This window comes from Psychromonas aquatilis (genome assembly GCF_038155185.1).
GTDB classification, from domain to species: domain Bacteria; phylum Pseudomonadota; class Gammaproteobacteria; order Enterobacterales; family Psychromonadaceae; genus Psychromonas; species Psychromonas aquatilis.
In genome coordinates this window covers 1-52375 of the sequence record NZ_JBAKAZ010000018.1, presented here as the reverse complement: position 1 = coordinate 52375, position 52375 = coordinate 1, and the positions used below count along the sequence as shown (strand labels likewise).

General features: G+C 37.5%; 47 protein-coding genes, 1 tRNA gene, 1 other RNA gene and 1 pseudogene. 33 read left to right on the top strand and 17 right to left on the bottom strand.

What is annotated here, in order from left to right; translation table 11 throughout:
• Positions 1-425 precede the first annotated feature (425 nt).
• Positions 426-764, top strand: coding sequence for a hypothetical protein (locus tag V6256_RS06670; protein ID WP_341597296.1), 339 nt, complete (start codon positions 426-428; stop codon positions 762-764).
• 101 nt (positions 765-865) lie between these two features.
• On the opposite strand, the gene V6256_RS06665 is transcribed toward V6256_RS06670, so the two are convergent.
• Positions 866-1168 (bottom strand): RnfH family protein, encoded by a 303-nt coding sequence (locus V6256_RS06665; protein ID WP_341597295.1) that lies wholly within the window; start codon positions 1166-1168, stop codon positions 866-868.
• Between the two features lie 72 nt (positions 1169-1240).
• On the bottom strand, positions 1241-1678 hold the full coding sequence (locus V6256_RS06660; RefSeq protein WP_341597294.1) for a type II toxin-antitoxin system RatA family toxin: 438 nt from the start codon (positions 1676-1678) through the stop codon (positions 1241-1243).
• Positions 1679-1805: 127 nt separating this feature from the next.
• Between V6256_RS06660 and smpB the strand changes: the two genes are divergently transcribed.
• Together smpB and ssrA are read left to right on the top strand one after the other, a co-directional pair.
• Entirely contained in the window at positions 1806-2291 is a 486-nt protein-coding gene (gene smpB, locus V6256_RS06655) for an SsrA-binding protein SmpB (RefSeq protein WP_341597293.1), read from the top strand.
• 94 nt (positions 2292-2385) lie between these two features.
• Positions 2386-2740: a transfer-messenger RNA gene (gene ssrA, locus V6256_RS06650) on the top strand.
• Between the two features lie 591 nt (positions 2741-3331).
• Here the strand turns inward: ssrA and V6256_RS06645 are convergent.
• Positions 3332-5581, bottom strand: coding sequence for a TonB-dependent receptor (locus V6256_RS06645; RefSeq protein ID WP_341597292.1), 2250 nt, complete (start codon positions 5579-5581; stop codon positions 3332-3334).
• Between the two features lie 569 nt (positions 5582-6150).
• Between V6256_RS06645 and V6256_RS06640 the strand changes: the two genes are divergently transcribed.
• The 8 genes and pseudogenes from V6256_RS06640 to V6256_RS06605 all read left to right on the top strand — a co-directional run bounded on the left by V6256_RS06640 (position 6151) and on the right by V6256_RS06605 (position 11873).
• Positions 6151-6759 (top strand): hypothetical protein, encoded by a 609-nt coding sequence (locus V6256_RS06640; protein WP_341597291.1) that lies wholly within the window; start codon positions 6151-6153, stop codon positions 6757-6759.
• A pseudogene (locus V6256_RS06635) lies at positions 6750-7094 on the top strand (DUF4113 domain-containing protein). The gene V6256_RS06640 and the pseudogene V6256_RS06635 overlap by 10 nt, the downstream one beginning before the upstream one ends.
• 522 nt (positions 7095-7616) lie before the next feature.
• Positions 7617-7793: a hypothetical protein gene (locus tag V6256_RS06630; RefSeq protein WP_341597290.1), complete on the top strand. Its 177-nt coding sequence runs from the start codon at positions 7617-7619 to the stop codon at positions 7791-7793.
• Positions 7790-8926, top strand: a complete 1137-nt coding sequence (lldD, locus tag V6256_RS06625) for an FMN-dependent L-lactate dehydrogenase LldD (protein WP_341597289.1) — start codon at positions 7790-7792, stop codon at positions 8924-8926. Before V6256_RS06630 ends, lldD begins: the two co-directional genes overlap by 4 nt.
• A gap of 75 nt (positions 8927-9001) precedes the next feature.
• Positions 9002-9415: an aldehyde dehydrogenase family protein gene (locus V6256_RS06620; RefSeq protein WP_341597288.1), complete on the top strand. Its 414-nt coding sequence runs from the start codon at positions 9002-9004 to the stop codon at positions 9413-9415.
• A complete protein-coding gene (gene aldA / locus V6256_RS06615) occupies positions 9408-10436 on the top strand; it encodes an aldehyde dehydrogenase (RefSeq protein ID WP_341597287.1) in 1029 nt (342 codons plus the stop codon). Before V6256_RS06620 ends, aldA begins: the two co-directional genes overlap by 8 nt.
• Before the next feature lie 439 nt (positions 10437-10875).
• Positions 10876-11724 (top strand): VOC family protein, encoded by an 849-nt coding sequence (locus V6256_RS06610; RefSeq protein WP_341597286.1) that lies wholly within the window; start codon positions 10876-10878, stop codon positions 11722-11724.
• Positions 11724-11873 carry a hypothetical protein gene (locus V6256_RS06605; protein ID WP_341597285.1) on the top strand — a complete coding sequence of 50 codons (150 nt, stop codon included), beginning with the start codon at positions 11724-11726 and terminating at the stop codon, positions 11871-11873. The genes V6256_RS06610 and V6256_RS06605 overlap by 1 nt, the downstream gene beginning before the upstream one ends.
• A 142-nt stretch (positions 11874-12015) precedes the next feature.
• Here the strand turns inward: V6256_RS06605 and V6256_RS06600 are convergent, their stop codons facing one another.
• Positions 12016-12363: a hypothetical protein gene (locus V6256_RS06600; RefSeq protein ID WP_341597284.1), complete on the bottom strand. Its 348-nt coding sequence runs from the start codon at positions 12361-12363 to the stop codon at positions 12016-12018.
• Between the two features lie 200 nt (positions 12364-12563).
• Here V6256_RS06600 and V6256_RS06595 point away from each other — a divergent pair, with 200 nt between their 5' ends.
• The gene (locus V6256_RS06595; protein ID WP_341597283.1) at positions 12564-13241 is read left to right on the top strand and encodes a pseudouridine synthase; all 678 of its coding nucleotides are present in this window, start codon (positions 12564-12566) and stop codon (positions 13239-13241) included.
• A gap of 214 nt (positions 13242-13455) precedes the next feature.
• On the opposite strand, the gene folE2 is transcribed toward V6256_RS06595, so the two are convergent.
• Complete coding sequence (gene folE2 / locus V6256_RS06590) at positions 13456-14376, bottom strand: GTP cyclohydrolase FolE2 (RefSeq protein WP_341597282.1); 921 nt, start codon at positions 14374-14376, stop codon at positions 13456-13458.
• A 257-nt stretch (positions 14377-14633) separates the two neighbouring features.
• Here folE2 and arcB point away from each other — a divergent pair, with 257 nt between their 5' ends.
• Positions 14634-16874, top strand: a complete 2241-nt coding sequence (gene arcB / locus V6256_RS06585) for an aerobic respiration two-component sensor histidine kinase ArcB (RefSeq protein ID WP_341597281.1) — start codon at positions 14634-14636, stop codon at positions 16872-16874.
• Between the two features lie 136 nt (positions 16875-17010).
• Here the strand turns inward: arcB and arcA are convergent, their stop codons facing one another.
• Positions 17011-17730 (bottom strand): two-component system response regulator ArcA, encoded by a 720-nt coding sequence (gene arcA / locus V6256_RS06580; protein ID WP_341597280.1) that lies wholly within the window; start codon positions 17728-17730, stop codon positions 17011-17013.
• 517 nt (positions 17731-18247) lie between these two features.
• Here arcA and thrA point away from each other — a divergent pair.
• The 4 genes from thrA to tesB are packed head-to-tail and all read left to right on the top strand — an operon-like array spanning position 18248 to position 23902.
• Positions 18248-20710 carry a bifunctional aspartate kinase/homoserine dehydrogenase I gene (gene thrA / locus V6256_RS06575; protein ID WP_341597279.1) on the top strand — a complete coding sequence of 821 codons (2463 nt, stop codon included), beginning with the start codon at positions 18248-18250 and terminating at the stop codon, positions 20708-20710.
• A 1-nt stretch (position 20711) separates the two neighbouring features.
• Positions 20712-21668 carry a homoserine kinase gene (gene thrB, locus V6256_RS06570; RefSeq protein ID WP_341597278.1) on the top strand — a complete coding sequence of 319 codons (957 nt, stop codon included), beginning with the start codon at positions 20712-20714 and terminating at the stop codon, positions 21666-21668.
• A complete protein-coding gene (gene thrC / locus V6256_RS06565) occupies positions 21665-22942 on the top strand; it encodes a threonine synthase (protein WP_341597277.1) in 1278 nt (425 codons plus the stop codon). Before thrB ends, thrC begins: the two co-directional genes overlap by 4 nt.
• A 60-nt stretch (positions 22943-23002) precedes the next feature.
• On the top strand, positions 23003-23902 hold the full coding sequence (tesB, locus tag V6256_RS06560; RefSeq protein ID WP_341597276.1) for an acyl-CoA thioesterase II: 900 nt from the start codon (positions 23003-23005) through the stop codon (positions 23900-23902).
• Between the two features lie 74 nt (positions 23903-23976).
• Here the strand turns inward: tesB and V6256_RS06555 are convergent, their stop codons facing one another.
• Complete coding sequence (locus V6256_RS06555; protein WP_341597275.1) at positions 23977-25743, bottom strand: choice-of-anchor I family protein; 1767 nt, start codon at positions 25741-25743, stop codon at positions 23977-23979.
• 283 nt (positions 25744-26026) lie between these two features.
• Here V6256_RS06555 and V6256_RS06550 point away from each other — a divergent pair.
• The 5 genes from V6256_RS06550 (at position 26027) to V6256_RS06530 (ending at position 30388) form a co-directional block, all read left to right on the top strand.
• A tRNA-Leu gene (locus V6256_RS06550) sits at positions 26027-26112 on the top strand.
• A gap of 255 nt (positions 26113-26367) precedes the next feature.
• Positions 26368-27339: a 23S rRNA pseudouridine(2604) synthase RluF gene (gene rluF / locus V6256_RS06545; protein WP_341597274.1), complete on the top strand. Its 972-nt coding sequence runs from the start codon at positions 26368-26370 to the stop codon at positions 27337-27339.
• Entirely contained in the window at positions 27336-28340 is a 1005-nt protein-coding gene (gene thiL, locus V6256_RS06540; RefSeq protein WP_341597273.1) for a thiamine-phosphate kinase, read from the top strand. Before rluF ends, thiL begins: the two co-directional genes overlap by 4 nt.
• Positions 28341-28343: 3 nt before the next feature.
• The gene (locus V6256_RS06535; RefSeq protein ID WP_341597272.1) at positions 28344-28868 is read left to right on the top strand and encodes a phosphatidylglycerophosphatase A family protein; all 525 of its coding nucleotides are present in this window, start codon (positions 28344-28346) and stop codon (positions 28866-28868) included.
• Entirely contained in the window at positions 28868-30388 is a 1521-nt protein-coding gene (locus tag V6256_RS06530; protein WP_341597271.1) for an ABC transporter substrate-binding protein, read from the top strand. Before V6256_RS06535 ends, V6256_RS06530 begins: the two co-directional genes overlap by 1 nt.
• 111 nt (positions 30389-30499) lie before the next feature.
• Here V6256_RS06530 and dxs read toward each other — a convergent pair whose 3' ends face one another.
• The 5 genes from dxs to rnd all read right to left on the bottom strand — a co-directional run bounded on the left by dxs (position 30500) and on the right by rnd (position 36304).
• On the bottom strand, positions 30500-32365 hold the full coding sequence (gene dxs / locus V6256_RS06525; protein ID WP_341597270.1) for a 1-deoxy-D-xylulose-5-phosphate synthase: 1866 nt from the start codon (positions 32363-32365) through the stop codon (positions 30500-30502).
• Between the two features lie 2 nt (positions 32366-32367).
• The gene (ispA, locus tag V6256_RS06520) at positions 32368-33258 is read right to left on the bottom strand and encodes a (2E,6E)-farnesyl diphosphate synthase (protein ID WP_341597269.1); all 891 of its coding nucleotides are present in this window, start codon (positions 33256-33258) and stop codon (positions 32368-32370) included.
• Between the two features lie 34 nt (positions 33259-33292).
• On the bottom strand, positions 33293-33526 hold the full coding sequence (gene xseB, locus V6256_RS06515; protein WP_341597268.1) for an exodeoxyribonuclease VII small subunit: 234 nt from the start codon (positions 33524-33526) through the stop codon (positions 33293-33295).
• 229 nt (positions 33527-33755) lie between these two features.
• Entirely contained in the window at positions 33756-35126 is a 1371-nt protein-coding gene (locus V6256_RS06510; protein ID WP_341597267.1) for an AmpG family muropeptide MFS transporter, read from the bottom strand.
• Between the two features lie 59 nt (positions 35127-35185).
• A complete protein-coding gene (gene rnd / locus V6256_RS06505; RefSeq protein WP_341597266.1) occupies positions 35186-36304 on the bottom strand; it encodes a ribonuclease D in 1119 nt (372 codons plus the stop codon).
• A 306-nt stretch (positions 36305-36610) separates the two neighbouring features.
• Here rnd and leuC point away from each other — a divergent pair, with 306 nt between their 5' ends.
• The 5 genes from leuC (at position 36611) to V6256_RS06480 (ending at position 41190) form a co-directional block, all read left to right on the top strand.
• The gene (gene leuC / locus V6256_RS06500; protein ID WP_341597265.1) at positions 36611-38008 is read left to right on the top strand and encodes a 3-isopropylmalate dehydratase large subunit; all 1398 of its coding nucleotides are present in this window, start codon (positions 36611-36613) and stop codon (positions 38006-38008) included.
• 11 nt (positions 38009-38019) lie between these two features.
• The gene (gene leuD, locus V6256_RS06495; RefSeq protein WP_341597264.1) at positions 38020-38640 is read left to right on the top strand and encodes a 3-isopropylmalate dehydratase small subunit; all 621 of its coding nucleotides are present in this window, start codon (positions 38020-38022) and stop codon (positions 38638-38640) included.
• Positions 38641-38808: 168 nt separating this feature from the next.
• A complete protein-coding gene (locus tag V6256_RS06490) occupies positions 38809-40338 on the top strand; it encodes an alpha-isopropylmalate synthase regulatory domain-containing protein (RefSeq protein ID WP_341597263.1) in 1530 nt (509 codons plus the stop codon).
• A 126-nt stretch (positions 40339-40464) separates the two neighbouring features.
• Positions 40465-40896, top strand: a complete 432-nt coding sequence (locus tag V6256_RS06485; protein ID WP_341597262.1) for a DUF3010 family protein — start codon at positions 40465-40467, stop codon at positions 40894-40896.
• A gap of 111 nt (positions 40897-41007) precedes the next feature.
• Positions 41008-41190, top strand: a complete 183-nt coding sequence (locus V6256_RS06480; RefSeq protein WP_341597261.1) for a DUF1737 domain-containing protein — start codon at positions 41008-41010, stop codon at positions 41188-41190.
• 21 nt (positions 41191-41211) lie between these two features.
• Here V6256_RS06480 and V6256_RS06475 read toward each other — a convergent pair whose 3' ends face one another.
• Complete coding sequence (locus tag V6256_RS06475; protein ID WP_341597260.1) at positions 41212-42024, bottom strand: ElyC/SanA/YdcF family protein; 813 nt, start codon at positions 42022-42024, stop codon at positions 41212-41214.
• 95 nt (positions 42025-42119) lie between these two features.
• On the opposite strand from V6256_RS06475, the gene V6256_RS06470 reads away from it, so the two are divergent.
• The gene (locus tag V6256_RS06470) at positions 42120-42911 is read left to right on the top strand and encodes a methyltransferase domain-containing protein (RefSeq protein ID WP_341597259.1); all 792 of its coding nucleotides are present in this window, start codon (positions 42120-42122) and stop codon (positions 42909-42911) included.
• A gap of 71 nt (positions 42912-42982) precedes the next feature.
• On the opposite strand, the gene rsmF is transcribed toward V6256_RS06470, so the two are convergent.
• The 4 genes from rsmF to V6256_RS06450 are packed head-to-tail and all read right to left on the bottom strand — an operon-like array spanning position 42983 to position 48358.
• The gene (rsmF, locus tag V6256_RS06465) at positions 42983-44428 is read right to left on the bottom strand and encodes a 16S rRNA (cytosine(1407)-C(5))-methyltransferase RsmF (RefSeq protein WP_341597258.1); all 1446 of its coding nucleotides are present in this window, start codon (positions 44426-44428) and stop codon (positions 42983-42985) included.
• Positions 44429-44483: 55 nt separating this feature from the next.
• Positions 44484-47150, bottom strand: a complete 2667-nt coding sequence (locus tag V6256_RS06460; protein ID WP_341597257.1) for an MlaD family protein — start codon at positions 47148-47150, stop codon at positions 44484-44486.
• Positions 47140-47772, bottom strand: coding sequence for a paraquat-inducible protein A (locus tag V6256_RS06455; protein WP_341597256.1), 633 nt, complete (start codon positions 47770-47772; stop codon positions 47140-47142). Before V6256_RS06455 ends, V6256_RS06460 begins: the two co-directional genes overlap by 11 nt.
• Positions 47765-48358, bottom strand: coding sequence for a paraquat-inducible protein A (locus V6256_RS06450; RefSeq protein WP_341597255.1), 594 nt, complete (start codon positions 48356-48358; stop codon positions 47765-47767). Before V6256_RS06450 ends, V6256_RS06455 begins: the two co-directional genes overlap by 8 nt.
• A gap of 185 nt (positions 48359-48543) precedes the next feature.
• Between V6256_RS06450 and V6256_RS06445 the strand changes: the two genes are divergently transcribed.
• The 5 genes from V6256_RS06445 to rplT all read left to right on the top strand — a co-directional run bounded on the left by V6256_RS06445 (position 48544) and on the right by rplT (position 52086).
• Complete coding sequence (locus V6256_RS06445) at positions 48544-48807, top strand: YebG family protein (RefSeq protein ID WP_341597254.1); 264 nt, start codon at positions 48544-48546, stop codon at positions 48805-48807.
• Positions 48808-48942: 135 nt separating this feature from the next.
• A complete protein-coding gene (gene thrS, locus V6256_RS06440; RefSeq protein ID WP_341597253.1) occupies positions 48943-50850 on the top strand; it encodes a threonine--tRNA ligase in 1908 nt (635 codons plus the stop codon).
• 25 nt (positions 50851-50875) lie between these two features.
• Positions 50876-51418, top strand: a complete 543-nt coding sequence (infC, locus tag V6256_RS06435) for a translation initiation factor IF-3 (RefSeq protein ID WP_341597297.1) — start codon at positions 50876-50878, stop codon at positions 51416-51418.
• Between the two features lie 97 nt (positions 51419-51515).
• Positions 51516-51713: a 50S ribosomal protein L35 gene (gene rpmI / locus V6256_RS06430; protein WP_025564055.1), complete on the top strand. Its 198-nt coding sequence runs from the start codon at positions 51516-51518 to the stop codon at positions 51711-51713.
• 16 nt (positions 51714-51729) lie between these two features.
• On the top strand, positions 51730-52086 hold the full coding sequence (rplT, locus tag V6256_RS06425) for a 50S ribosomal protein L20 (protein WP_028862951.1): 357 nt from the start codon (positions 51730-51732) through the stop codon (positions 52084-52086).
• The last annotated feature ends 289 nt before the right edge of the window (positions 52087-52375 follow it).

The following is a 52375-nucleotide window of genomic DNA, read 5'->3' as shown; positions in this document are numbered from 1 at the left end:
ACGACCTTCGGGTTATGAGCCCGACGAGCTACCAGACTGCTCCATCTCGCGTCCGTTTAAGTGGGGCGAATACTATAGCTCTCAGAAAATATTGCAAGTGTTATTTGCAGTTTTTATTGAATGATAAGCAAATGAAGTGCCAGTTGCTTAAAATTCAAACTAATTTGCTTTGTTTGTCAAAGTTTAACGAAAAGGTGGTGCTTTCTTAATAATTACACTTTGATATTAGAATTTTCTGTGGTGGCCTCAAAAATATAGGCATTGAATTTATTTACTGCCTAATTGATAGGAAGGTCTTGTTATTGTTATTCACTTATAAATTGACTAAAAGATCATTTAATCAATTTATAAGTGAATACTTTCGTTTTAAACGTTATTATTCCCCTCCAATAATTCTTATCAATGTTAATAATGAGGTAATAACAATGGCAAATAAAAATCTTAGGCAAAGTGATTCTGTACTGGAGAATTTAACTGGGTTTAGGCCGAAAACATTTGTGATTGTTATCGCTGTCGCTTATATGTCGGTATTAACACTACCGCCAGTTATTGCTTTTTTGGGTCTACCTAGTGTACCAGCGGTTATTGGTATTATGTTAGTACAGTACTTTCTTTTGTATTATGCGGGTCAACTTCATGGTTCAAGTTTGTTAAGAACAATGAAAGATAATGGCTTTATCGGGTGGATCATGTGGTTGGCTGTTATTTGTATGCTGATGCTACCTATTATTCATCTATTAAGTCTATTTGGCTTAATTAATTAGCTGAAAAATAAAAAACACTAGCAAAATAAATACTTTAATTGTTGTGCTAGTGTTATCGAACAATATATTTAGTATCAGTACGTTGAGCAATTAAGTCGCTGTTATTTTGTATCTGCCTGCTTTTTTGCTCGTTCTGCTCGTAATTTACGCATCTCTTTAGGGTCAGCAATTAAAGGGCGGTATATTTCAATTCGGTCACCTTGTTGCACTATAGTATCCAGTTTACTTGGTTTACTAAAAATACCAACAACGGCTTCACTAGGCACAATTTCAGGAAAATGCTTAACAATACCTGATAACTTTATGCACTGCTCAATGCTTGTGCCTTCCGGTACTTTTAAAGACAGCAATACTTGTTTGTGTGGAAGACCATAAACGACTTCAATATCAATTGTCTGACTCATTGTTTCTACTCTTAATTAATTTTTATTTTACAATCGTATCTCGGTAAATGCTTTTGAGAATGGCAAGGGCTGTTAACGTTCACCATAAATGGCTTTAGCTCTATTGGAAAAAGATTTAACCATTGAGCCAACTAACTCATTAAATATGCGCCCAAAAGCAAGCTCAACTATCTTACTGCTAAATTCAAATTGTAAGTCTAAATTGACTTTACAAGCTTGATCGTCAAGTGCTGTAAAAGTCCAACCGCCACTGAGGTGTTTAAAAGGCCCCTCAACTAGGTTCATCGCAATAGCTTTATTTGCAATTAATGTATTTTCAGTAACAAAAGTTTGACTGATCCCTGCTTTCGAGACTTGAATCGATGCTCTCATCAATTCTGCTTCATCAATTAATACCTTTGTATCATTGCAACCGGGCAAAAACTCAGGGTAAGCATTCACATCGTTTACTAGTTGATACATTTCTTGTGCGCTATACATCAATAGGGCACTTCGCGATACTTGAGCCATCTTTTACCTCTAATAAAAAAGAGCATCTTACTTTAAGTTAAAATAAATTGCGAAAAATGCTTATAAATGAGTGGCTTTTTACGAAATCAAATAGCCATTTAAAAAAACACTCTTTATACTAGAGTCTATGGCTAAAAAAAATTCAAAATCAAAAAACAACGACAATACGATTGCACGTAACAAACGTGCTTCTCATGAATATCACTTAGAAGAACGCTTTGAAGCGGGACTCGAGTTACAAGGGTGGGAGGTAAAAACTTTACGCGCCGGTAAAGCAAATATCGCAGATAGCTATATCTTCTTGAAAAATGGAGAAGCGTGGTTATTAAATTCATCATTTCCGCCATTGATTGCTGCATCATCGCACGTGGTTTGTGATCCTTTACGTTATCGTAAACTATTACTTAAACGACGTGAGCTTGATAACTTAGTAGGTAAAGTAGAGCGTCAAGGGTATTCAATTATTCCCATTTCGCTTTATTGGAAAAAAGCATGGGTTAAAATTTCTTTTGCTTTAGCGAAAGGTAAACAAGATCACGATAAACGAAATGATGTAAAAGATCGTGAATGGAAAGTACAAAAAGAACGTATGATGAAGCATGACGCTCGATAATTGAGCAGTTGGCAAGCTATTTGTTAGATAATACTATCTTGATGCAAATAGCTTTGTTAGACTCAATCTGTTGGTAATTTATTACTAACCATCTGGGGATGATTTAGGACTCGACGAGATTCATGAAACCCAAGGTGCATGCCGAGGTGACGGCTGGCCTCGTAAAAAGCCGTCAAAGTTATAGTTGCAAACGACGATAACTACGCTCTAGCAGCTTAGGCTAGCTAGCCTTCCACCCACGTTTCTCCTATGGGCAGGGATTCGGAAGGTCATTTACATTTGGATAGCGAGGGAACCTTGTTCGAGGGTGAACCGCGAAATAGTATCGGACTCGCTCTTTGCAATCCTGTCTGTCGGAGTGTCGAGAGTTAACTAAAAGATAGACTAAGCATGTAGTACCGAGGACGTAGGTTTTTCGGACGGGGGTTCGACTCCCCCCATCTCCACCACCTCGAGGTCTTAAGAAGACCGTTAAAGACCCGCAACGCCAATAACCAAAGGCCTTGCGGGTTTTTTTATGTCTATAGGTTTTGAAACAGGCTGCTGACCTAGTACTTTAACTAGTACAGTTTCTAGTATCGTAACAATTCAACAAAAGCCGGTACTAGATAATAGCTAGAACAGCATCTTTAATAATACGGAAGTCAAACCAGCTAAACCGATGATGAAACATAGCAAGTTGATCACCAAGAGCTTTTCTGGTGGTGATTATCTCTATATATGTCCAGTCTTTTTGCTTATATTAATACCAATTATATTAAATAAGTGATCTAAATTTTGCGCAGAAAAAATGACTTAGTTTAAGGCGTAATTTGAGTTAAATAGTTGTTCTATTTACGAAAATTACAACGAAGAAATAAGTTATTTTAGCAAGTAAAATAGATCAGTTAATTAGTGTGATTAGTATAAGTAGAAATTTGGGTATTCTTAGATTCGAACTTACTTCATCGAACATATAAAAAACCGCTTTTGTTTAAATACAAAAGCGGTTTTTTTATAGAAGCGGTGAGCTAAGAAGTTAAATATTAACTCTTATTGGATTAATATTTGAAAGCATAATTTAAACCGACTGTTGTGCCTGATGCTGGCAAACGATTCATATCGCCATAGGTGGTTTGGTGGTATACCGTTAGGTAATCTTTATTAAGTAAGTTATAAATCCCATAAGAGACTTCTCCGACAGGGAGTTGTATTTGACCTAATAAATCTAAGGTCATATAACCTGTAATAGCCAATGCACTTGAGTTTGGATCATTTTGTTGATCTTTATAAGCTCTATCATCACCAGCGATGGCTAAAGCTTGTAAACGGATGTTACTACCTCCGTTAAAACTGTATTGAGTAAAGGCAGTTCCTTTTAAGGGAGTTAACCTTACCGCTGATAACTCTAACCAATCTCCATTGTTTTTATATTGCCCACGAGTATAAGCAGCTGTTCCTCCAATTTGCCATTTATCACTCAGGTTATGCGTTAGCGATCCCTCTAAGCCATAAATACGTTCATCTGTATCGATAACTTCTACTGTATAGCTATTAGTAAATCGTACAACTTTATCTGATTCGTTATAAAAGCTACTCAACCTTGCTTTTGTGTCACCATGCTGGCCTTGCCATCCAAACTCAAAGTTATTGGTTGTGATAGGTTGAACGTTATCGGAATTAACTACAAACCCTGCCCGGACATCACGTAGCGCACGCTGTATATCTGCAGTAGTAAAGCCTTGAGAGAAGTTAGCAAATACTTGATCATTTGCAGTTATTTGATAACTAGCGCCTAAATTAAATAAAAATTTATCATGATCTGTTTTTCCTTTTTCAACAGTTCCTGCTTGGTAGTTAGTGGAAGAATCATTAGCGTAATATTCTTCAAGCATTTGCTCATAGATAGGAGTAAAAGCATCTGTTTTTGCTTTAATATTTTGATAACGAATTCCTGCACTGGCATGCCACTTATCCGTTAAATCTATATCTGTATTAATAAAAATACCCAGTTTATCAGTGGTTGTTACTGGGCCTCCATTGTAATTTACTCCATTTTTTTGAGAAGTTAACCCATTGCTAGTAAAGAAACTATTGAAGTCTTGGCCATAGTATATTTGTTCACTTTTTTCTCTCTCAAAATCAGAGCCATAGCTTAGTAGTATATCTTTTCCTGCAAACTGACCTTCTGTTTGCATTACAGCGCGGACTCCCATTACCTCAACTTGAGCCTCTGATTGAGTTATAAAATATGGGTTACCGTAGCCATAGGCAACATAATCAGGTTGTCCAATGACCGTTTTTACAGATGGGTAAAATCTATCTTTTTCGTTTCTATAGTAGCCAGTTACACTTAAATTTGAACCTGCTATGTCAGTGTTATTATAATTTAAATTTATTGATACTTTAGTGGTTTTAGGTTGGTCTTCTATATTTGCACCATCAATAGCATCTAGAGAAGGTGAGGTGCCATATAATACAGCTAAATTATCACCGTAATCTGGGCCATAATCAGTGTCTTGTTGATCGTTGTAATAAGTAACTGCTAGGTCTAGTGTCTGAGTATCTGTTAGATTAACACCTATGCTACCATTAACACTCAAAGAGTTAGTATCTTGTTGGTCTGTTTGGTTTACGTCAGGGCTTATACGGTCGTCATTACTATCAAAGCCCCCACCTTTACTATCGTAATCAATATCAATTCGGCCATACCATTCTTCACCACCATAACCAAGGGTTTGACCAATATGATAGCCTAATGACTCAGAATTAAACTCTCTACTACTGCTTGTACCTATTCTAGTTTCCATAAAGGAACCATAATTATGAAGTGATTTAGTAACAATATTAATAAGACCACCAGATGCACCTGCACCATAAATACTTGTTGCTCCTGAAATAACTTCCACTCGTTCAAGTTGTTCAGGATCAATACTATTTAGTTCGCGTGATAAACTACGAGAACTACTCAATGGGACACCATTAAGTAGATATTGTACAGGTCGTCCATGCATAGTGGTTCCATAATTACTTGTTGAACCACTGCTTGCCCCTAAACTTGGGATTAGCTGCGCTAATATATCACCTATCGTACGATTCCCAGTTGCTTGCATCTGGATTTCTTCTTCATTTATAACTTGTGTAACTGCGGGCATTTCACTAATTTTTTGTGCTAAGACTGTACCGGTCTTTGCTGCATCAGCCGTTACCAAGATAGTATTTATAGAGTCTTCAGGTGTTGTCTCTGCATACAGTTGTTGGCTGATACAAAGAGTAATAATCGACAGAGTAATTTTTTTGCTACTTTTCATATTTACTTCACTTAATTAAGTTCGTTAAATGGCAGCAGAAGTTATACATTGTTAATAATATTACGTCCGCTGTATTATTAATACAGTTTATTGTAAATGATAATTATTATTGATCAATAGTAGGGATATTTAACTTTTAAGTCCTAGGCTCTCATAAAACTTCAATATTTTGTAATGATAAAAAGACAATAAATGGTGGTACTTAACTAATAGGTTTAAAGTGGTTTGTCTTACTTGGAACCTCCGCTGAACCTCTGCCATCAGGCATAATGGGTGCAAATGCTCGTAAGACTTTTTCTGGAATTAAGGAGGGAACGGCTTCTTATAAAGTAGCCATTTTGTACCCTTTTTTTATGATTTTTAAGCCATCCTTTGCTTTCTAACTTTAAGGCTTTTTTATTTAGCCTTTTGGGTTAAAGCCGAAATTACACTTGCTTTGTTGTTCGTTGCCACTTATTTTACTTAACTACAAATTTCTTTATCGTATGGTATATGCACCTAAATAACATATGAGGCTTACTATCAAAATTATATTATTAATCTTAATTACTGCATTTTCAGGAGCGAGTATGGCAGAGCAGAAAATAGACACTTTACCAAAGCATTTAGAGAAAGAGGTTTCTGTAGATCTCAAAGAAAGAACCTTCTATCCAATAATTAAATCAGGTGACTGGGTCGGAATAGATCATGGTGCAGTATATTCTATTTTACTTGGCTCAGAAGAGTCTCCTAAAGTGGTGATTGGTTTTGGTTATGATACTCCTGATAACTTTATTTTTTTGACTCACCAAGATAGTAATGAATTAGATTTAAATACCACAGTACAAGAAGCTTTTACCAACATTGATGCTATGGACGTTACCTTTACTCCTTCCGAAGTGTTAGATAATAAAGTGTTAACCGCTAGTGGAAACCCTTTTAGTAGTGAAGCTATTTTATCTAAAAAGCAAATGCAAAAAGCGCATGATATTTTAAATGCCAAGCAACTACTTGTCTCGATAGCGAGAAGAACAGGTTTAATGGTCGTTGGTAAAGATGCTCCGGAAGAAATATTGAATAATTTTATTTATTTACATAATGATGCGTGGCGTGATGATAGTTACGGTAACGCTGTAATAGCCAACGTGCTTTTTGTTCTTGAGGAAGGTGAGATAGTCGGTTCAATTTCATTGGAATAAAGCAGTTTAATCCTCCTACGAACGATACCGCACAGCTGCTAAAAGCAATTAGTGAAAATATACATCAGCTTTTTAAGCCTGGCGTTGCCTATTATAAAATAGGGATAGGCTTATTAAGTTTAAGCAGTGAAGCAAACCTACAAGGGGATTTATTTTCTCCACCAATAGACAATATCCCGTTAATGAATGTGCTTGATCAAATAAACAATCGATATGGCACTGATACCGGCTTTTTTGCCGCACAAGGTATTGAGGAAAGGTGGTAAATGCGCCGTGAATTATTATCCCCTCAATATACAACCAATTGGCGACACATTCCGAAAATCACTTGTTAAGCCTGTTACAGTGAAAAGTGTATTATTTTGTATATAAAAACCTCAATGGAAAATAGACTCGTTGTTTCTATTTTTAATAAGCCCACTTCATCGACTCATTGCACACCCCGTATCTAGTATCAGTCAAAGACTTTATGTCACTAGTCAGCCACTCTACCACCGAGCCATGGCATCATTATTTATGGTGATTGCTTAGATAACGCATTGAGGTAAATACACAAAATAGAAGTATTAGCAAAACTTTATCTTAAAACACTGGCAATTACATATGGTGCGTCAACTTTAGAAATAATGAAATGCTCTATGTCTTATAAAAATTATAAGGATATGGTCTTCGTTTAGAAAAATAGCTAGGTTTAATTTTTAAACTGAAGCCATTGCTTTCATTGATTCATTGAATAGTGGACGCTTTTCTTTTGTTTAAAATAAAGAAATATTTTACAGCAGCTTTTACAGATAACACCTCTAAAGTACAAAAACATTATGTTAATGAACCTTGTTAAAATGCGATAGGAAAAGAAGATGCCAAAAATACGTAATCATTTAATGCAAAAAATAAATGGTCGTTGCTTAAAGCAGCATGCTCTAGGCTTTAGTCGAGACGCGTTTGATCATATAAACACTCATTTAAAATGGGCGATGCCTCTTTCTTTAGTAAGTACCCAGTATGGGCTTTCTAAAGTGGAGGGGAATGTATGATTATTTCTTCACCGGCTGATTTTCATCGTATGGCAAAAGCAAAGTTACCTCCGTTTTTATTCCATTATATTGAAGGTGGCTCCTTTCAAGAGAATACATTACAACGCAATGTAGACGCATTAAAAGATGTTTCATTGCGTCAACGAATATTAAAGGATATGTCTGATTTAGATCTTAGCCTTGATCTTTTCGGAGAAAAATTAACGTTGCCAATAGCTCTTGCACCTGTTGGTTTAACGGGTATGTATGCAAGGCGAGGTGAAGTTCAAGCGGCAAAAGCTGCTGACAATAAAGGCATTCCTTTTACCATGTCTACTGTTTCCATATGTCCTATTGAAGAGGTTGCGCCAGCGATTCAACGACCTATGTGGTTTCAATTGTATGTTCTCAAAGACCGTGAGTTTATGAAGAATGTATTGGAGCGAGCAAAAGCATCAGGCGTTAAAACCTTAGTATTTACTGTTGATATGCCTGTGCCAGGGGCGCGTTATCGGAATAACCATTCAGGGATGAGTGGCGCCAATGCATCGATTAAACGTGTTTTACAAGCGATGCTTCATCCTAGTTGGGCAATGGATGTGGGTATTAAAGGTAAACCTCATGACCTTGGAAACATTTCAACTTACCTAGGCGCTCCGACACACTTAGAAGATTATATTGGTTGGCTAGGAAAGAATTTTGACCCGACAATTTCCTGGAAAGATTTGGAGTGGATACGAGAGTTTTGGGATGGCCCAATGATAATCAAAGGGGTTTTAGATGAGCAAGATGCAAAAGATGCCGTGCTTTTTGGGGCTGATGGTATTGTCATTTCGAATCATGGGGGCAGGCAGTTGGATGGTGTTATGTCAACCACAGAGGCACTTCCTAAGATTGCTGACAGCGTAAAAGATGATATTAAAATTCTAGTCGATTCAGGTATCCGTAGTGGTTTGGATGTCGTTAAAATGATCGCCCTAGGGGCAGATTGTGCGTTATTGGGACGGTCTTACATCTATGCTTTAGCTTCTCGTGGTGAGGCTGGAGTTGAACAGTTGATCGATTTATATGAAAAAGAGATGCGGGTAGCGATGACACTTACAGGGGCTAAAAGTCTCAGCGATTTAACAACAGATTCTTTAGTAAGAAAATAAAAATCGGGCACTTATTTTTAGGTGCTCTATTGTTAGGTTCACGTTAGTAAGATAACACTACAAGGGAAGTTAAATATGACAAAAGTTAAACATTACAGTAATTATATTAATGGCTCCTTCACGGATAGTCGTAATAGGATTGATGTCTTTAATCCCGCTACAGAAGAGTTAATTTCAACTATTCCTAATTCTGATAATAATGATGTTGATGCCGCTTTAAAGGCCGCAACAGATGCTAAGCGTAAGTGGTCCAGTTTTGCGGCAATTGAAAGAGCAAATTATCTACGCAAAATTGCAAATAAAATTCGTGAAAAAAGTGGCGACTTAGCCAATATCATTAGTGAAGAGCAAGGTAAGACGTTAGAGCTTGCTCTTGTCGAAGTTCAGTTTACTGCTGATTATATGGACTATATGGCTGAATGGGCACGAAGAATTGAAGGTGAAATCATCACCAGTGACAGAGCGGGGGGAAAATATATTTTTGTTTAGAAAACCTGTGGGGGTTGTGGCTGGTATCTTACCTTGGAACTTCCCATTCTTTTTGATTGCACGAAAAATGGCACCCGCTTTAGTAACAGGTAACACCATTGTTATTAAACCCAGTGAAGAAACGCCAAATAATTGTTTTGAATTTACAAAATTAGCTGCTGAAGTCGGGTTACCTGATGGCGTATTTAATGTCATTTCTGGGCGAGGTGATATCGGTGCTGAGCTATCAGGAAGTGCTAAAGTTGATATGATCAGTTTCACTGGTAGTGTTAAAACAGGTGAAAATATCATGGCGGCTGCTGCCCCTAATATTACCAAGTTGAATTTGGAATTAGGAGGTAAGGCTCCTGCTATTGTATTAGACGATGCTGATATTGATATGGCAGTAAAAGCAATTCGCGACTCTAGAGTGATTAACTCAGGACAGGTTTGTAATTGTGCTGAGCGTGTTTATGTTCAACGAGGTGTTGCTGAGGAATTTATTTCAAAAATAACAGATGCAATGAATGAAACTCGCTTTGGTAACCCATTAGTGGATAAAAATATCGATATGGGACCGCTTATCAATAGTCAAGCCGTTATGAAAGTACAAGAAGCAGTGAGTACGGCAATTGCTCAAGGAGCAAAATTGGAATGTGGTGGTACACGGGCTGAGACACCTCAAGGACATTACTTTTTACCTACCGTGTTAAGTGGTTGTGATATGTCCATGGATATTATGAAGGTTGAAACCTTTGGGCCTGTATTACCTATCCAAATCGTAGATTCATTAGATGAAGCGATTGAACATGCTAATAATTGTGATGTTGGATTAACATCATCGATTTTCACAAAAGATCTTTCTAAAGCAATGCATGCAGTGAAAATGTTAGAGTTTGGTGAGACATACATCAATAGAGAGCATTTCGAAGCGATGCAAGGTTACCATGCTGGCATGAGGAAATCAGGTCTTGGTGGCGCTGATGGAAAACATGGTTTATATGAGTTCTTGAGCACGCAGGTGGTATATATGCAGTGCTAAGTTAATATCATAGCGCATAGATCAGTTGTTTTTATGTTTTTTTTGTGGCGACTTTTGTTAGAAAAAGCGTTTAGTATAAATTCAGCTGATCCATTTTTGTTTATGTAAGTTGCAGGCTCATTTTTTGATCAAATCAATCATGCTTAACTTATTTAAGTCATTACCTTAATCTTCATCTTTTTCTTCTCACTCAGTGTGTTTACTTAAAAAATTTTTAAATAAAGACGTAAGATGATTCACCTTAATGAATTAAGGCAATGTGTCTGTCTGGGCCAAAAGCAATAAAATATTCTAACTAAATTGGTTTTTAGTACTTTTAATTAGTTAGATAAATCATTGTATATTGGTATTTTTGATTTTAATGGTGGATTTGTTAAACTAAAATTTATGTGAATAAGTGCTTAATAATCCAATCATTAACTAAAAGGATGTGATACTAATGAAAAAAAATGCGAATGGGTGGGGAGCATTGCTTCTGTCTGGCTCTTTAGCAATAGGGTTAACAGCATGTACAACAACATCTGTTGAGCTGCCTGCATTGAGCGAGAGCAATACAAAATTAACGGGACAGGTTATCTGGCGTGATCTAGTGACTCATAAACCTGCTGAAGCACAGAATTTTTATGAGAATGTATTTGGTTGGCATTTTGATCAATATAGTGATGATTACGCAACCATTACTTATCAAGGTGATTTGATTGGTGGGATGGCTACGTTACCAAGTAGTAATGTTTCTAGTTACTGGTTACCTGTTGTATCAACTGATAACTTGGATAGTAGCTTAGCAAAAGCTGAAGGTGCTGGTGGTAAGGTATTAATTTCAAGTACTGAACTATCAGGCCGTGGTCATATTGGTGTGGTTCGTGACCCTCAAGGTGCGGTTTTTTCTTTAATCGATACTGTCTCTGGCGATCCAGAAAAACTTCCTAAACTATCAGGTAGTTGGATGTGGCAAGAAGTCTGGACTGATAGTGTTGAAAGCAGTTTAGTTTTTTATGAAAAAATTGCTAATTACAAAGCTTTACAACGCTCAGTTAAAGGTAATCATTACCTTTACGTAACAGTGGATGATGCGCCTGCGTTTGGTATTGTGAAAAAACCAAATAGCGAAGTAGCAAGTACGTGGGTTAACTATATCAAGGTCGATGATGTTGATGCTACGTTAGAAAAAGTTAATGCATTTGGTGGTGATGTTCTGATGGCACCAACCGAAGAAGTACGTGGTGGCAGTGTCGCAATTGTGCGTGATCCATCTGGTGCTGGTTTTGTTATACAGGAGGTTGAATAATGAAAATCGTAACGCGTTTTTTACTAGTGGTTGCAGGTGTGATGGTGCTAGCTTCTTGTTCACCTTATGCTAGTTTAGATATTGGTGTGCCATTTAATATTGGCCCTGTTTATGTGAATCCAAGCATTGGTGTTGGTGGTCGTTTATAACGACAACGCTTATTGCTAAAGATAGATAGTAGATAAAATTAAAAGGCTCGCTGGATTGTTTATTCAGCGAGCCTTTTTAATAAATAGAGTACAAGTTAAATTTTTTGAAGCGATGCACTGTTCTTAAAAGATAACAGAATCATTAGTTAACTAATGATTTTACAGGATCTTTTTTAATGTCATCGAGATTGTCTTTTGCATCATTGATGTCATTAGCTTTATCATCAATGTTGTCATTCACGTTATCTGTTTTTTCTTCTATGCTTTTTTTAGCATCTTCAGTTGCGTCACTAACGGCATCTTTTTTATCGTCAACAGCACGCTCTGCAGCTTTTTCTGCTGTACAAGGGCCAGATACACCGGTTGTCGCTTTGACTGCTGCACTGGTTGCAACTTTAGATGTATCACAATCTGGATTAATAATAGCAGCTTGTGACATGCTTAAAGCGAATAGTAGTGTTGAAGTAACAAGTAATAATTTTGTTTTCATTTATTTAATTCCTTTTATACATATTGTTGTTTTTTAGTTTAGAACAATGTGAGGTCCTAGTGGAGTCTTATTTATAATCTAATAACGCAATTTTTATGAAAACTGGGCACTGCTTTGAGCGGCAATGTTATTGGTATTGATTGATAAATGTTATTTAAATAGGTATCTTGCTTGAATGTTCAACCTCAGTAGATTCTCTTATGCATGATTTTTTATATAACCCGCCAACAGAGCCTTGGTTAGATACCATTTATAAAGATAAAGATATGATTGTCTTTAACAAACCTGCGGGTATTTTATCTGTTCCCGGAAGAGATATTGAACGTCATGAAAGTATGTATAGCCGTTTGTTGGAGAAACATCCTAATAGCCATACCGTCCATCGTTTAGACTTAGCCACTTCTGGCGTTATTATATTTGCTTTGAGAAAAGATGCAGAAAGAGCGTTGAAAATGCAATTTCAAGAGCGGGAGACTAAAAAAATCTATTATGCTCGTGTGTTTGGCCATATCAAAGAAGATAGTGGCTGCCTTGATTTCCCATTAAGTAAAGATGTTGATAATCCTCCGCGTCATAAAGTTGATTTAGAAAAAGGTAAGCTTTGTAAAACGTATTATGAAGTGGTTAGCTATGGTAAGCAGAGTACATTGGTGAAGTTAATGCCAGTGACTGGTCGAACTCATCAGTTACGTTTACATATGATGGCATTCGGGCATCCTATTTTGGGAGATGACTTCTATGCCGATCCGCAGGCATTGGCTTTGTCACCACGATTACTATTACATGCGAGTCAAATATCCATTCAACATCCTTATACTAAAAAGAATATTTGTTTTAAAGCAGATGTGCCTTTTATTAGCCCTGTGGGTGAGCAGTAGAGTAGCTGTTTTATTGAGTTTACTTAGTCTTGTGCAATCTATTAAGTAAATAGAGTAAAGGCTGTGCGGGGAAACATTAAGTTAGAGAAATAAAAAAGGTAAAAGACAGTGCTTTTACCTTTTTGTTTTTAGCTGGGTGGCTTTAGCTTAGTAAATTTTTTAAAAGGTCATTTTCTGATTGATAAGGCTTAGCAACCTAACCTTTTTGTTACTATTAAGCTTGGTAACCGCCTTCAATGCCTTTTGTTGTGATAGACACAGCATCATGCGCATGTAAACTTTCATAATGATTAATACGTAACCAGAAATCTTCGAAATCAGCTTGTTGTAATAATGCGTATTGTAGTTGACGAGCTGCATCTTCACAGAACATTAAGTTTTGGCCATTTAACAGTGCAAATTCTTGCTCATCTTCACGTTTTACTGCCGCTTGAACAGGCGTTTTTAACGTCTCTTCAATTAAGTCAATTAAAGCGATAATAGGGAAGTTATCTGCTGATGGTGTCAGTTTTACTTTTACTTCAGCAACACTTCTTTGGCTATGCGGTGTTGCTACAATGCCTTTTGTTGAACCTAACCAGTTAACAATTTCTTCTTTGTTGACTGTTTCTTGCTGTGCATACTGCTCTCTAAATGCTTCTTGAATTAATTGGCGAGCAAGTGCTGCTGAACAAGGACAAGTTGATGAATAAGGTACATCTACCTGTAGTTCATAGTCGTGAACACCGTTGATTAAGCGCCCGATGATCACAACAGGGTAAGCTTTCCAACCACGCTTTTCACTAATAAGTGACTTACGACGTAAATTATAATCAAACGAAATTTTTACAAAGGCTTCTGTGCTTAAATCTTGATGGCTTTCAATAAAGCCGTCTAATAATGCGGTTAACGTTTGTAGTGTTAATTCTGATTCGGTAGAAAGCTCATCTAATTGAAGATATAAGCGAGACATATGGATGCCTTTGGCTTTTGGATCTCCAAGGTTAACAAATACTTCAGCTTTAGCACTGACTTGCTGTGCAGGAAAATTATCTGTCTGTACCATTAATGGCAGTTCAATATTACTCATACCAACACGGTCTAGTTTACCTGCAGTTTGAGCTTGTGCGCTATTTGCGATATCTGGCATTGCCATGTAATACGGCTCCCTTCAACATTATTTGCGTGGATAGATAATTCTATAACGAGGGCGCATTATAGACGTGTTCTGAAAAATTAAAAACCATCAAATACAAAGGTTTTTTCTTAGCTATCGATAAGTAATAACGATAGATAATTAAGATTACTTACTTATGAGATGTTTTTGATGCTAAAAGATTGATTACTAATAAGGTTAAGTCGTTAAATAAAGGTACAATGTGTTGTATAAAATAATCGTTATTGTGAGGGTATGTGAGTTTACTTAATTTAAAAACATGGGTTCATTACTATGTGGCGTTATTAAAACGTCTTGGTCCAATTAAATTTAGTTCATTATTAGCTTTTGCCATTATTTTTTCAGATGTATTTTTACAAGTGGTATTGGGGCTGTTGCTTTCAGAACCTTTGGATATGGCTGACTTATATCGCTCGGTTGCATTAGGGTTAATTATCACGCCTTGGTCGGTGTATTTTTTAACGGTTGTTGTTGATGATTTAGATACAACGCGTGAAAGGTTGTCTTCAAGTGTACAAAAACTGGAGCGCATTTCCATTGATGATAAAGCGAAAACAACATTATTAGAAAAAGAGATTGTTGAGCATCAAAATACACAACGTGAATTATTAGAAAAAACCAGTCTACTTCAGTCTTTCTTTGATACCTCGCCAGATTTGATTTTTCATCGTGATATAGGCGAACACTTTGTGCGCTGTAATAAAGCCATGGAATTATTATCGGGTAAAACAGAAGGATCATTAATAGGCTTAACACCCTCGGATATTTTCTCTAAAGACTATGCTGAAGAGGTGACTCTGCGTCATAACAAAGTGATTAAAACACATAAAGAAGAAATCCATGAAACCTGGTTGCAATATCCGAACGGGCAGCTTGTTTATTTTGAAATACGTTCTTTACCGTTGTTTAATAGTAACCAAGAGTGTGTCGGTTTAATTGGTTTTGGACGTGATATTACCGAGCGTAAAAAACACCAAGAGTATTTAGAAAAAGCCAGTCGCGATAAAACAACATTTATTTCTACCATTAGCCATGAGCTAAGAACGCCGCTTAATGGGATTGTTGGTTTGAGTCGTATGTTGTTAGATGAAAACTTTAATTCAGAGCAGATTCAATACCTTAAAACTATTCACATGAGCGCTATCACGCTTGGTAATATCTTTAATGATATTGTTGATTTGGATAAGTTAGATCGTAGTCGTTTGAACCTAGTTAACGATTGTATTGTGCTTGATGACTTTTTAAATGACCTGCAAAGTTTAGCCTTTATTCAAATAGAGCAAAAAAAGCTTAAACTGGTTTTCACACAATCGGATGATTTGCCTCGATGCCTTTATTCTGATGGCACCCGTCTTCGCCAAGTCTTATGGAATTTAATCACTAATGCAGTGAAGTTTACGGATCAGGGGCAAGTTGATATTCGTTGTACCAGTGAAGTAGAAAATGGCCAAAGCTGGTTATGTTTTGAAGTCCAAGATACTGGCGTAGGTATTCCTCAAGATAAGTTAGATAAGATATTTGCCATGTATTATCAAGTGAAAGGTAGTCGACATGCAACGGGTACAGGTATTGGCTTATCGGTTTCCAGTAAAATAGTAAAAGCCATGAAAGGACAGTTAACGGTAACCAGTGAACTTGATAAGGGCAGTACATTTACGCTGCGTATTCCGAGTGGTTGTTTTGTTGGTAAATCATTTAAAAGTAATTTTCAAGCACCTAAGTTATCCATTTTATTAGTTGAAGATATCGAGTTAAATGTGATCGTCGCGCGTGCACTATTAGAAAAGCAAGGGCACCAAGTCACTGTGGCAATGAGTGGAAAACAGGCGATTGAAATGGCCAACCAGCAGACATTTGAATTGATATTGATGGATATACAGCTGCCAGACATGGATGGTTATGAAGCAACAGAAAGAATTCGTGCTCTATCTAATAAGACACCGCCGATTGTGGCTTTAACAGCAAATATTTTTACTGATAATAAGCAGTTTATTGATAAAGGTTTAGATGATGCGATTGGCAAACCACTTAATTTGGCTTCTTTAAACGATATGTTAGAACGTCAGTTTAGTGATAATAAGATCATCAAAACCAAGCATCGCCATGGGCAAGCAATAACGGTTAATGAGATAGAGCTACTTAATGAAGAGATGATTAAAGAGTTAATGGACTTTTTACCTTTGTCTGTGATGTTAGATAATGTGAGATTATTTGAACAAATGATGCCTGAGTACTTATCGGTTTTAGATAGTCATATGGTGGCAAAAAACCAACAGGGTATTGTTGAAAAATCCCATAAAATTAAAAGTGCCGCGGCTTCAATTGGTTTATTACGTATTCAAGAGTTAGCACAAAAAATGCAATCTCCTGATTTGCCAGCATGGTGGGATAATATTGATGATTGGCATGAATTAATTAAAACGGGTTACTTGAAAGATATCGATTATTTAAAAAAATGGATTGTAGATAATGCCTAATGCCTAATGCCTAATGTCGTTGAAAGTTGCTGGTGGAAAGCGAGTTGGTAAAAGCTGTTTAAGGTAAGAGTAAGGTGCTTTTATTATTGTCGATTGAGAGATAATCGACAATAATAAGTAGCTATTTATGGCACAACTATTGCTCTAACTCACCACAAAAACGGTAGCCTTCACCGTGTATTGTTGAAATGATCTCAGCTGATTCTGGCACGGTTTCAAAATGTTTTCGAATACGACGAATGGTGACATCGACTGTTCTATCCTGTGCTTTCAACTCACGACCTGTCATTTTCATTAACAAGTCCGCGCGAGTTTGTATTTTTCCTGGATTTTCAATGAAATGTAAAATGGCACGGAATTCACTACGTGGCAATTTAAATAGATCACCGTTTGGACTAATCAGCGAGCGGCTATCTATTTCCAGCGTCCAGCCACTAAATTTATAACATTCTACTTTTTGACGAACTTCTTCGAAATACACGCTATCTTGCATGGTACGTGTTAACAGATTTCTTGCTCGTATTGTTAATTCTCTTGAGTTAAATGGTTTAGTGATGTAATCATCGGCACCGATTTCTAACCCTAAAATTTTGTCTACCTCATTATCACGACCGGTTAAAAAGATTAACGCGATATTTTTATGTTCACGTATTTCTCGTGCTAATAACAGACCGTTTTTACCCGGTAGGTTAATATCCATAATGATTAAGTTAATGTCGTTATTATCCAAAACATGATGCATTTCTGTTCCATCATTGGCTTCAAATACTTGATAGCCTTCAGCTTCGAAGACGCTTTTTAATGTGTTGCGTGTAACTAACTCATCTTCTACAACTAAAATTTTAGCACTAGACATGAATTGACTCCTGTAAAGTAAATAATTTGTTCATTATTTTAATTATTAATGTTAAAACAATGTAAAACGATTGTGACATTAGTATGTTTGTCTTCTTTTTAAACAAGGTGTTGATAAACTGAATACGGTTTAAAAGAATTCGTTTTTGATGTAGCAAAGTGTAATTACTTAACATATAGATAACAACTTATAATGCAATTAAACAATATGATTAGTTGCTCAACTTGATATTAATCAATGGATTTATGAAATAGACTTAATATTTTGTTATTTATTATGCTAATTAAGTTACAACTGAATCCGCTGGATAGTTTCCGTATCTACTAAGCTTTGATATAATCGGCGGAATTATATTTTATGAAACTACTAAATACATGGATTTTATTTTTTTCTCTCTTTTTAAATTGAAAAGTGCTGTGCTATGTCCGCAGTGTTTTTTGGTTTCTGTAAAAAGTAAATCTACATTCAAAAACCCGCTATTGAAGGCGGGTTTTTTAGTCTTAAGCAGGGAGGTACGATGCGCGTACTTAAATTTGGCGGCACTTCATTAGCAAATGCTCAACGTTTTAATCAGGTTGCAGACATTGTTATTAATAACCAACAGCAATCACAAATTGCTTTAGTATTATCTGCTCCATCTGGAGTGACCAATAATTTAGTTGCTGTAGTAGAAAAAACCAGTCAAGGATTGCCCGCTGATGAGCATTTAATTGCTATTCAAAAAATATTTTCTGATCTAATTAAAGGCTTAAAAGAAACTTACGCTGAACTTGCGGACCAACTACTAAAAAATACCTTTGAAACTGAAATTGCCGAGTTAAGCCAGTTGTTAGAAGGCGTGCGTTTATTAGGACAATGCCCTCCTAGTATTGAAGCTCGTATATTAAGTAAAGGTGAAGTACTGAGTATTGCTTGTATGAAACAACTGTTAATTGCCAAAGGGCAAGATGTACAGGTAATCGTACCGCAACAAAAATTAATTTCTTACAAAGGCGGATACTTAGAAGCGCAAATTGATATCAATGCTTCTCGTGAACTGTTTGCCGAAGAATCTATTATTGCTAATGCAATTTATTTAATGCCCGGCTTTACTGCGGGTAATGAGCAAGGTGAAACACTTGTATTAGGCCGTAACGGTTCTGATTACTCGGCAGCGGTATTAGCGGTGTGCTTAAAAGCAGAATGTTGTGAGATTTGGACAGACGTTGACGGTGTTTACAGCTGCGACCCACGTTTAGTGAAAGATGCGAAGCTACTTGATTCATTAAGTTATGCTGAAGCGATGGAGTTATCTTACTTCGGTGCTAAGGTGTTACACCCAAAAACTATCGCGCCTATTGCACAACACAGTATTCCTTGCCTCATCAAAAACACCCATAATCCACAAGCAGAGGGTACCTTGATCAGCGGACAAAAAAGTGACCAAAAATTACGTGTAAAAGGCATTTCAGACCTAAAAGGACTGAGCATGTTAAGCATCTCAGGACCTGGGATGAAAGGCATTGTTGGCATGGCAGGAAGAATCTTTACAACGATTTCTCGTGCTGGTGTGTCAATTATTCTGATTACACAATCTTCATCTGAATACAGTTTAAGCTTTTGTATTTACTCTAGTGACACACAAAAGGCGATTGATACATTAACGGAAGAATTCAAATTAGAGTTTGAAAATAATCTGTTAGAAGAAATCGATGTTATTGATAAGCAAGCAATCATCTCACTTGTTGGTGATGGCATGAAAAAAGAAAAAGGCGTTGCTGCTCGTTTCTTAATGGCTTTAACTGATGCATCTATCAATGTGACTGCGATTGCACAGGGTTCATCTGAGCGTTCAATTTCAGCGGTTGTTTCAGAACAAAAAGCCAATGAAGCCGTTACAGCATGTCATCATAGTTTCTTTAGCAAAGCACAATTTATTGATTTGTTTGTTATTGGCTGTGGTGGTGTTGGTGGCGCGTTAATCGATCAAATTCATCGTCAGCAAAGTTATCTTGCAGAGCGTAATATCGCGATTCGTGTTTGTGGTGTTGCTAATAGCCGTGCAATGTTGATGGATGTGAATGGTGTTGATTTAACCAATTGGCGCGATCTATTAAAAGATGCCACTGATGAAATGTCATTAGCAACAATGAAAAGCTTGGTTGATGGCTCTCGTATTATTAACCCGGTTATTGTTGATTGTACAAGTAATGATAGCATCGCCGCGCGTTATGTTGATTTCTTGGGGTCAGGTTTCCATGTTGTTACGGCAAACAAAAAAGCCAATACAAGTAGTATGGATTACTATCACCAGTTACGTTTAACTGCTTTAATGAAGCGTCGTAAATTCTTATACGATACTAACGTAGGTGCAGGGTTACCAGTTATTGAAAACATGCAAAACTTATTCAATGCGGGTGACCGTTTAGTTAAGTTTAATGGTATTTTATCGGGTTCATTATCATTTATATTCGGTAAACTTGATGAAGGTAAATCATTCTCAGAAGTGACTTCAGAAGCACGTAACCTTGGCTTTACTGAACCCGATCCGCGTGATGATTTAAGTGGCACGGATGTGGCTCGTAAATTATTAATCTTAGCACGTGAAGCTGGGATGGAATTAACGCTAGACGATGTTGACGTTGAGCAAGCATTACCACCTGGTTTTGATGATACGGGTACAACAGATGAGTTTATGGCTCGCTTACCAGAAGCTGATGCGTACTTTAAAGAGTTGCAAGATAAAGCAAACGAAGAAAATAAAGTATTGCGTTACATAGGTAGTATCGAAGACGGTAAATGTAAATGTAGCATTATGGCGGTTGATGAGAATGATCCGCTAAATAAAGTAAAAGATGGTGAAAATGCATTAGCATTTTATAGTCAATATTATCAACCAATCCCGCTTGTATTGCGTGGTTATGGTGCAGGTACTGAAGTAACCGCTGCAGGTGTATTTGCAGATGTACTGCGTACTTTAAATTGGAAGCAGGAGTTTTAAAATGTCTATTGTTGTGTATGCTCCAGCCTCGACGGCAAATGTGAGTGTTGGCTTTGATGTACTTGGCGGTGCATTAACGCCTATCGACGGCTCGCCATTAGGTGATAGAGTACAAATCACCAAAGGCGATTACGGTTTTTCATTACAATGTGTAGGCCCGTATTCACATAAATTGCCAACAGACGTTAAAAGCAATATTGTTTATGACTGTTATTTAGCATATCAAGCAGCCATTGCTAAATTAAATAAAGAAATTTTACCGGTATCAATGACGCTAGAGAAAAATTTACCGGTCGGTAGTGGGTTAGGGTCTAGCTCTAGCTCAATTGTTGCCGCTTTAGAAGCTTTAAACGCTTGGCATGATTACCTTTTAGACGAGCACGTTATGCTATCGTTAATGGGTGATATGGAAGGCAAAATTAGTGGTAGTGTGCATTATGATAATGTTGCACCTTGTTACTTAGGTGGCATGCAACTAATGATCAATGAAGGTGGGGAAATAAGTCAAACTATCCCTTCTTTTAAAGAATGGTACTGGGTAGTCGCTTATCCTGGTATTACCATATCAACTTCTGCAGCGCGTGATATTTTACCTTCACAATATCGCTTAGCTGATGCATTAACCTATGGACGCCGTTTAGGTGCATTTGTGCATGCGTGTCATAGTGAGCAACCTGCATTGGCTGCTTCAATGCTGAATGATGTAATTGCTGAACCATACCGTTCTCAATTAATTCCTGGATTTGAAGAAGCGCGTGTATTTGCTAAACAAAGCGGCGCATTAGCAATGGGAATATCTGGATCAGGTCCTACAGTATTTGCTGTTATGACGGACTTATCACAAGCAGAGTTATTAAAAAATTGGTTAACAGAAAACTTCCTTCAAAATGAAGATGGTTTTTGTCATATTTGCCACCTTGATGAACAAGGTGCGCGCGTGTTAGGAAAAGAGTTATGAATTTATACAACATCAAAGACAATAGTGAACAAGTCAGCTTTCAACAAGCTGTTAAACAAGGATTAGGACGCGGCCAAGGCTTATTCTTTCCTGATACTATTGCTCCACTGGACAATATAGATGCATTATTAAAAATGAATCTAGTGGATCGTTCAACTGAAGTGCTATCACACTTAATTGGTGATGAACTAAGCAAAGAAACAGTACACAGTATTGTTGCAAACGCGTTTACTTTCCCTGCACCAGTAAAAAAAGTAACTGATAATATTAATGCATTAGAGTTATTCCATGGTCCAACGCTTGCGTTTAAAGACTTTGGTGGTCGTTTTATGGCGCAGTGTTTAGCATCATTTAAAGACGATGGAAAAATCACCATTCTAACGGCAACTTCTGGCGATACTGGTGCTGCTGTTGCACATGCTTTCTATGGCATGGAAAACATCAATGTGGTTATCCTTTATCCAAAAGGAAAAATCAGCCCATTACAGGAAAAACTGTTTTGTACATTAGGCGGTAACATTTCTACGGTTGCTATTGAAGGTGATTTTGATGATTGTCAGGCGATGGTTAAACAAGCCTTTGATGATCAAGAGTTGAAACAAGCCGTTGGCTTAAACTCGGCTAACTCAATTAATATTAGCCGTTTATTAGCGCAAATTTGTTACTACTTTGAAGCTTTTGCTCAATTAGATGCGAAACAACGTGAAAACCTAGTGGTATCTGTACCAAGTGGTAACTTTGGTGATTTAACAGCAGGTTTACTAGCGAAAGCGTTAGGTTTACCAATTAAACGCTTTATTGCTGCAACAAATGAAAATGATACCGTACCACGTTACTTGAAAGAGGGCACATGGGCACCGAAGAAGACGGTTGCAACATTGTCTAATGCAATGGATGTTAGTGCACCAAATAACTGGCCACGTATTGAAGAGTTATTCAAAGTGAAAGGCTGGTCTTTAGCTGAACTAGGTTACGGTAAGCTTTCTGATGATGAGACTAAGAAAACATTGCTTGAAATGGATAAACTTGGATATGAGTGTGAGCCACACGGTGCGATTGCATTCCATGAATTAACTGCGCAGCTTCAAGAAGATGAAACTGGTTTGTTCTTATGTACTGCACATCCTGCTAAATTTAAAGAAAGCGTTGAAGAAATTTTAGGACGTGACATCTTTATTCCTGAAGCACTGGCTTCTCGTGCAGATTTACCACTTCTGTCAAAAGAATTTCCTGTTGATTTTGCTAAAGTACGTGAGTTATTAATGGCGCTTTAAACGTTATGTTTTTATGGCGTAAAATAAAGGCGTGATAAACGCCTTTTTTTGGGAGTAAAAATGGGCAAGGTATTAAATGATCTATTAGATCAACTCAGCTTAGAGAAGTTAGAAGAAAACTTGTTTAGAGGACAGAGCCAAGATTTAGGTTTTGGTGCGGTTTTTGGTGGACAAGTGATGGGGCAGGCTATTTCAGCTGCAAAAGAAACGGTGAAACCTGTTCAACAAGTTCACTCTTTTCACTCCTACTTCTTACGACCAGGTGATACTGACCGGCCGATTATTTATGATGTTGAGCGTATAAGGGATGGTAAATCTCTGTCTGCTCGACGCATTAAAGCGGTACAAAATGGTAAGCCTATTTTCTATATGACGGCTTCTTTTAAAGCACCTGAAAAAGGCTTTGAGCATCAAGATGAAATGCCAGAAGTTCCTGCTCCTGAAGATCTTATTTCTGAGCAGGAAATGGCTTTATTACATTCGGATATTTTACCTGAAAATATTCGTGAGAAATTGATTGCCGAAAAACCTATTGAAATGCGACCAGTAACGTTAATTAACCCTGTTGAGCCTGAAATTGAGCCGGCAACACGGCAGGTTTGGTTTAAAGCAAATGGACGTATGCCAGATGATCTACGTGTTCATCGCTATTTATTAGCTTACGCGTCAGACTTTAATTTTTTACCGACCGCATTACAACCTCACGGGGTATCGTTTTTCACTGAAGGAATGCAAGTAGTTACCATTGATCACTCTATGTGGTTTCATCATGACTTTAGATTAGATGATTGGTTACTGTATTCTGTGGTGAGCTCTGTGGCTTCTGATGGTCGTGGCTTAGTAAAAGGACAGTTTTTTACACGCGATGGTAAGTTAGTCGCTACCTCTGTCCAAGAAGGGTTAATTCGTATGCGTCGTAAGCCTAAACCTACTGCTGAATCTGAGAGTGCAACAAAATAACCTCGTTCGATTATTAATGTTGTGTATTGAAGGGTAATAAAACAAGTTTGTTTTATTACCCTTTTTTTTAACTGTTACTTATTGGTTTGTATGCGGTAATAGCGTGTTGTACCACTCACTTCATTACCTACCACCAGGATTGGTGCTCCTGTCGGGCTTGCTTTTCCATCAATAAATTTAAATCCTTCAGGTCCTAAATCACCAGCATCTATTTGATAAGTGGTAACCCCTTGGGCATTCTTCTGTTTATTATCACTTGGGTCAACAGACATATCTCGCGAATTTAGGTATTGTACAAATTGTGCTTTACTAGGCTCACTGATGTCGTAAACCATAATGCCGCCGATTCGCTCTAAACCAATAAAGGCATAGGTTCTACCATCAATCACACCTGTGGTTAGTGCTTCTGGCTCAGGGCCTTTTTTGGCACTACGGTTTTCTGCTTTTAACTTATTATGACTTTGATTGAAGTTTTTACCGTATTTTTCTGCTGTAATACGCTCAAAGTCACTGCCTGAATCAAAGATCATCGTTGCATTATTAATATCCCAAATAGAAAAAGAGCGACCGCCAAAAGTAAGTAAGCGATCAACTTTTCCATCATTATCTAGATCACCGTACTGACTTGTCAGTGAGTGTGAGAAGTTCATTCTATTGACCGTTGCAGATAAATTACCACCTTTATCAAAGTGCGATAAATCTAATTTTGCACTCTTGGTGTCAGGGGAGTAGACCTTATCATCCAAGGCATCTTTTAATTTCAAGTCATCAGCACATTCTTGATCTTCTAGGTTGTAATAAAAATGGCCTTGTTCACATTCCGCTTGAGATAATTCGGCGACCCAATCACTGCGATCGTCACCTTCATTAGCAGTCACCAAGTAATCAATACCATTAATGTCTACACTTGCTATTGAGTCAGGTTGATAAACACCGAGAAAAGGCTGGTTTGTTAATAAAGCTTGCTTGTCTTTATCATTGCCGTCTATTTCATTGCCTTTTTGCATGTGGTCTTTAAGGCCAAGTGCAACGATACGTTCAATTCTTTTTGTTGTTAAATCAATAATGGCAATGGCATTATTTTCCTGTAGTGAAACAAATGCTTTGCTATTATCGTGATTAATCGCAATATATTCAGGCTCTAGATCCTGCGATACAGTTGCATTATAACCATTTAGCATTAAACCTTTTGGCAGTTCGGTATAACGCTTTCCTGTTTTGTTAAAGTCAGTGAAGTCTAAGCGGGTAACAGTTGCATTCAGGTTCTCATTTTTCCAATCAATATCGATTACTGCCACTTCACCTTCAGGATCAACTTGATAGTTACCAACACTTGGTTCACCTTCCAGTGCGACGACTAATTGCTTACCATTTGCAGTAAAGGTTAACATATCAGGTAAAGCACCCAGCTCGTAAGCAGATACAAAACTCAAATCTTTGGTATTATAAAATGCCACCCAGCCGTTATCGGTTTTTGTTTGTGCTTCAATGGCTACTGCTAATAAGCCGTTATAAACATCAACACTGTTCGCGGCACCGGCTGCTTTATTTAAATGTTTTTTGATATCTTCTTTGATATTTAAACTATCGAGTAATGTTGGCTTATCAATATCAAGGCTATTAATGACATCAATCTTTCCTGACTGAGCATTGACGACAAAAGTATGTTTAGTGATTTTATCGAAAGTAACAATTTCTGCTGCGCTTTGGTCAAATACATTGGATTGGTATCGACCAGCCTCTACGAGTTGAATGCTTGGAGTATCAGTTTGTGCATAAGTTGCTAAAGAGCCGAATAGGGTAGATGAGATAATGATACGAGTCAGTAAATTGAGCTTCATTGTTAATCTTCCATTTAATTTTATTAAAGAGGCGATACTTTTACTTTGAAATTGTGACATTTATATTAAAACAAACATATTAATACTATTTATAATGAAAATTATATTGCAGTTATTGGTAGTTAAGCATGTTTTTTATACAAAAATAGGTTGTTTAATATCAATGTGTTGAAATAACAATCAAACAGTTCAATATTTTGATTTTATTGTCTTTTAGGGGTTGTGGTTACAATTAATTTCTCTATAATACGCCTCACTTGCTTAAGAACACTTTAAAGCAATCGCCCGGGTGGTGAAATCGGTAGACACAACGGATTTAAAATCCGTCGCTTAATAGGCGTGCCAGTTCAAGTCTGGCTCCGGGCACCAATTTCGAGAAAAAGCTTCGCATTTGCGAAGCTTTTTTTTTATCTAAAATTTAACTACAAGTTAATTACTTATCTTTCATTGTTTGTTGTTAAAGTGGATCCCAATAACTAAGTTCATTTAATCATTTCTCCCTGTAAAAATTCCATTAGCAGTTAATCGCTGGCTTATAACCCTGTATTCGTTCATTTTATTTCCGTTAATTTCTTGATTATGCTTTAATACAGCGCTTATACAGAGGCTAAAAATATTGAGGTAATGGTGAGTCAAGATATCGAAAAACGTTTAAATAAATTTATAAGTGACTCGGGGTATTGCTCTCGACGTGAAGCGGATAAATTAATCGAACAAAGCCGCGTTAAGATTAACGGAAAAGTACCAGAGCTAGGAACTAAAGTACAGCCTGGAGATGAGGTATTTGTTGATGGAAAGCGTATTAATCAAGTTGCCGTTAATAAATCTGACCGCATTTATATTGCTTATAATAAGCCTGTAGGAATTACCTGTACGACTGAACGTAATGTTTATGGCAATATTATTGATGCAATCAAGCATAAAGAACGTATTTTTCCTATTGGCCGCTTAGATAAACCCTCTGAAGGACTTATTTTCTTAACCAGTGATGGCGATATCGTTAATAAGATCTTACGTGCTGAAAATGCTCATGATAAAGAGTATCGTGTAACCGTTGATCAGCCATTAAGTGAACGCTTTGTTGACCGTATGCAACGTGGTGTTCCGATTTTAGATACCATTACTAAACCTTGTATTGTTAAAGTTGAAAGTCGATTTGTATTTACCATTATCTTAACACAGGGCTTAAATCGTCAAATTCGTCGCATGTGTGAGTATTTAGGTTATGAAGTAACGCGTTTACAACGTACACGTATTATGAATGTTACACTTAATAATCTAAAAGCAGGGCAGTGGCGTAATTTATCGAAGCAAGAGATGGATGAGATTAATAGCGCTGTAGCAGGTTCTTCGAAAACTGCGGTTAATACGGCTTTACCTAAGACACAGGGTGCGGCAACCAGACAACAAGTGAGCCAGAGTAATTCTGATAAATTATCTCGTCAAGGTAACACATCTGATAATAATCGTTATCACGCTAAAAATACGCGTTCTGGGGCAACACCTAAAAAAGTATTTGTTAATAAAAATGCTAAGAAAGCAAGTACTAACAATAATCCTTCTCATAAGCCTAAATTGTCGTTAAAAAGAAAATGAGTGAAGGTGAATTCGATATTATTGACCGCTACTTCAAGCGTTTAAATGGTCTTGAAAGTGGGGTTGTCATTGGTATTGGGGATGACTGTGCCATTTTAGATATTCCTGCTGGGCATCAACTTGCAGTGACCACTGATACTTTAGTGAGTGGCGTGCACTTTTTTGAGGATGTTGATCCTTATCGCTTAGGTTATAAAGCATTAGCAGTTAATTTAAGTGACTTAGCAGCAATGGGAGCAACGGCGAAGTGGGCTTCACTAGCGATTACTCTTCCTGATGTTAATGAACCTTGGTTAGCTGAATTTTGCCGTGGCTTTTTTGAGTTAGCTGATAAGTATCAGGTGCAGTTAGTTGGTGGCGACACCACAAAAGGACCTTTATCTATTACCGTCTCAGCAAAAGGCATCGTACCTACAGGTCAAGCATTAACAAGAAGTCACGCTCAAGTAGATGATGTAATTTGTGTGAGTGGCTACTTAGGTGATGGTGCGCTTGGCTTAGCAGCGAAGTTATCTGATACTAAGATTGTTGCTGATCAACAACCTTTTATTGATGCATTGGAATTAACAGAGCCTCGCTTAACATTAGGTCAACAACTTATTGACCACGCATCGAGCTGTATTGATCTTTCTGATGGATTAAGTCAAGACTTGATGCATATTCTGAAAAAGTCTGATCGCCATGCCCAGCTTCATTTAGAGCATCTGCCTTTATCAGAAGCTATCTTAACTGAAATCGATTCAGGTCATTTATCCTTGTCTGAAGCTTGGCAATATGCAGTGACAGGAGGGGATGACTATGAATTACTATTCACTATTTCCAAGCATAAACTTGCTTCCCTAAGAATGCGTTTATCTGAACAAGGCTTGTCACTCAATTGCTTTGAAATAGGCGTTATATTGGATCCAAATAACTCTCCTTTAACTGGTGAGCGTTTAGGTTTCACTCACTTGCAACAACCTGTCACTCTTAAAAAGACTGGCTGGGATCATTTTAAATAAGGTATGAAGATGTTAAATCGTGATGATTTAAATGGTTTAAAACTCTCAAATTTGGCGCACTTAGCGGCTGTTGGTTTCGGTAGTGGCCTTGCGCCTAAAGCACCTGGTACCTTTGGTACATTTGCGGCTATTCCCTTCTTTTATATATTGGCCATGTTAAATATTGAAAGTTATCTTGTTATGTTGGTTGTAACAAGTCTACTGGGTTTTTGGATCTGTGGTGTGGCTAGTGCTGCAATGGGCGTTCACGATCATAAAGCAATTGTATGGGATGAGTTTGTTGGTTTTTGGATAACCATGTTACCTGCATTAATGCTTTATCCAGATATACAAAGCACGCTTGATATTCCATTAAAATGGGTGGTTGTTGGTTTTATATTATTTCGTTTCTTTGATGTGTTAAAACCTTTCCCAATTAGTTGGCTAGATAAAAAAGTGGGTGGTGGTTTTGGGATCATGATTGATGATATCCTCGCAGGTGTGTTCTCTGCCATTGCACTTTATTTTGCGATTCAATATTGGGGATAATGATGTTACTTCATCGCTTACTTCTGCTTTGCTTTTTTTCTTCTATGAGCTATTTAGTTCAGGCTGACAGTAGCTTTGATGATAAATCTATTACGGTGGCAATCGATAAAATACCTTTGTCATTTAATCCCTTTAGTGCCCCTTCATTAATGGATGAACAATTTAAACATTTAGTGTTTGATCCTTTATTTCGATGGGGTAGTAAAAAAACAATAGAGCCTAGATTAGTTAAAAGTTGGAAACGATTGGATAGTCAAACCGTACGTTTTAATTTACATGAGAATATCCATTTTCATTCAGGTAATTTGTTAACGGCAAAAGATGTTAAATGGTCTTTCGAGCAAGCGGTGAAAGAGCCTAGTATGTATTTCTTGGCTAACATTGATGATTTTAAGGTCAATGATGATAATAGCTTTGATATTAGATCACCTTATAATGACCATCAGCTCCTAGACTATTTAACACACTTATTTGTGCTTGATTCAGCTTATTATAGTGAAAATACTAACCTGTTAACGCTTGCTCCTTCGATCATTCTCCCACCATACACTGATAAAAACCTACCTTTATCAGGGACGGGGCCTTATCTGATTCAACAATATAATGAGATGCTAGGTTTAGTTGTCTCTAAAAATGAACAGTATTGGGCAGAAAAACCACAGATAAAATATATTCGATTTATGAAGGTCGATGAGCCGCAATCTCGGTTATTTGCATTGTTGGCCGATGATGTACAAGTTAGTTATGGTGTGCCTAATAAAGAGGCTGTGGAGTTTACTGACAATACTTTAAAAAATTTAGTGAAAGTGTCCTCTTCAAATATTATCTTTTTAACTATCAATGATAATAAATCACCTGTATTACAAAATAATAAAGCCCGTGAAGCATTGCATCTTGCCATTAATCAGCCAGGAATACTTAAGTATGTATTAAAAAACAATGGTCAAGTGTCATCGGTGAGCATGCCAGTCAAAAATGCCCGTGATGCAAAAAATCAAACCATGCCCGAATATGATTTAACTAAATCTAAAGCATTGCTAAACAAATTAAATTTACCTAAACAGTTAACTTTATTGGTGTTGGCTGATGAGGCTGGGTATAACCATAAAATAGCAGTCGCATTAAGTAAAATGTTAAAAATGGTCGACATTGAAGTTGTTTTTAATGAGACAGACTCACTTGATATTTGGAATACAACTCTTGAAGGTTACGATTTGACCCTATCTAGTTGGCGAACACATTTAATGGATGTTTATAATGTAGATGAGGCGTTATTCAAAAATAGCACGCTCGCTACTTATTTGAATAATAAGTCTTTACCTCAAGCAGCGAATGACCACTTTGATTCTCAGTCGAAAGCCTTTGAGTTTTTACAACAAAACAACTGGGTGATCCCAATGTTTTATCAAGATGATATTTGGGCACAAAGTCGCGCCTTTAATTTAGCAGATATTTTTTCCAGCAATGATATTCCGTATTGGTCATTATTTAAAACCGTGGGCTTTGAGGAAGCGGGGTAATGATTGAATATCGAAGGGCCGATAAACCCTTCGATTATTTCTACTTTCTTATAACTACAAGTAAAGTCCAAACGCTGACATGTTAATTGTACTGCGCGCTGAGGGACGATTTTAAGCCTTGTTAATAAAGCTGCTTACTTGTTCTTCAATGCCTTGACTATCAAGCTTCAGCATATGATAGACTTCTGGCTGCGTTCCTTGCTCGACAAAGTTATCAGGTAAGCCTAAGTTTAACAGCTGACCTTGATAAGCTTGAGTTGCTAAAAACTCATTCACTCCAGAGCCTGCGCCGCCCACTATGCTGTTTTCTTCAATCGTCACTATATAGTCATGTGTTTTTGCGAGGCTAGTTAATAACGCTTGGTCTAATGGTTTCACGAAACGCATATCAACTAAGGTTGCATTCAATGCTTTAGCGGCAGGAATAGCGGCTTGCAATAAGGTACCAAAACATAAGATAGCTGTTTTTTCGCCTTCTAATACTACTTTCGCTTTACCGACTTCTAGGGCTGTCATCTTGCTTTCAACGGCAATACCTGAACCACTGCCTCTAGGGTAGCGTACCGCAGCAGGAGTATTTAGTAGGTGTCCTGTATATAACATATTACGACACTCGACTTCATCAGAAGGGGCCATTACCGTCATATTAGGTACACAACGTAAAAAGCTTAAATCGTAGGCGCCCTGATGAGTGGGCCCATCAGCACCAACAATACCAGCACGGTCAATTGCGAATAAAACTCCTAGATTTTGAATAGCAACATCATGGATAAGTTGGTCATAAGCACGTTGTAAAAAGCTAGAATAAATAGCCACAATCGGGTTTAAATCTGCAATGGCCATACCTGCAGCTAAGGTTACCGCATGTTGCTCTGCAATCGCCACATCATAATATTTATCTGGATGACGTTTTGAAAAGGCAACCATACCTGAGCCTTCACGCATAGCCGGTGTAATGGCTGTTAGTTTCGGATCAACATCCGCCATATCATTTAACCATTGACCAAAAATTTTAGAGAAGGTCGGCGCACTTGGTTTAGGCGTTGGCAGTGCTTCATCCGGCGTGAATTTTGGCACTGCATGGTAAGTAATTGGGTCAAGCTCAGCTTGTTTATACCCTTTACCTTTTTTAGTCATTACATGTAAAAATTGTGGACCTGAGTGAGAGCGCATATTACGTAATGTATCAACTAAATCGATAACATTATGTCCGTCCATTGGGCCGATATAATTGAAACCAAATTCTTCAAAAATAGTGGCAGGGGATACCATGCCTTTTAAATGTTCTTCTGTTTTTCTCGCGAGATCTTTGATCGGTGGAATATTTGATAAGATCTTCTTACTGCCTTCGCGTAGCTGGGTATACAAATCACCAGATAAGACTTTAGCTAAGTGATTGGTGAGTGCGCCAACGTTTTCAGAGATAGACATTTCGTTGTCATTCAAAATAACTAACATATCATTGCGTAACGAGCCTGCATGATTTAATGCTTCAAAAGCCATTCCTGCGGTAATCGCACCATCGCCAATTACTGAGACAACTTTACGGCCTTTCTGTTCTTTCTCTGCTGCTATCGCCATCCCTAAAGCTGCACCGATAGAAGTAGAAGAGTGACCAACACTTAATACATCATATTCGCTTTCTTCTCTCCAAGGGAAAGGGTGAAGGCCTTTAAATTGTCTAATACTTGCCATTTGGTCTCGACGACCGGTTAATATTTTATGAGGGTAAGCTTGATGGCCTACATCCCATATTAAATGGTCAAAAGGGGTGTGGTAGACATAATGTAGCGCAACAGTCAGCTCGACGACCCCTAAACCAGACGCAAGGTGGCCACTTGTTTGACTAACACTAGTCAGTAGGAATTGACGCAATTCATCACAAAATGCAGGTAGCTGCGATTTTTTTAAAAGGCGCAAGTCTTCCGGGTAGTTGATATTTGCAAGTAGGGGGTAATTAGTTAAGTCCAATGGCATATTTATTTGTCACGATTAATAATGTATTGAGAAAATGACTCGAGTAATTGAGTCTCATAAGGTAATTGTGCTAGCGCATTAATCGCTTCTTGATATAAGTCTTGTGCTTTTTGTTGCGCTTGTTCTAATCCTAATAAAGCCGGGTAAGTTGATTTTTGTAAACATTGATCTGAACCCTGAGGCTTACCTAACGTTTGTGTGTCACCAATGACATCTAAAATATCATCTTGGACCTGAAATGCTAAACCAATCGCAGTAGCAAATTTAGTTAATAATGAAAACTCTGTTGGATCGATATTAGTTTTACTGAGGGCACCCATTTGCACTGCTGCGATAATTAATGCTCCGGTTTTTGAATTGTGTATTGTTTCTAGATCAACTAATGAGATTGCCGTATTTTCAGCAGCTAAATCTAACATTTGACCGGCACACATACCTTTTTCACCCGATGCTTTGGCAAGAATATTTAACATTTTTAGTTGCGAGCTTGTGGTGAGGTCTGTTATCTCACGAGACAGGATATCAAATGCCAATGTTTGTAATGCATCGCCAGCTAGAATTGCCGTTGCATCATCATATTTGATGTGACAAGTCGCATTACCACGGCGTAACGCATCATCGTCCATCGCTGGTAAATCATCATGTATTAGCGAGTATGCATGAACGCATTCAATTGCCGATGCAATAGGGTCTAATGTTTTCAGTTTACTGCCAAGCATTTCCCCTACGGCATATACTAAAAAAGGCCTAATGCGTTTTCCACCTAATAATGCACCATAAGCCATTGCTTCATTTAATGTTGCTGAAACAGGGCCTTGGTAGGATATGTACTGTTCAAGTTGCTCATTTACTCGAACTTGGTATTGCTGCATAGTGGAAGCTAATTGAGTCATTTATTTACTTAATGTTGGTTAGGGTAAAAAATCTTTATTCGTCAAAACTTTGTAAGGGTGCTTGTGTGTCATTTTGCATTAAAATGCTAACTTGTTGCTGTGCACTTTGTAGCTTTTGACTGTTGCTGCGCGCTAAAGCAATACCACGTTCAAATTGTTTTAATGCATCTTCAAGTGGTAAATCACCGACTTCTAAATCTTGAACAATCTTTTCAAGCTCTGAAATGGCTTCTTCGTATTGCATGTTTTCTGGTTTTTTTAAGGCCATGAGTTATCTCTATTCTATGTTTTGTGCAAGGTTACCGTTACTGCTTAATATGTCAAATGAAGCAATAAACATTATTGTTAAATAGTGAAGCTGTTGCACTTTAATTGACCGCCAATATTTATTTAAGCGATAAAAGTAGTACTAAATTGCATAATGGTTAGCCATACAGCGATGTTAATACTGGGTTGCATTTTATTTAAAATTTAATGCAATGCTAGACTTAGTTATATTAAGTTTTGATCACTTTTTTTAATACCATAATTAACCCTAATACCGGTACGCCTATTAAAGCTGACGCCACGAAGAAGTTAACGTAGCCAAAACTGTCAACGTAAACTCCCGAGAAGCCAGCAATAAACTTAGGAAATAATAACATCATTGAGCTAAATAATGCATATTGAGTTGCTGAAAACTCGATATTCGTTAGTTTAGAAATATAGGTGATAAAGGCGGTGGTTGCGATGCCAGCACTTATATTATCCATAGAGATGATCACGGCCAATAAGGTTAAATCTTTTCCAACAAATGCCAGTACAGCAAAAATAAGGTTAGTGAGTACCACTAAAAAAGCACCCAAGAATAATATGCTGTAAGTACTGAAGCGATTTAATAAGATACCGCCTAACCCTGCACCAACTAAGGTCATGATAACACCGAAGACTTTAGATATCGCTGCCACTTCCCCCTTGGTGTAACCCATATCAGAATAAAATGGGTTAGCCATAATACCCATGACAATATCAGAAATACGGTAACTGCCTATTAATGCAAGAATTAAAATGGCATGTTTGCCATAGCGCTTAAAGAAATCGGCAAAAGGAGAGACAATGGCTGTATTTAACCAAGCGATAAAGCGCGCTAAACCAACAGGAACTTGTGCTTTATTTAATTGATTAGATACTTTATCGAGCTGTTGTTTTTGTGTGTCTTGATAATCAGGCTCTTTGGCAATAAAGGTCGTTATGATACCAACACCCATGCAGGCAGCCATCGCGTAATAGGCCGTGGACCAAGCAGATAATTGGTAGGCATCTGTTTCACTTGCCCAAGCTGCAATAGCTAATGAGCCTGCACCCGCCATAATCATCGCTAATCGATATCCTGTCATATAAGCAGCAGCCATTGCCGCTTGAAACTTCTCAGGAGCAGACTCGATACGATAAGCATCTATTACAATATCTTGAGTGGCCGAACTGTACGCCACCACTAATGCAAAAATCGCAAATAAAGCCAAGTTTTGTTGTGGATCGCTAGTCGCCATTCCAATTAAGGCAAGTGTGATTGATGCTTGAGAAAGCAACAGCCAGGAACGTCTTCGCCCAAGCCATCGAGTTAATAAAGGAATTGATAACCGGTCAACAAAAGGTGACCACATCCATTTGAATGCATAGGCTAGTGCTATCCAGCTAAAAAAACCAATACTTGCACGGCTGACACCAGATTCTCTTAGCCAAAATGACAGTGTTGAGAACACTAATAAAATAGGTAAACCCGCAGAAAAGCCAAAAAAGAACAAGATCGCGACACGTTTATGTAAGTAGATTTTACTACTCTCTAGCCAGCTTTGTTTTTTAGTGGCTGTTACTGTTTCAACTTGCATATTAGTGATCCAATAGGTGTTAATTTGTTACTCAAAAAGACAGTGCAGGAGCACAGTGCTTATTGGTTTTGGTAGTTTAAGTGTTGACCAACTAATTCAAATCGCCAGCCCGTCAGCAATTTTGGTTTATCTACCAATGAACGTTGTTGCGAGTCAAGCTTCCAACACCAGCTTAAGTATTCATTAATGACACGTTTGGATGCAATCAGCTCAACAGGTAGCTCGTATTTATCGGCGCAGACTTTAATTTTATCTCGTATCGCTTTTAATACTTTCTTATAGTCAGGGAAATCGATTAATCGCACAATCAATGGTGGAAAGCTTTCTGGGTCTTGCTCAGCAACCTTGGCGATAATTGATAAAACTGCTTCACCATGGATGCGAATTTCACTTGGCGCTAAATGTAAACGCTTTAGGTCGTTATAACTTGAAGGGCGATAATGGGCTAATAACCACAAATGATCTGCTTTTACCACAAAATTAAGCGCTAAATTTCTGGCCATGGCTGTCTCTAGTCGCCATTTTGCTAAGGCTTTAATGGTTGCTAACCCTTGTCTATCTAATTTAGAAAGATTGTCTAAGGATTTATACGCTTTTTCTGGATTAACGGGTTTCATTTTAGCATCAAGAATCATTTGGCATTCTTGTTCGAAAAACGCCACCATATTCTTTTCTGCAAGTTTAGCTTGTAACGCTTCTAAACATGGCTGTAAATACAAAACGTCAGCTGCTGCATAGAGTTGTTGTTTATCGGTTAAAGGTCGTGCACACCAATCGGTACGAGACTCACCTTTGTTGAGGAGGGTACCATCGATTGACTCAACCATTTTTGCATAACCTAAAGATGCCCCTTGGTTCAAAAAGGCACAGGCAACTTGAGTATCAAATAATGTAATATTTAGATCGCCCTTGTGATGCTTGATAATCTCTAAGTCTTCACTGCTTGCATGTAAAATGCACTGTTTTGCATCAATGGCTTTCCAAAAGGCGCTTATATCGCCAATTAAAATAGGATCGATTAAGACAATTCTTTCATTTTGTGAAACTTGCAATAGACCTAAATTCGCATAAAAAGTGCGCGTTCGTACAAACTCAGTATCTAAAGAAATAGGGGAGTTATCTAGAGTGGCAACATATTCAGAAAGTTGCGTTTGGGTAGAGATGATTTCAAATTGCATCAACAGTAGGCCTAAATCTAATTTAATTATTCCGTATATTACGGAATCTGTTACATTTTTTCTATTTAAATATTGATTATCTGTCACTACAAGCGTTTGTAAAAGTGCATAAAAATGGTGCGTAATTGCATAAATATTTAATCTTATTGCACTAATTTAGGTACTCATATTGTAGGATTGTTGTGGATCTATTAGAATAGTGCTTTACAAATCCGCCGCGTTCTGCTTGTTGATAATCATTCGCATTAAATATACGTGTTCAGACCGGCATATTATATACTTAGTAATAGTGTGGTAAGGGAAACAATGACTAGAACAATGTATGAAAAAATCTGGGATGCGAACTTAGTTCACGAACCAGAAGCAGGCTCTCCGCTTTTGTTTGTTGACAGACATCTAATGCATGAAGTAACAAGCCCACAAGCTTTTGAGGGTCTTCGTCTACAAAACCGTAAAGTACGTAACGTGCATAGTATTCTAGGTACAATTGACCACTGTGTTCCAACTAAAGACCGTTTTAATATTGTTGATGTAATTGCTAAAAAACAAGTTGAAACAATGACTGCTAACTGTGAAGAAAATGAAATCAATCTTTACGGCATGGACAGTAACCAAAATGGTGTTATTCACATCGTTGTACCTGAGCATGGCTTTGTTCACCCAGGTATGGTTGTATGTTGTGGTGATAGCCACACAGCAACACACGGTGCATTCGGTGCACTGGCATTTGGTATCGGTACCAGTGAAGTTGAACACGTAATGGCAACACAAACATTACAACAGAAAAAAGCAAAAACAATGTTAGTGAAAGTAGAAGGTAAATTACCTGCTTTCTCTACAGCGAAAGATATTGCATTAGCAATTATTGCTAAAACAGGTACTGCTGGCGGTACAGGTTATGTAATGGAATTTGCTGGCAATACAATTACAGACCTAACAATGGAAGGTCGTATGACACTGTGTAACATGGCTATTGAAGCTGGTGCACGTGCCGGTCTTGTTGCACCTGACCAAGTAACTTTTGATTACCTAGAAGGCAAAGAGTTTGCACCGAAAGGCGATCACTGGCCTGCAGCTGTTGAATACTGGAAATCACTACGTTCTGATGAAGGCGCAGAATTTGACGCTGTTATCGAATTAAAAGCTGAAGATATTGCACCACAAGTTTCTTGGGGTACATCTCCAGAGCAAGTTATTTCAGTAACGGGTGTTGTTCCTGCTCCATCTGACTTCACTAATGAAGTTAAATCTCAAGCATGTGCAAGTGCACTTAAATACATGGCATTAGATGCAGGTCAAAAAATCACAGATATCCATATTGATGTTGTGTTTATTGGTTCTTGTACAAATGGTCGTATTGAAGATTTCCGCGCTGCTGCAGAATTACTAAAAGGTAAAAAAGTAGCTGACGGGGTTCAAGCCTTTGCAGTACCTGGTTCTTTCCCAGTGAAAGAGCAAGCAGAAAAAGAAGGTCTTGATAAGATCTTTATTGATGCAGGTTGGGAATGGCGTGATCCAGGTTGTTCAATGTGTCTAGCAATGAATGGCGATGAGTTAAAAGATGGTCAACGTAGTGCATCTACTTCAAACCGTAATTTCGAAGGTCGTCAAGGTAAAGGTGGTCGTACTCACCTTGTATCACCAGCAATGGCTGCTGCAGCATCAGTTGCAGGTCACTTTGTAGACATCCGAGATTGGAAATAGGGGCGAAAATAATGCAACCATATATTAAACATACAAGTATCGCAGCGTTAATGGATCGTAGTAACGTTGATACAGACCAAATCATCCCAAAAAACTTCATGAAAAAAGTTGAGCGTACTGGTTTCGGTATCAACTTATTCCATAACTGGCGTTTTCTTGCGGATAACGTAACACCAAATCCTGATTTCGAATTAAACAAACCTGCTTTCCAAGGCGCTAAAATTTTAGTTGCTGGTGAAAACTTTGGTTGTGGTTCATCTCGTGAGCATGCGCCTTGGGCAATTGCTGACTACGGTTTTAATACTATTATCTCGACTAGCTTTGCTGATATTTTCTTCAGTAACTGTTTCAAAAATAGCATTTTACCAATCGTAGTAACTGATGAACAACTTGCTGCACTAATGGCTGAAATTTCAGCGAATGAAGGTGTTGAGTTTACTGTTGATTTAGAAGCACAAACAGTTACGACACCAGGTGGTTTATCTATCTCTTTTGAAGTTGATGCATTCCGTAAAGAATCATTACTTGAAGGCCTAGATGACATCGCTTGGACGTTAAAACATGAAAAAGAAATCTCTGCTTATGAAGCAGAGCACAAAAAACGCCTTCCATGGTTATGGCCTAGCGCGTAATTACTTTTAGATTGTTATAGTTAATAAAAGGGTGCACTTGTTGCACCCTTTTTATCGAAAGTTTATTGCTGTGAGTGCAATTCATTCTATAAGACTCCTTTTTTAGAATCCTATTACTTTTTCACATCAATAAATTTTTATATAAGCATATTTTAAGTGGAGTAAATAATGTCTCAAGATAACGTCACGGTACAGTTGATGGATACAACCTTGCGCGATGGTGAACAAACACAAGCCGTTTCATTTTCACCGGCTGAAAAAGTTAGTTTGGCTAAGGCACTATTACAGAGACTTAAAATCGACCGCATTGAAGTTGCTTCTGCACGTGTATCTGAAGGTGAGAAAATTGCCGTTAAACAATTAAATACTTGGGCGGCAAAAGAAGGTTTAGTTGAGCGAATAGAAGTATTAGGCTTTGTTGACCATACATTAAGTGTTGATTGGATCACTGATACCGGCGGTAAAGTATTAAACTTACTTGCTAAAGGTAGCTTAAAACATTGTTCTGAACAGCTTAAGAAAAGTTTAGATCAACATGTTACTGATGTTAAGCAGACCATTGATTATGCTTTACAACAAGGCTTAAAAGTTAATATCTATTTAGAAGACTGGTCGAATGGATATAAGGACAGTCCTGAGTATGTTTATGAGATGTTAGAAAAGCTCTCTGATGCAGGGATTACTCACTTCATGTTACCTGATACATTGGGTGTGATGTCGCCTGATGAAGTGTTTGCTAGCTTAAGTGATATGGTGACACGCTTCCCTCATCTGAAATTTGATTTCCATCCTCACAATGATTACGGTTTAGCAACGGCTAATGCAATGTTTGCGGTAAAAGCAGGCGTTTCATCAATTCACTGTACGATGAACTGTTTAGGTGAGCGTGCCGGTAATGCTTCATTAACAGAAGTTGCAGTAGTACTGAAAGATAAGCTGGGTAAAAAGGTTAATATCGATGAGTCAGAGATCCATAATTTAAGTAAATTAGTGGAAAATTTCTCAGGTAAGCGTATTGCAGACAACACACCGATTGTTGGTGCTGATGTATTTACACAAACCAGTGGTATTCATGCCGATGGTGATAAAAAAGGCGGTTTATATATTTCTGCATTAACCCCTGAGCGTTTTGCTAGATCACGTAGTTATGCATTAGGTAAAATGAGTGGTAAAGCATCGCTGGCTAAAAACTTAGAAGAAATGGATATTGAATTAGATGCAGAACAACAGCAAAAACTGTTAAAACGCATCGTACATTTGGGCGATCAAAAAGCGACGATCACTGCAGATGATCTACCATTTATTATTGCTGACTTATTAGAGCGTAATGACTTTAATCATGTTGAATTACTAAACTGTTCAATTAATTCTGGATTAGATTTAGAATCGACAGTGAGCATCCGTGTACGTGTCAATGATCAGATTCATAAGGCGAGTGGTAGTGGTAACGGTGGTTTTGATGCATTTATTAAAGCCATGAAAAAAGTACTTAATGAACATCATTTTGCATTCCCTGAGCTGGTGGATTTTGAATTACGTATTCCTCCAGGTGGAGAAACAAGCGCATTAACCGAATGTACTGTGACATGGGATGATGGCGATGAGCACTTTACGACACGTGGCGTTAATACAAACCAAGTTATTGCTGGTATTGGCGCAACGATTCGTATGATTAACTTACGCATGCAAAATAAATAACACTATTTTAGCAGTGCAATTATTAAAAGGCCTTAATCTTTGATTAGGGCTTTTCTGTTTAGACGAATATACTATTCTCTAAATATTGACTAATATGAAAAATAGAACGATTAAAAAGGAAATAAAATGAGAGTTTGTGGTGTTGAATTAACCGGAAATGAAGCCGTAATTGCTATTATGCAATATAAGAATGGGCTATATGATGTCCCACCTGTACGTACAACTAAATTGACGTTAACAGATCCTATCAATACTGACCCGCTGAAAAAATTTCAGTTTGATTTTGCACAATTAATGAAAGATTACCAAGTTGATAGAGTGATCATTCGCCAACGTCCTTTAAAAGGTAAGTTTGCTGGTCATACTTTAAGCTTTAAAATTGAAGGTGCATTGCAGTTGATTGATAGTGTTCAAGTACAAGTCATCACCCCTGATTACATTAAAGAAGGCCTTAAAAAAGCGCAAAACTCACCAACAGCGGTAGAGTTAGGACTTAAGAAGTTTCAAGAGCAAGCAATGTTAACGGCTTTTGGTTACTTAGAGCAGCAAGTAGGTTAACTGAATAGTTAACAATGTAAGGCATGTTTGCTGAAATATTTTAGCTTTTTAAAAAGTAGCGGGTAAACTGCTATTTAATAATTTATATCAATGATAAATAAGGACATTTACATGCCACATAGTAATGCTCACTATCGCTTAATTACCGGAAAAGATGATGCTGATTTTTGTAGTAGAATCACCAAAGCGTTAAGCGAAGGTTATGAACTATACGGTTCACCAACGATGTCGTTCAATGGAGAACATATCGTGGTAGGTCAGGCTGTTATTAAAAAGCCGACACAATTAGTCTAACTTAAAACAGAGCATTAGCTGTTAATGCTCTGTTTCATCATATTCTTTATTCTCTTCACTGTTTTCCTTTCTATTAAAACTTAATAATAACCTTTGTAACTTTCCTAAATATTCATGTATTGCTATTTCAGATTTATTGAGCTGATAAGCAGAAGGAATGTAAGTATACGCAGGTAAATCAAAATTAGTGTCTTTTGCAAGGTAAGTGACAGGCGAAGGTATTGGCATTTGATCGTATTGTTTGAATAACGCCATAGCACGTGACATATGCGTTGCAGAGGTCACCAAAGCGGCTTTTTTACCCTTTATAATCGCAGACATTTGTTGCGCTTCTTGAGCGGTATCTTGCGTGTTATCTAAACGAATGAGGTGTTGCTCAGGAATTTGATATGCCTTGGCTAATGTTGTCAATAATTGAGCATGACTTTGAGTATCTCCAAACCCCGAACCAGAGACAATCATCTTTGCATTAGGATTGGCATAATAAAGCCTTAAAGCTTCGCTGAAACGGCTTAATGCTGTGCCTGAAAGTTGGCTGGTGATAGGCAAGTTAGGATCATGTATACCAGAAGATCCGAGTACTAAAATATAATCAAAATCGTGAGCTGCTATGAGTAAAGGCGGGTATTGCCTCTCTAGCGGTTTATTGAGTTGGTAGCTTACCGGTAAAAAACTAAAGCAAACTAGGATGAGAAAGCTAGCGAGTGTTAAGTACTTTGCTAAGGTTTGTCTTTGACTAAAAAACAGCAAGCATAAGCTTATCAGTAATAAAGTTAATGCTAACGGTAGCGGCATTAATAAACCACCTATCCATTTCTTGAGTATAAATTCCATACTTTCCTTTTTAAAAGGGTTTTGATGATTAAATTCGCGCCTTTAATACGTATAATAACCGTTTTTCAGATCAAGTATAACTAAGGTTAGGCTAAGTGACAGATTACAATTTTGATCCAATTGCACAAAAATTTGTGAATAATATTTACGGCAGCTATAAAGGTCAAATTAGAAAAGAGATCCTATGGTGTGAATTACTTGATTGCCTGAAGCGCTTAAATAAACCTAAATTAAGAGTGTTAGATGCAGGCGGTGGCTTTGGTTATTTTAGCCAAAAACTTGCTGAATTAGGGCACCAAGTTATTTTGTGTGATATTTCTAATGAGCTACTTTCGGTTGCTAAAGCACAATTAGCTGATCAACCTTATCAACATAATGTGCATATTTTACATTGCTCTATCCAATCATTGGCAGAGCATATTGACGGTGGTTTTGACCTTATTTTAAATCATGCGGTATTAGAGTGGCTAGCTGAACCAAAGCAAACACTACAGGATCTGACGACTTGGTTAAATGCCGACGGTCTGCTTTCTCTGATGTATTACAACAAAGAGGCACAACGTTTCTTTAACCTTGTTTCAGGCAATTTAGAGTTTGTAGAGCGAGGAATGCCACGTAAAAAAGTGGTGCGTTTATCACCGACTAACCCTTTGTTTGAAGCCGAGGTGGTTGACTGGATAACACAGGTTAATCTTTCTGTACTTAAGAAAACAGGTGTTCGTGTTTTACATGATTATATGAAATCTAGCGAGGTTGCTGAACAAAAGTTTGAGCAGTTATTAGCAATGGAAAAAACCTATTGTCAAACAGAGCCTTATGCTTCTTTAGGGCGTTATACTCATCTGACCATTTGTCATAAAGACGCTGATTTTAGATTAGGTGAATGATAAAAATGCAACTAGTGTTGTTAAGTTGAGGCTGTTGCGCTAAAAACAACCTCAACTGTAAGTAGAGGGGACTACTGCTCGAATAAATTACTATCAATAATCAGATCGCGAGGTAAATTGTTTTTAACTCGATTATCTAACGATTTTCCTAAACCAATAATATGTTGCTGATAGCTGAGTAATACTTCGCCTTTAGATGTACTGGTATCAATATCGTGGATATCACGTCCTTGATAATACGCTTTAGCTTGATGTGCAGCGAGTTCAAGCACATTGCTTTGTGCTTGCTGGCCATAACATGAGGCAAATTCATGGGTTAATTTAAAGCCTGATTTACGTCCTTTACCAAACTGTTCCGCAATTTTTATTCCTAATCTTGAAAATCGTAATTCATTAATCAATGGCACGATATTCTCAGGAAATAGCCAAAACTCTGCATCACGTTGATATAATACGCCGCAAAGGTCGGTGATCATAAATTGCTGTTCTAAGTAGCTTAAAAGACTTTTCTTAACCGTTGCCGTGGCTGGTTGAAAAGGAAATTTACCTAAGCGTTTTTGGGCTGTTTCATGTTCCACTGCATGACACTTTTTGATTGCCGCAACAAAGAAGCCTTCGGTATCGTAAACTTGTGGCCAAATATGTAGGAAACCTTGTTCAGTTAAGGTTTTTTCTGCACCAGGAAATAATGTTGCTAAAGAAAGGAATTCAACGCTTTCGGGAAATTTTTGTTGAAGGTGTAAACAGACCTCTTGGTTTTCCTCTAGGCTTAATGTACAAGTTGAGTAAACCATTACACCATCTGGTTTGAGGGCTTGAAATGCACTTTCAATTAACGATTTCTGTTGTGTTGCGATCGACTCAATAGCACTTTGATCCCAGTTTTTCATGGCATGCTTATCTTTTCTGATGGTACCTTCACCAGAACAAGGCGCATCTAATAAAATAGCATCAAATGTATTTGGTAACCATGTGCCAAATACTGCTGCATCAAAATGCGTCAGTGCAACATTTTTGATGCCACAGCGTTGAATATTTGCATGAAGCATTTTAATTCGGCTAGAAGAGTACTCATTAGCAATGATTAAACCTTGGTTATTTACTGCTGCAGATAATTGCGTAGTTTTTGAGCCTGGCGCAGCTGCTGCATCTAACAGTGTAGGATTGTCAGTTGCTTTAAAATGGTGGAGCAGGGCTGATACCGGCATCATTGAACTGGCTTCTTGAACATAAAATAGCCCAGCTAAATGCTCTGCGCTATTACCTAATGGAATGCTGTCATTATCATTTTCTATCCAAAAACCTGCTGTACACCATGGTATTGGTGTTAACAGCCATTGTTTGCTAGCAGCGATTAATAAAAAGTCTTCAATACTTATTTTCAGTGTATTGACTCGAATAGCTCGACGTAATGGACGACGGCAAGCCGCTTCTAATTCATTAATATCTAAGTGCAAGGGTAAAATTGTTGCCATCTTCTCAAGAAAGTCAGCAGGTATAAATGTATTGCTATCCATTAGTTTCCTTACAAGGCTATGCTTAATCTAGGCATAGTTGTTTAATTTTAATTGTCTAATTATTGTGTGGTATTTTAAGTTTCCATTGCAGCCAGTCTTCATCCATTTCTGTTTTCAGAGAATAAACTGCGTTGTTTTTACTGGCTGGTTGTAGCTTTTCATCGTCAGGGGTGCTCATGCTAATACCGCCTTTAACTAAAGAGGTTAATGACGTTGATGTTAGCGCTATACCTGTAATCCCGATATCTAGGTTAAAGCCAGAGGCTGGCCAAAAAATGCTGTTTTTACGGATTAAATGCGCATATTCTGGGTAGATATTAAGCAGGATTTCCACACCATCGGCATCTTTTTGCAAACGCTTCTCTGTGACTTCACCGATCTGGATTTGTCTATGATAAACAGGACTCGCGACATCTGTGCTGCCAGCATTATCTGCTAATAATACCACTGTCAGGCCTTGTTGTTCTAATGCTAATGTTGGCGCAGCGCTTTCCCCTTTAAAGCGGGTTGTTTTTTGGCCACTTCCTGGTTCTGTATTGAGATAAACACCGCTGATCAAAGTAGACAAATTCTTAGTCCCTGATAAAGATATTTCACTTCTTACAATCCAAAAACGCGTGCCTTGTTTTGCTATTTTATCAAAATACTGGTTATTGATTTCTAAAGTGGCGATAACATTGTTTTGGTTATCCAATGACAATTCACTTATTTCACCAATATCTAAGCCTTTTAGCTTAACCTTATTGCCGACTTTTAAGTCGTATGCATTATCAAAGATCAGATTTATCTGCTGTACTGGCTGCGTTGCTTGGGTTTTATTATCAAATAAACGATATTGTCCTGAACTAACTTTGTTGTTAACTGCAACATTAGAAAACCCTAAGGAAATGCCACCTGCCGCGATAGATAGTAACGAGTCAGCATTAACTTCAAGGCCTGAAACACCAGCATTGACTTGGATACCGCTGCTGTTCCAAAAAATAGTCTTGTTGTTAATTAAGTGTTTGTATTTAGGATCAATTTGTATATTAGTTTGCATTAAGCTCGAATCATGTAATTTAACACTGTTGACCTCTCCTACTTTTAATTTTTGATAATAGACAGGTGAGCCCGCGCTAACGGTTGGAGCTTCTTTACTTAATAAAGACAGTTTGATTGGTGCTGTAAACTTATGTTTACCTAACTTAGCCATTTCCTTTGTTGCGTAAAGGTAAAAAAGACTATTGTTTTTAATAGGGCTATCTTTGTCAGTCTTGGCTGTACCTGGTGGGTTATAAAGTGCAACACCGCCTTGAATAACATTTTGTAGCGGGGCACTACTCACCTCAAGACCTTGCAAAGAAGCTTTAACATTCACGCCGCTTAACAGATGAAATTTACTTTTATTGGTAATTAAATAAGCATATTCATCTTTTATACTCAATAATGCTTCTATATTTTGGTTATCCGAGGTTAATTTTATTGATGCTATTTTACCAATGGTTAACCCTTTATAACTCACTTGTGCGCCTTCTGTTAAACCATTTGCTTGGTCTGCTCGCAGCTTAATTAATAAATCATCTTTTGCTGAAGCGCCATTTTTACTGATGGTAAAAGTAGTTTTAGCTTGTTCATTTTGGTAATTATCAGAGTGATTAAAACTAATAAAGTCACCGCTAATTATATTGCCTAAATTTTCAAGTTTAGAAAATGAAACAGAGGTTTTCTCTACCCAGAATGTCGCATTTTCTGTCACCAAGTCAGCATAAGCAGGGTTAATTGTTGCTTGAGCAATAAACTGTTGCTTTTCTGTATCATAATCAATGCTATTTAAACGTCCGATACCATGGCCTTTAAATAAAATCCCTGCATTCTTTGGTAGGTTATTTGTGTTGTTTAGTTTTAAAGTTATATTTAAACCTTGTTTAGCTTCTTTAATATTATCGTAGAGCTCATATACTTTATTTTCAGTCAAAGGAGAAGACGATTCAGGGCTATTGAATGTGATGCCGCCTGCAATTAAAGTGGTTAAACTATCTAATGAAAAATCTATTCCTGCACGGGAAATGTTGGCATTTAACCCACTGATATTCCAGAACTTACTGTTTGCTTTGACTAGATGGCTATATTTCTTTTCTATAAAGGCTTGGATACTGACAAACTCACCTTGTTTATCCAGTTTGACACTGGCTATTTCCCCAACATGTATTTTTTTAAAAAAGATCGGGGTACCAACATTAATAGATGCCGCACTTTTACTTTTTAAGTTAATTAATAGTGCGTTGTCAGGTATCGATATTGGTTGCTCTACAGTTGCGGTGAATGAAGTGGCTGGTTCTCCATCTCCCGGTAATAGTTTTATATAACTACCTGAAAATAAAGTATCTAGACCGGAGATAGAGGTCAACGTGGCCTTTGGATATACTAGCCAAAACTTACTATGTTGTTTTAATAAAAAGGTGGCGTGTGATTCAATTTCCGCAATGACATTAACACCATTGTTTTCATCAAGCTGAATCTTTTTAACCGTCCCTACACTCACACCTTTATAACGGATCTTGGTTTTATCAACGATAATGCTGGCTGCATTGGTAAAATGGATACTGATTTCCACATTTTTGTGGGTTAGATTTTGAAATATAATCCAAATCGCCAATATTGCGGCAATAAATGGTAGAAACCAAATCGGTGAAATTGACCTTGATTTCACAACATCAGGTTGAGTGGAAGCGTTATTTTGCATTGATATTTTTGTCCCAAATTAAGCGAGTATCAAAACTCTGTGCCGCAAATAATGTTGTAATAACGACGATAGTAAAAGAAGTAGCTGCTACACCAGGGTAAACGGATAAAAGGTTACCTTTATCAAATACCGCCATCATAATTGAAATAACAAACAAGTCTAATACTGACCATCTACCAATCCAATCAATAATATTATAAGCGAGTAGTTGTTTGGAAGGATTTAATTGCCATTTAAAGTGAACCACTAATGATATAAAAAACAAAGCGACTATCTTCAATATAGGTACAAGAATAGAAGCGATGAATACAATTAAAGCTATCCCAGGCATACCCGTATTAATTAACGATAAAATACCTGAGAAAATAGTATCGGGGTAGGGAGTGTTATTTTTCAATAAGTAAGTAATAGGGTATAAATTTGCAGGGATCACAAAAATAAATGCAGTAAATAATAATGCCCATGTTTTTTGTAAACTATGCTTGATACGTGGTGAGATCGGCGTATCACAAGATGGGCAACGAGCCTCTCCCGCTTGAATTGGTGAGGCTTCACCACACATTCGGCAGAGTTGCCAACCTTGTTGCATTGCGCTTTTGCCAGGTTGTAGTGGTTTATTCATGATGTAAATATTTCCAAAAATGTGCGTTTTCATATTCACTTAGCATACTCATATTTAAAATGAGCAATGCAACAAGGAAATACAAGCCACTATTATAATATAAATCGGCATAGGCATTTAGTTTAAATACGGCCACCATAAAGCTTACTAAGTACACTTCTAGCATTGACCAGTGGGTTAGCAATCGCGTTAGTTTTAACACCGGTGAAAGTAAACTTGGTCGTTTTTTAAGTAACATACAACTACTACTAAAACACATACAAGCAGCTAATAGTGTAGGCGCCACTATCGAACAAAACAGTACAACAAATGCAACAATAGGCGCGCTATCAATTAATAGTATGGCACCTTGAATAAGTGTTGTTTGTTCCGTTATCCCTAATAAATAGACGGAAACCAATGACAAGGTAAAAGCAGGTGCTGATACTAATAAGGTGGCTAGCGATAGCGCAAAGATTCTATATTCATTACATTGTTTGCCCTTATAAAGGGGATGTTGGCAACGGCTACATTTAGCTACATAGCCACTTTCTATTGCCGAGTACTCTGTAACGAGGTCACAATGCGCACAAATAATCGTTTTCATGTTTATTTATCAGTAATTTTTCATATGGGTAAGATAGCAAACTAATTTTAAGACCACAAAATTTGCATTATTCGCACAGTAATAGTACTGTATATATAATCATGCTTATGAAGGCGGTTTAGTTGTTTTATTAAGCAGATATGAAGATTACATTATGTTTAACTTGTAAAAAATAAGAGGCCACCGTGGCAGTCATCATTAAATACATTGTAGAAAGAAAAGGTGTTGAAAAAATGACCTTTACCAGTAAGAAAGAAGCGGATGCATACGATAAAATGCTCGATAGTGCAGATCAAATTGCATTATTTTTGAGTGACAGTCCAGTTTCACTTGATGACCAACAATTAGAAGAGATTGGTTTGTACGTTGCAAGTAATAAAGATGTATTACAAAACCTATTTAAAGGGCAATTGTATAAAGCTGATAAGAGTGACAAAGAAGAATCATAAATTACGATAATATTAGGGATAATAAATTCACATTGTTCCCTTTTATTATGATGCTGAATCCTTTAACATACGTTCCTCATTTTTTAATTAAATACATATGCTTTTTGGTTGGAAGCATCACTGTGAGGAATTAGCATGCCAATTATTACTCTTCCCGATGGAAATCAACGTCAATTCGAAAACACTACTTCTATAATGGAAATTGCTGCGGATATCGGCCCAGGCTTAGCAAAAGCTTGTATCGCTGGACGTGTTAATGGCCAACTTGTTGACGCTTGTGATCCTATTGAAACCGATGCTGAAGTAGCGATCATCACTAATAAAGATGATGAAGGTTTAGAAATTTTACGTCATTCATGTGCCCATTTATTAGGACATGCAATTAAACAATTGTATCCTGAAGCAAAAATGGCAATCGGACCTACCATTGATAATGGTTTTTACTATGATGTTGACTTAGACGTTACCATCAATGATGTAGAGTTAGCTAAAATTGAAAAACGCATGCAACAGTTAGTTAAAACAAACTATCAAGTTGTTAAAAAGAAAGTAAGCGTTGAAGAAGCCGTTGCTGTCTTTAAAGAGCGTAACGAACCTTATAAATTAGAAATTCTTGAAGGTATTGATAAAGACGATCGTCCTGGTTTATACCATCACGAAGAATATATCGATATGTGTCGTGGCCCACATGTACCAATGATGAAATTTAGTCAATGGTTTAAATTAATGAAAGTATCGGGTGCGTACTGGCGTGCAGATTCAGATAATAAAATGCTGCAACGTATTTACGGCACAGCATGGGCTGACAAAAAACAATTAAATGCTTATTTAAAACGTCTTGAAGAAGCTGCGAAACGTGACCATCGTAAAATAGGTAAACAGTTAGATCTTTACCATATGCAAGAAGAAGCACCAGGTATGGTATTCTGGCATCCAAACGGTTGGACTATTTTCCGTGAGCTAGAAAGTTATATTCGTGAGCAAACGGTTGCCTTTGGTTATCAAGAAGTGAAAGCACCGCAGATCTTAGATCGTTCTTTATGGGAGAAATCAGGTCACTGGGATAAATATAAAGATGGTATGTTCTGTACGTGTAGTGAAAACCGCGACTATGCAATCAAACCAATGAACTGTCCAGGTCATGTGCAGATTTTTAATCAAGGTTTAAAATCATACCGTGACCTTCCATTACGTTTATCTGAGTTTGGTTCATGTCATCGTAACGAACCATCAGGCTCTTTACATGGTTTAATGCGCGTACGTGGCTTTACACAGGATGATGCTCATATCTTCTGTACAGAAGAGCAAATTCTTGAAGAAGTATCTGCGTGTATCAATATGGTTTTTGAATGTTATAAAACATTCGGCTTTGAAGATATTGTCGTTAAATTATCTACTCGTCCAGAAAAACGTGTGGGTGATGATGCTACATGGGATAAATCTGAAGCTGCTTTAGCACATGCATTAGACGAAAATAATGTTAAATTTGAATATTTACCAGGAGAGGGAGCTTTCTATGGACCAAAAATTGAATTTACTTTATATGATTGTTTAGGTCGTGCGTGGCAATGTGGTACAATACAATTAGATTTTTCAATGCCTGGTCGTTTAGATGCGTCTTATGTTGGAGAAGATAACGAACGACATACTCCTGTAATGATCCATCGTGCTATTTTAGGATCGTTAGAGCGTTTTATCGGTATTTTAACCGAAGAATATGCAGGTGTTTACCCTACATGGTTATCGCCTCAACAAGTCGTTGTAATGAATATTACTGATAAACAGTCGGATTTTGCTACAGAAGTAGTAAATAAATTGAAAAAAGTGGGTATTAGAGCCATTTCGGACTTGAGAAATGAGAAAATAGGCTTTAAAATCCGCGAGCATACATTGAAGCGTATTCCTTACTTGCTTGTTGTGGGTGACCAAGAGGTCGAAGCAAACGAAGTTGCAGTAAGAACACGTAAGGGTGATGATCTTGGTAAAATGCAAGTTGACAATTTTGTTGAACATGTAAAACAAGAAATCATGGCTCGTTCATAATTTTAATTACTCGGAGGAATTTGTTATAAAAGGTGCAAAAAAAGGCCCTCAAACGGCCAACAAACATCGTCTAAACGATGAAATAACTGGTACTGAAGTACGTCTTTCTGACGCGGAAGGCAAACCTGTAGGTATTGTCACTCTAAATGAAGCTAAAGATATGGCTTTCGAATCTGATTTGGATCTTGTTGAAATAAGTCCAAACGCGGAGCCACCAGTTTGTCGCATCATGAACTATGGCAAATTTCTTTTTGAAAAGAGTAAATCCGTGAAAGAACAGCGGAAGAATCAGAAACAGGTTCAGTTGAAGGAAATAAAATTCCGTCCTGGGACTGATGATGGCGATTATCAGGTAAAACTACGCAGCCTGACTCGCTTTCTTGAAGAGGGTAACAAAGCCAAAGTAACGCTACGTTTTCGTGGTCGTGAAATGGCGCATCAATCACTTGGTATGGAATTACTAAATCGCGTTAAAAACGATTTAGTTGATATCTCTACTGTTGAATCTTTCCCTAAGTTGGAAGGTCGACAAATGGTGATGGTACTTGGCCCTAAACGTGCTAGCTAAGGCATAAAGAAGTATTGAAGTGCGGATATGAGAATATTCGCATTATTTACTCGCCTTACTGGTTTAATTTAAATATTTTAACAATGCGGAGTTCGCAATGCCTAAAATGAAATCTAACAAAGGTGCTGCAAAGCGCTTTAAAAAGACTGCTTCTGGTGGTTTTAAACGTAAGCAATCTCACTTACGTCATATCCTTACTAAGAAATCTACTAAACGTAAACGCCACCTACGTGCTCAAAGCATGGTAGCAAAAGTAGACGTACCTAGTATTAACAGAATGTTACCATTCGCTTAAGTAAGGAATATATAAAATGCCAAGAGTAAAACGCGGTGTACAAGCTCGTGCACGCCATAAAAAAGTCTTAAAACAAGCTAAAGGTTATTACGGAGCTCGCTCACGTGTTTATCGCGTAGCAGTTCAAGCAGTAACTAAAGCTGGTCAATACGCTTACCGCGACCGTCGTCAACGTAAACGTCAGTTCCGTCAACTATGGATTGCACGTATCAACGCTGCATCTCGTTTAAGCGGATTATCTTACAGCCGTTTCATCAATGGTCTTAAAAAGGCTTCTGTTGAAATCGATCGTAAGATCTTAGCTGACATTGCTGTATTTGATAAAGCAACATTTGCACATTTAGTAGAAGTTGCTAAAAAAGCGCTAGCTTAATCATTTTTTGATTAGCAATATTGGGAAGGAGACATTATGTCTCCTTTTTTTTGCTTTAAATTTACTCGCTAGCTTAATAATCTCATCTAATACCAATCTAAGTAACTAATCTAATACCAATCTAAGCGGAGTAGTATTGACATTCTCTTCGGGGCGGTGACTTTAGTCTCCCTGCTTGCGTCAAAATAAAAAGCCAAAACAAACTTTATCTAAATAAAATGCAACACGGTAACTATCTAAGCGGAGTAGTATTGACATTCTCTTCGGGGCGGTGACTTTAGTCTCCCTG

Coding starts and splice junctions, on each gene's coding strand:
- V6256_RS06670 (WP_341597296.1), top strand. CDS start 426: ATGGCAAATAAAAATCTTAGGCAAAGTGATTCTGTACTGGAGAATTTA.
- V6256_RS06665 (WP_341597295.1), bottom strand. CDS start 1,168: ATGAGTCAGACAATTGATATTGAAGTCGTTTATGGTCTTCCACACAAA.
- V6256_RS06660 (WP_341597294.1), bottom strand. CDS start 1,678: ATGGCTCAAGTATCGCGAAGTGCCCTATTGATGTATAGCGCACAAGAA.
- smpB (WP_341597293.1), top strand. CDS start 1,806: ATGGCTAAAAAAAATTCAAAATCAAAAAACAACGACAATACGATTGCA.
- V6256_RS06645 (WP_341597292.1), bottom strand. CDS start 5,581: ATGAAAAGTAGCAAAAAAATTACTCTGTCGATTATTACTCTTTGTATC.
- V6256_RS06640 (WP_341597291.1), top strand. CDS start 6,151: ATGGCAGAGCAGAAAATAGACACTTTACCAAAGCATTTAGAGAAAGAG.
- V6256_RS06630 (WP_341597290.1), top strand. CDS start 7,617: ATGCCAAAAATACGTAATCATTTAATGCAAAAAATAAATGGTCGTTGC.
- lldD (WP_341597289.1), top strand. CDS start 7,790: ATGATTATTTCTTCACCGGCTGATTTTCATCGTATGGCAAAAGCAAAG.
- V6256_RS06620 (WP_341597288.1), top strand. CDS start 9,002: ATGACAAAAGTTAAACATTACAGTAATTATATTAATGGCTCCTTCACG.
- V6256_RS06610 (WP_341597286.1), top strand. CDS start 10,876: ATGAAAAAAAATGCGAATGGGTGGGGAGCATTGCTTCTGTCTGGCTCT.
- V6256_RS06605 (WP_341597285.1), top strand. CDS start 11,724: ATGAAAATCGTAACGCGTTTTTTACTAGTGGTTGCAGGTGTGATGGTG.
- V6256_RS06600 (WP_341597284.1), bottom strand. CDS start 12,363: ATGAAAACAAAATTATTACTTGTTACTTCAACACTACTATTCGCTTTA.
- V6256_RS06595 (WP_341597283.1), top strand. CDS start 12,564: ATGCATGATTTTTTATATAACCCGCCAACAGAGCCTTGGTTAGATACC.
- folE2 (WP_341597282.1), bottom strand. CDS start 14,376: ATGGCAATGCCAGATATCGCAAATAGCGCACAAGCTCAAACTGCAGGT.
- arcA (WP_341597280.1), bottom strand. CDS start 17,730: ATGTCTAGTGCTAAAATTTTAGTTGTAGAAGATGAGTTAGTTACACGC.
- thrA (WP_341597279.1), top strand. CDS start 18,248: ATGCGCGTACTTAAATTTGGCGGCACTTCATTAGCAAATGCTCAACGT.
- thrB (WP_341597278.1), top strand. CDS start 20,712: ATGTCTATTGTTGTGTATGCTCCAGCCTCGACGGCAAATGTGAGTGTT.
- thrC (WP_341597277.1), top strand. CDS start 21,665: ATGAATTTATACAACATCAAAGACAATAGTGAACAAGTCAGCTTTCAA.
- tesB (WP_341597276.1), top strand. CDS start 23,003: ATGGGCAAGGTATTAAATGATCTATTAGATCAACTCAGCTTAGAGAAG.
- V6256_RS06555 (WP_341597275.1), bottom strand. CDS start 25,743: ATGAAGCTCAATTTACTGACTCGTATCATTATCTCATCTACCCTATTC.
- rluF (WP_341597274.1), top strand. CDS start 26,368: ATGGTGAGTCAAGATATCGAAAAACGTTTAAATAAATTTATAAGTGAC.
- thiL (WP_341597273.1), top strand. CDS start 27,336: ATGAGTGAAGGTGAATTCGATATTATTGACCGCTACTTCAAGCGTTTA.
- V6256_RS06535 (WP_341597272.1), top strand. CDS start 28,344: ATGAAGATGTTAAATCGTGATGATTTAAATGGTTTAAAACTCTCAAAT.
- V6256_RS06530 (WP_341597271.1), top strand. CDS start 28,868: ATGATGTTACTTCATCGCTTACTTCTGCTTTGCTTTTTTTCTTCTATG.
- dxs (WP_341597270.1), bottom strand. CDS start 32,365: ATGCCATTGGACTTAACTAATTACCCCCTACTTGCAAATATCAACTAC.
- ispA (WP_341597269.1), bottom strand. CDS start 33,258: ATGACTCAATTAGCTTCCACTATGCAGCAATACCAAGTTCGAGTAAAT.
- xseB (WP_341597268.1), bottom strand. CDS start 33,526: ATGGCCTTAAAAAAACCAGAAAACATGCAATACGAAGAAGCCATTTCA.
- V6256_RS06510 (WP_341597267.1), bottom strand. CDS start 35,126: ATGCAAGTTGAAACAGTAACAGCCACTAAAAAACAAAGCTGGCTAGAG.
- rnd (WP_341597266.1), bottom strand. CDS start 36,304: ATGCAATTTGAAATCATCTCTACCCAAACGCAACTTTCTGAATATGTT.
- leuC (WP_341597265.1), top strand. CDS start 36,611: ATGACTAGAACAATGTATGAAAAAATCTGGGATGCGAACTTAGTTCAC.
- leuD (WP_341597264.1), top strand. CDS start 38,020: ATGCAACCATATATTAAACATACAAGTATCGCAGCGTTAATGGATCGT.
- V6256_RS06490 (WP_341597263.1), top strand. CDS start 38,809: ATGTCTCAAGATAACGTCACGGTACAGTTGATGGATACAACCTTGCGC.
- V6256_RS06485 (WP_341597262.1), top strand. CDS start 40,465: ATGAGAGTTTGTGGTGTTGAATTAACCGGAAATGAAGCCGTAATTGCT.
- V6256_RS06480 (WP_341597261.1), top strand. CDS start 41,008: ATGCCACATAGTAATGCTCACTATCGCTTAATTACCGGAAAAGATGAT.
- V6256_RS06475 (WP_341597260.1), bottom strand. CDS start 42,024: ATGGAATTTATACTCAAGAAATGGATAGGTGGTTTATTAATGCCGCTA.
- rsmF (WP_341597258.1), bottom strand. CDS start 44,428: ATGGATAGCAATACATTTATACCTGCTGACTTTCTTGAGAAGATGGCA.
- V6256_RS06460 (WP_341597257.1), bottom strand. CDS start 47,150: ATGCAAAATAACGCTTCCACTCAACCTGATGTTGTGAAATCAAGGTCA.
- V6256_RS06455 (WP_341597256.1), bottom strand. CDS start 47,772: ATGAATAAACCACTACAACCTGGCAAAAGCGCAATGCAACAAGGTTGG.
- V6256_RS06450 (WP_341597255.1), bottom strand. CDS start 48,358: ATGAAAACGATTATTTGTGCGCATTGTGACCTCGTTACAGAGTACTCG.
- thrS (WP_341597253.1), top strand. CDS start 48,943: ATGCCAATTATTACTCTTCCCGATGGAAATCAACGTCAATTCGAAAAC.
- rpmI (WP_025564055.1), top strand. CDS start 51,516: ATGCCTAAAATGAAATCTAACAAAGGTGCTGCAAAGCGCTTTAAAAAG.
- rplT (WP_028862951.1), top strand. CDS start 51,730: ATGCCAAGAGTAAAACGCGGTGTACAAGCTCGTGCACGCCATAAAAAA.